The 55382-nt window shown below is 70.2% G+C and carries 42 protein-coding genes, 1 tRNA gene, 1 pseudogene and 1 riboswitch (1 of these 45 cut by a window edge); of the genes and pseudogenes, 13 read left to right on the top strand and 31 right to left on the bottom strand.

Features of this window, described 5'->3' with window-relative positions:
• The 4 genes in view from yvcK to uvrA are tightly spaced (at most 11 nt apart) and all read right to left on the bottom strand, a layout consistent with a single transcriptional unit that may run on beyond the window.
• Positions 1-877: the 5' portion of a uridine diphosphate-N-acetylglucosamine-binding protein YvcK gene (gene yvcK / locus MWU75_RS16740; protein WP_247093055.1), read on the bottom strand. The gene continues 89 nt to the left of window position 1, outside the view; the window shows 877 of its 966 coding nt (coding positions 1-877); the start codon lies at positions 875-877; its stop codon lies off the left edge, out of view.
• The gene (gene rapZ, locus MWU75_RS16745) at positions 874-1827 is read right to left on the bottom strand and encodes an RNase adapter RapZ (protein ID WP_281497414.1); all 954 of its coding nucleotides are present in this window, start codon (positions 1825-1827) and stop codon (positions 874-876) included. Before rapZ ends, yvcK begins: the two co-directional genes overlap by 4 nt.
• A gap of 11 nt (positions 1828-1838) precedes the next feature.
• On the bottom strand, positions 1839-3857 hold the full coding sequence (gene uvrC, locus MWU75_RS16750) for an excinuclease ABC subunit UvrC (protein WP_247093057.1): 2019 nt from the start codon (positions 3855-3857) through the stop codon (positions 1839-1841).
• Positions 3858-3860: 3 nt separating this feature from the next.
• Positions 3861-6806 (bottom strand): excinuclease ABC subunit UvrA, encoded by a 2946-nt coding sequence (gene uvrA, locus MWU75_RS16755; protein WP_247093059.1) that lies wholly within the window; start codon positions 6804-6806, stop codon positions 3861-3863.
• Between the two features lie 279 nt (positions 6807-7085).
• Here uvrA and gltB point away from each other — a divergent pair, with 279 nt between their 5' ends.
• Genes gltB through MWU75_RS16775 form a run of 4 tightly spaced genes read left to right on the top strand, consistent with a single transcriptional unit; the run spans position 7086 to position 14747 of the window.
• The gene (gltB, locus tag MWU75_RS16760; RefSeq protein WP_247093061.1) at positions 7086-11705 is read left to right on the top strand and encodes a glutamate synthase large subunit; all 4620 of its coding nucleotides are present in this window, start codon (positions 7086-7088) and stop codon (positions 11703-11705) included.
• On the top strand, positions 11698-13155 hold the full coding sequence (locus MWU75_RS16765; protein ID WP_247093063.1) for a glutamate synthase subunit beta: 1458 nt from the start codon (positions 11698-11700) through the stop codon (positions 13153-13155). The genes gltB and MWU75_RS16765 overlap by 8 nt, the downstream gene beginning before the upstream one ends.
• A gap of 18 nt (positions 13156-13173) precedes the next feature.
• On the top strand, positions 13174-13845 hold the full coding sequence (locus MWU75_RS16770; protein WP_247093065.1) for an MBL fold metallo-hydrolase: 672 nt from the start codon (positions 13174-13176) through the stop codon (positions 13843-13845).
• Entirely contained in the window at positions 13839-14747 is a 909-nt protein-coding gene (locus MWU75_RS16775) for an EamA family transporter (protein WP_247093067.1), read from the top strand. The genes MWU75_RS16770 and MWU75_RS16775 overlap by 7 nt, the downstream gene beginning before the upstream one ends.
• Before the next feature lie 110 nt (positions 14748-14857).
• On the opposite strand, the gene MWU75_RS16780 is transcribed toward MWU75_RS16775, so the two are convergent.
• The 3 genes from MWU75_RS16780 to coaE all read right to left on the bottom strand — a co-directional run bounded on the left by MWU75_RS16780 (position 14858) and on the right by coaE (position 19209).
• Entirely contained in the window at positions 14858-15916 is a 1059-nt protein-coding gene (locus MWU75_RS16780) for a TerC/Alx family metal homeostasis membrane protein (protein ID WP_281497433.1), read from the bottom strand.
• Positions 15917-16167: 251 nt separating this feature from the next.
• A complete protein-coding gene (gene uvrB, locus MWU75_RS16785) occupies positions 16168-18276 on the bottom strand; it encodes an excinuclease ABC subunit UvrB (RefSeq protein WP_247093069.1) in 2109 nt (702 codons plus the stop codon).
• Positions 18277-18285: 9 nt separating this feature from the next.
• Positions 18286-19209: a dephospho-CoA kinase gene (gene coaE, locus MWU75_RS16790; RefSeq protein WP_247093071.1), complete on the bottom strand. Its 924-nt coding sequence runs from the start codon at positions 19207-19209 to the stop codon at positions 18286-18288.
• 36 nt (positions 19210-19245) lie between these two features.
• Here coaE and MWU75_RS16795 point away from each other — a divergent pair, with 36 nt between their 5' ends.
• Both MWU75_RS16795 and MWU75_RS16800 read left to right on the top strand, forming a co-directional pair.
• Complete coding sequence (locus MWU75_RS16795; protein WP_247093073.1) at positions 19246-20001, top strand: SDR family oxidoreductase; 756 nt, start codon at positions 19246-19248, stop codon at positions 19999-20001.
• Positions 20002-20098: 97 nt separating this feature from the next.
• Entirely contained in the window at positions 20099-20386 is a 288-nt protein-coding gene (locus tag MWU75_RS16800; RefSeq protein WP_247093075.1) for a hypothetical protein, read from the top strand.
• Positions 20387-20820: 434 nt separating this feature from the next.
• Here MWU75_RS16800 and rpsA read toward each other — a convergent pair whose 3' ends face one another.
• Entirely contained in the window at positions 20821-22308 is a 1488-nt protein-coding gene (gene rpsA / locus MWU75_RS16805; RefSeq protein ID WP_247093077.1) for a 30S ribosomal protein S1, read from the bottom strand.
• 191 nt (positions 22309-22499) lie between these two features.
• Between rpsA and MWU75_RS16810 the strand changes: the two genes are divergently transcribed.
• The 5 genes from MWU75_RS16810 (at position 22500) to MWU75_RS16830 (ending at position 27781) form a co-directional block, all read left to right on the top strand.
• Positions 22500-23378 carry a class I SAM-dependent methyltransferase gene (locus MWU75_RS16810; protein ID WP_247093079.1) on the top strand — a complete coding sequence of 293 codons (879 nt, stop codon included), beginning with the start codon at positions 22500-22502 and terminating at the stop codon, positions 23376-23378.
• A gap of 311 nt (positions 23379-23689) precedes the next feature.
• The gene (locus MWU75_RS16815) at positions 23690-25015 is read left to right on the top strand and encodes a branched-chain amino acid ABC transporter permease (RefSeq protein ID WP_247093081.1); all 1326 of its coding nucleotides are present in this window, start codon (positions 23690-23692) and stop codon (positions 25013-25015) included.
• A 12-nt stretch (positions 25016-25027) separates the two neighbouring features.
• Positions 25028-26005 (top strand): branched-chain amino acid ABC transporter permease, encoded by a 978-nt coding sequence (locus tag MWU75_RS16820; RefSeq protein WP_247093083.1) that lies wholly within the window; start codon positions 25028-25030, stop codon positions 26003-26005.
• A gap of 112 nt (positions 26006-26117) precedes the next feature.
• A complete protein-coding gene (locus tag MWU75_RS16825; protein WP_247093136.1) occupies positions 26118-26990 on the top strand; it encodes an ABC transporter ATP-binding protein in 873 nt (290 codons plus the stop codon).
• Complete coding sequence (locus tag MWU75_RS16830) at positions 26987-27781, top strand: ABC transporter ATP-binding protein (protein WP_247093085.1); 795 nt, start codon at positions 26987-26989, stop codon at positions 27779-27781. Before MWU75_RS16825 ends, MWU75_RS16830 begins: the two co-directional genes overlap by 4 nt.
• Before the next feature lie 295 nt (positions 27782-28076).
• Here MWU75_RS16830 and MWU75_RS16835 read toward each other — a convergent pair whose 3' ends face one another.
• Both MWU75_RS16835 and polA read right to left on the bottom strand, forming a co-directional pair.
• Positions 28077-29471 carry an ABC transporter substrate-binding protein gene (locus MWU75_RS16835; RefSeq protein ID WP_247093087.1) on the bottom strand — a complete coding sequence of 465 codons (1395 nt, stop codon included), beginning with the start codon at positions 29469-29471 and terminating at the stop codon, positions 28077-28079.
• 229 nt (positions 29472-29700) lie between these two features.
• Positions 29701-32370 carry a DNA polymerase I gene (gene polA / locus MWU75_RS16840; RefSeq protein WP_247093089.1) on the bottom strand — a complete coding sequence of 890 codons (2670 nt, stop codon included), beginning with the start codon at positions 32368-32370 and terminating at the stop codon, positions 29701-29703.
• A 19-nt stretch (positions 32371-32389) separates the two neighbouring features.
• On the opposite strand from polA, the gene MWU75_RS16845 reads away from it, so the two are divergent.
• Positions 32390-32806: a hotdog fold thioesterase gene (locus MWU75_RS16845; protein WP_247093091.1), complete on the top strand. Its 417-nt coding sequence runs from the start codon at positions 32390-32392 to the stop codon at positions 32804-32806.
• 32 nt (positions 32807-32838) lie between these two features.
• Positions 32839-33663, top strand: coding sequence for a DUF554 domain-containing protein (locus MWU75_RS16850; protein WP_247093093.1), 825 nt, complete (start codon positions 32839-32841; stop codon positions 33661-33663).
• Between the two features lie 113 nt (positions 33664-33776).
• On the opposite strand, the gene MWU75_RS16855 is transcribed toward MWU75_RS16850, so the two are convergent.
• The 21 genes and pseudogenes from MWU75_RS16855 to MWU75_RS16955 all read right to left on the bottom strand — a co-directional run.
• Positions 33777-34349, bottom strand: coding sequence for a response regulator (locus tag MWU75_RS16855; RefSeq protein WP_247093138.1), 573 nt, complete (start codon positions 34347-34349; stop codon positions 33777-33779).
• Positions 34350-34651: 302 nt separating this feature from the next.
• Positions 34652-34734 (bottom strand) — tRNA-Leu (locus MWU75_RS16860).
• Positions 34735-34770: 36 nt separating this feature from the next.
• A complete protein-coding gene (pyk, locus tag MWU75_RS16865) occupies positions 34771-36228 on the bottom strand; it encodes a pyruvate kinase (protein ID WP_247093095.1) in 1458 nt (485 codons plus the stop codon).
• Positions 36229-36295: 67 nt separating this feature from the next.
• Positions 36296-37051 carry a thioredoxin domain-containing protein gene (locus MWU75_RS16870; protein ID WP_247093097.1) on the bottom strand — a complete coding sequence of 252 codons (756 nt, stop codon included), beginning with the start codon at positions 37049-37051 and terminating at the stop codon, positions 36296-36298.
• Positions 37051-37584, bottom strand: coding sequence for a MauE/DoxX family redox-associated membrane protein (locus MWU75_RS16875; protein ID WP_247093099.1), 534 nt, complete (start codon positions 37582-37584; stop codon positions 37051-37053). The genes MWU75_RS16870 and MWU75_RS16875 overlap by 1 nt, the downstream gene beginning before the upstream one ends.
• A gap of 10 nt (positions 37585-37594) precedes the next feature.
• Positions 37595-38392, bottom strand: a complete 798-nt coding sequence (gene trpA, locus MWU75_RS16880; RefSeq protein WP_247093101.1) for a tryptophan synthase subunit alpha — start codon at positions 38390-38392, stop codon at positions 37595-37597.
• Positions 38389-39708, bottom strand: a complete 1320-nt coding sequence (gene trpB / locus MWU75_RS16885; protein ID WP_247093103.1) for a tryptophan synthase subunit beta — start codon at positions 39706-39708, stop codon at positions 38389-38391. Before trpB ends, trpA begins: the two co-directional genes overlap by 4 nt.
• Entirely contained in the window at positions 39705-40520 is an 816-nt protein-coding gene (trpC, locus tag MWU75_RS16890) for an indole-3-glycerol phosphate synthase TrpC (RefSeq protein ID WP_247093105.1), read from the bottom strand. The genes trpB and trpC overlap by 4 nt, the downstream gene beginning before the upstream one ends.
• Before the next feature lie 164 nt (positions 40521-40684).
• A complete protein-coding gene (locus MWU75_RS16895; protein WP_247093107.1) occupies positions 40685-40891 on the bottom strand; it encodes an HGxxPAAW family protein in 207 nt (68 codons plus the stop codon).
• Positions 40892-40937: 46 nt separating this feature from the next.
• Positions 40938-41504, bottom strand: coding sequence for a Trp biosynthesis-associated membrane protein (locus MWU75_RS16900; RefSeq protein ID WP_247093109.1), 567 nt, complete (start codon positions 41502-41504; stop codon positions 40938-40940).
• Positions 41505-41513: 9 nt separating this feature from the next.
• Complete coding sequence (locus MWU75_RS16905; protein ID WP_247093111.1) at positions 41514-43340, bottom strand: ABC transporter ATP-binding protein; 1827 nt, start codon at positions 43338-43340, stop codon at positions 41514-41516.
• Positions 43337-45238, bottom strand: coding sequence for an ABC transporter ATP-binding protein (locus MWU75_RS16910; protein ID WP_348647798.1), 1902 nt, complete (start codon positions 45236-45238; stop codon positions 43337-43339). The genes MWU75_RS16905 and MWU75_RS16910 overlap by 4 nt, the downstream gene beginning before the upstream one ends.
• 123 nt (positions 45239-45361) lie before the next feature.
• Positions 45362-45790 carry a PH domain-containing protein gene (locus tag MWU75_RS16915; protein ID WP_247093113.1) on the bottom strand — a complete coding sequence of 143 codons (429 nt, stop codon included), beginning with the start codon at positions 45788-45790 and terminating at the stop codon, positions 45362-45364.
• A 115-nt stretch (positions 45791-45905) separates the two neighbouring features.
• Positions 45906-46622: a nicotinamide riboside transporter PnuC gene (gene pnuC / locus MWU75_RS16920; protein ID WP_247093115.1), complete on the bottom strand. Its 717-nt coding sequence runs from the start codon at positions 46620-46622 to the stop codon at positions 45906-45908.
• 155 nt (positions 46623-46777) lie between these two features.
• A riboswitch (FMN riboswitch) is annotated at positions 46778-46906 on the bottom strand.
• A 149-nt stretch (positions 46907-47055) separates the two neighbouring features.
• Positions 47056-47718, bottom strand: coding sequence for a ribulose-phosphate 3-epimerase (gene rpe / locus MWU75_RS16925; protein WP_247093117.1), 663 nt, complete (start codon positions 47716-47718; stop codon positions 47056-47058).
• 55 nt (positions 47719-47773) lie between these two features.
• On the bottom strand, positions 47774-49258 hold the full coding sequence (locus tag MWU75_RS16930; RefSeq protein WP_247093141.1) for a transcription antitermination factor NusB: 1485 nt from the start codon (positions 49256-49258) through the stop codon (positions 47774-47776).
• On the bottom strand, positions 49236-50171 hold the full coding sequence (fmt, locus tag MWU75_RS16935; RefSeq protein ID WP_247093119.1) for a methionyl-tRNA formyltransferase: 936 nt from the start codon (positions 50169-50171) through the stop codon (positions 49236-49238). Before fmt ends, MWU75_RS16930 begins: the two co-directional genes overlap by 23 nt.
• Positions 50172-50174: 3 nt before the next feature.
• The gene (locus MWU75_RS16940) at positions 50175-51938 is read right to left on the bottom strand and encodes an ABC transporter ATP-binding protein (RefSeq protein WP_247093121.1); all 1764 of its coding nucleotides are present in this window, start codon (positions 51936-51938) and stop codon (positions 50175-50177) included.
• The gene (locus tag MWU75_RS16945; protein ID WP_247093143.1) at positions 51938-52882 is read right to left on the bottom strand and encodes an ABC transporter permease; all 945 of its coding nucleotides are present in this window, start codon (positions 52880-52882) and stop codon (positions 51938-51940) included. The genes MWU75_RS16940 and MWU75_RS16945 overlap by 1 nt, the downstream gene beginning before the upstream one ends.
• Positions 52883-53041: 159 nt before the next feature.
• Entirely contained in the window at positions 53042-54559 is a 1518-nt protein-coding gene (locus MWU75_RS16950) for an ABC transporter permease (protein ID WP_247093123.1), read from the bottom strand.
• A 204-nt stretch (positions 54560-54763) separates the two neighbouring features.
• Positions 54764-55382, bottom strand: a pseudogene (locus MWU75_RS16955) (ABC transporter family substrate-binding protein); the annotation flags it as partial.

Below are 55382 nucleotides of genomic sequence, written 5' to 3' on the forward strand. Positions count from 1 at the left end.
CCACGAGCTCGGCACCGATGCCCTGGGCCACCTCCCGCAGCGACTGCTCCTCGCTGCGGACGACAGCCGGATCGGCGATCACGTAGTCGACCGTGAGGTCCGGGGCGTGCGCGGAGAGGACCTCCACGTGCTCGGCCGGTGAGAAACCCTGCGTCTCGTCGTCGTCGAGTCCGACGTTGAGCGTGAGGATCCGCCGGGCCGGGGTGTGGACGAGAGCCTCCTGGAGCTCGGGGACGAGCAGGTGCGGCATGACCGAGGTGAACCACGAGCCGGGCCCCAGGATGACCCAGTCGGCGAGCTTGATCGCCTCCAGCGCGTCGGGCGAGGCGGGCGGCTCCTCGGGGACGATGCGCACGCTCAGCACCCGGCCCGGGGTGCCGGCCACCCGCGACTGTCCCTTCACGACCGACATCTCATCCGGGGCGCTGGGCTCTGCTCCCAGCACGGTCGCCTCGATGTCGAGCGGCACCTCGCACATCGGCAGCACGCGCCCGCGGGTGTTCAGCAGGCGACCGACGAGGTCCAGGCCACGCACCGGGCTGTCCAGGAGCTCCCACAGGCTCATGATGAGCAGGTTGCCCAGCGCGTGCCCGGCCAGCTCGCCGTCGCCCCCGAGCCGGTGCTGCAGGACGGCGCTCCACTGGTGACCCCACGCGGTGTCCTCGCACAACGCCGCCAGGGCCATCCTCAGGTCACCGGGCGGCAGGATGTCGAACTCGTCACGCAGTCGGCCGCTCGACCCGCCGTCGTCAGCGACCGTGACGACTGCGGTGATCTCCTCGGTGAGGTGGCGCAGCGACTGCAGGGAGGCGGCGAGACCGTGCCCGCCGCCGAGCGCGACGACGCGTGGCGCCGACGCGACCCGGGGCGGGCTCACTCGCGCCCCAGGTCGCGGTGGAAGGTCGTGAGCGCCACTCCCGCGCGCCCCTCGAGCCGCTTGACGAGCTCCTCGGTGACCGCGACGGAGCGGTGCTTGCCGCCCGTGCAGCCGATGGCCACGGTCACGTAGCGGCGTCCCTCGGAGAGATAACCGTCCATCGCGATGTTGAGCATCGTGGTCACGGCATCCAGATAGGCGTCCAGCCCGCGCTGCCCCAGCACGTAGTCCCGCACCTGTTCGTCACGGCCCGTGAACGGCCGCAGCTCGGGTTGCCAGTAGGGGTTGACCAGGAAGCGCAGGTCCAGCACGATGTCGGCGTCCAGGGGGATGCCGTACTTGAAGCCGAACGACAGCACCGCCATGCGCAGCCGGACGCTGACATCGGTGTTGAGCAGCTCGTCGACGGCCACGCCCAGCTGGTGCACGTTGTAGCCCGTTGTGTCGATGACGACATCGGCGCCGGAGCGGATGTCGCCCAGCATCCGACGCTCCTTGTGGATGCCGTCGAGGAGCAGGCCGTCCCCCTGCAGCGGGTGGGGCCGCCGGACGCTCTCGAAACGCCGCACCAGGGCCTCGTCCGTGGCGTCCACGAAGATGGTGCGGGGGTTGAAGCCGTTGGCTTGCAGCTCCTGGATGCCGTTGCTCAGCTCGGTCGTGAAGTCGCGGCTGCGGACGTCGACGACAGCCGCGAGCCGCTGCGGTCGCACACCACCGGAGACGATCTCGACGAGGTCGGCGAGCATCTTGGGCGGGATGTTGTCCACGACATACCAGCCGCGGTCCTCCAGCACGTTGGCCGCTGTCGAGCGTCCCGCCCCGCTCATCCCCGTGATGAGCACGAACTCACGGTGTTCGCGCCCATCCTGGGGCTCTGGCACGGACGTGTCCGACACCTGTGTCGCGGCCGTGCTCCCGGACCCGACTGCGTCCGCCCCTAGCTCAGTCATGTGGCTCTCCCTCAGTCCATCACTTCACCGGTAGCCAGGTTAACCCGCGGCGCCGCCGTGGTCGCCTCACCAGTGAGTTTCTCGTGGACCAGCGCCGCCAGCGCGGGGCCGATGCCGGGGACTCCGGCCAGCTCCTCCACCGAGGCCGCCTCGATCTTGCGCACGGAGCCGAACGCGCGCAGCAGGGCCTTCTGACGTGCGGGACCCAGCCCGGGGATGCCGTCCAGGCGGCTGGAGGTCATCGACTTGGACCGGCGCTGCCGGTGGAAGGTGTTGGCGAAGCGGTGCGCCTCGTCCCGGACCCGCTGCAGCAGGTAGAGCCCCTCGCTGGTCCGGGGCAGGATGACCGGGAACTCCTGCCCCGGCACCCACACCTCCTCTAGTCGCTTGGCCAGACCGATGACCGTCACGTCGTTGACCCCGACCTCGCTGAGGGCGGCGGCCGCGGCGTTGACCTGGGGCAGCCCGCCGTCGACGACCACCAGGTTGGGCGGGTAGGCGAACCGGGCCGGTCGTCCCTCCGGCGTGACGGGCTGACCACCCGCGGCGACCGGGCGGCCGTCTGAGGTGACCGGCTGACCGGCTGCCGGGACCGGTTGACCGGCTGCCGTGAGCGGCGCCGGGTCCTCCGCCGCGGCCGGGGCGTTGAGCAGGTGCCGGAAGCGCCGGGTCAGCACCTCGTGCATGGCGGCGGTGTCGTCGGCGGTGCCGTGCCGGACGATGAAACGGCGGTACTCGCTCTTGCGCGGGAGTCCGTCCTCGAAGACCACCATCGAGCCCACCACGTCCGTGCCCTGCACGTGGCTGATGTCGAAGGACTCGATGCGCAGCGGCGCCTCGTCGAGCTCGAGCGCGTCCTGCAGCTCCTGGAGCGCCTGGCTGCGTGCGGTGAGGTCGCCGGACCGGGCCACCTTGTGCCGCGCCAGCGACTGGGTGGCGTTGCGGGCCACGGTCTCCAGCAGCGCCCGCTTGTCACCGCGCTGCGGCACCCGGATGCGCACCCTCGCGCCGCGCAGGGTGCTGAGCCACTCCTCCAGGTTGCCCCGGCCGGTGGGCTCGACCGGCACGAGCACCTCGCGCGGCACCGCCTCCGGTGACTCCCCGCCATACACCTGCTGCAACAGGTGCTCGACGATCTCGGCGAGGTCCTCGGCCCCCTTCTCACTGACCCACCCTCGCTGCCCGCGCACCCGGCCGCCGCGCACGTGGAACACCTGGAAGGCGACCTCGAGCTCGTCGTCGGCCAGGGCGAAGACGTCGGCATCGGTCGCGTCCGGCAGCACGACGGCTGACTTCTCCAGCGCCCGCTGGAGCGCCACGATGTCGTCGCGGAGCCGGGCGGCCGTCTCGAAGTCGAGCTCCGCGCTGGCGGCGCGCATCCGCTGTTCAAGGTCCTTGACGAAGCGGCCGGTGTTGCCGGTCATGAAGTCGCAGAAGTCCTCGGCGATCGCGCGGTGCTCCTCGGGGGTGACCCGACCGACGCACGGCGCCGAGCACTTGTCGATGTAGCCCAGCAGGCACGGTCGGCCGACCTGGTTGGCGCGCTTGAACACGCCCTTGCTGCAGGTGCGCACCGGAAACACCCGCAGCAGCTGGTCCAGGGTCTCCCGGATCGCCCACGCGTGGGCGTAGGGCCCGAAGTAGCGGGTGCCGGACTTCTTGGCGCCGCGCATGACCTGGGCCCGGGGGAACTCCTCCCCCATCGTGACCGCGAGATAGGGGTAGGACTTGTCGTCGCGGTACTTGACGTTGAACCGGGGGTCGTACTCCTTGATCCAGGCGTACTCCAGCTGGAGTGCCTCGACCTCGTTGCGCACGACCGTCCACTCCACCGAGGCCCCGGTCTGCACCATGGTGCGGGTCCGCGGGTGGAGCGCCGAGAGATCCTGGAAGTACGAGCTCAGCCGAGAGCGCAGCGAGACCGCCTTGCCCACGTAGATGACCCGTCCGTGCTGGTCACGGAACCGGTAGACACCGGGCTCGGTCGGGATCTCCCCCGGACGGGGGCGGTAGCTGGAGGGGTCTGCCATCGGTCAGGCGGACCGCCCACGGGGTCCGGAGCGGGCAGCCGCGGGGCGACGGCCGCGCTCGAGCAGCGGGGCCAGGAAGCGCCCGGTGTGGCTGTCCGGGTCGGCCGCCACGGCCTCGGGCGTGCCCTCGGCGACGACCGTGCCACCGCCCCGGCCGCCCTCGGGCCCTAGGTCGACAACCCAGTCGGCGCTCTTGATGACGTCCAGGTTGTGCTCGATCACCAGGACGGTGTTGCCCTTGTCGACCAGGCCCTGCAGGACCCCCAACAGTTTGCGGATGTCCTCGAAGTGCAGCCCCGTCGTCGGCTCGTCCAGGACGTAGACCGTGCGGCCCGTCGACCGCTTCTGCAGCTCGGCCGCCAGCTTGACCCGTTGGGCCTCGCCGCCGGAGAGGGTCGGGGCGGGCTGCCCCAGGCGGACGTAGCCGAGCCCGACCTCGACCAGGGTCGTCAGGTGCCGGGCGATCGCGGGGACCGCCGCGAAGAACCCGGCGGCCTCCTCGATGGGCATGTCGAGGACCTCGGAGATGGTCCGGCCCTTGAAGTGCACCTCCAGGGTCTCCCGGTTGTAGCGCGCACCGTGACAGACCTCGCACGGGACGTAGACGTCGGGCAGGAAGTTCATCTCGATCTTCAGGGTGCCGTCACCGGCGCACGCCTCGCAGCGCCCGCCCTTGACGTTGAAGGAGAAGCGCCCGGGCAGGTAGCCCCGGACCTTGGCCTCGGTGGTCTCGGCGAAGAGCTTGCGGATGTGGTCGAAGACGCCGGTGTAGGTCGCCGGGTTGCTCCGGGGGGTGCGGCCGATGGGGCCCTGGTCGACGTGCACCACCTTGTCGAGTGCGCCGAGCCCCTCCACCCGCTTGTGCCGCCCCGGGACCTGCCGGGCACCGTTGAGCTGGTTGGCCAGCACCTTGTAGAGGATGTCGTTGACCAGGGTCGACTTGCCCGACCCGGACACGCCGGTGATCGCGACCAGGTTGCCCAGCGGGAAGGAGACGTCCACACCCTGGAGGTTGTGCTCCCGCGCGCCGACGACCTTCAGCGCCCGCCCGTCCTGACCGCGTCGCCGGGCCGGCACGACGATCTCCCGCCGACCGGACAGGTAGGCGCCGGTCACCGAGGACGTGTGCGTCAGCAGGTCCGCCACCGAGCCGGAGTGCACCACCTGTCCACCGTGCTCGCCCGCGCCGGGGCCGATGTCGACCACCCAGTCGGCAGCCTCGATCGTGTCCTCGTCGTGCTCCACGACGATCAGGGTGTTGCCCAGGTCACGCAACCGGGTGAGGGTCTCGATGAGCCGGTGGTTGTCCCGCTGGTGCAGACCGATCGATGGCTCGTCGAGGACGTAGAGGACACCGACCAGGCCGGAGCCGATCTGGGTGGCCAGCCGGATGCGCTGAGCCTCGCCACCGGACAGCGTGGCCGCAGGCCGGTCCAGGGAGATGTAGTCCAGACCGACGTCCAGCAGGAACCCGAGGCGGGACTGCACCTCCACCATGACCCGGTCGGCGATCTGGGCCTCGCGCTCGCTGAAGTCGATGCCCCGGAGGAAGTCGGCGCACTGGTCGATCGGCAGCGCGCACACCTCGGAGATGCTGCGGCCACCGACGGTCACGGCCAGGATCTCCGGCTTGAGCCGGCTGCCCTGGCAGACGGGGCAGGGCACCTCGCGCATGTAGGACTCGTAGCGCTCGCGGCTGGTGTCCGAGTCGGTCTCCGCGTGCTTGCGCTTGACATAGGGGATGACACCCTCGAAGCCGGTGCTGTAGGCCCGCTCGCGACCGAACCGGTTGCGGTAGCGGACGTGCACCTTGTGCTGGTAGCCGTGCAGGATCGCGTCGCGCGCCCGCCCGGGCAGGGCCCGCCACGGGGTCTCCAGGTCGAACTTGAGGTCCTCCCCCAACCCACCGAGCACCCGCACGAAGAAGTCGCTGATCCCGTGGGCGGTCGACCACGGGGTGATCGCGCCCGCCATGATGGTGGCGTCCTCGTCGCGGATGACCAGCTCGGGGTCGACCTCGAGCTCGACGCCGATGCCGGTGCAGGAGGGGCAGGCACCGAACGGGGAGTTGAAGGAGAACGACCGCGGCTCGATCTCGTCGATCGCCAGAGGGTGGTCGTTGGGGCAGGCCATCCGCTCGGAGAAGCGGCGCTCCCGCGGGCGGCCCTCCGGGTCGTCGTCGGCGATGTCCACGAACTCGACGACGACCAGGCCACCGGCCAGACCGAGGGCGGTCTCCACCGAGTCGGTGAGCCGCTGCTTGGCCTTGCCGTCGCCGCCCTTGGCCACCAGCCGGTCCACGACCACCTCGATGGAGTGCTTCTTCTGCTTCTCCAGCGTCGGCGGCTCGGTCAGCGAGAGCACCTCGCCGTCCACCCGGGCCCGCGAGAAGCCCTTCGTCTGCAGCTCGCTGAACAGATCGACATACTCCCCCTTGCGGGCCCGCACGACCGGTGCCAGCACCTGGAACCTGGTGCCCTCGGGGAGCTCGAGCAGCCGGTCGACGATCTGCTGCGGGGTCTGCCGGGCGATCGCCTCGCCACAGACCGGGCAGTGCGGCCGGCCCACCCGGGCATACAGGAGGCGGAGATAGTCATAGACCTCGGTGATCGTGCCCACCGTCGACCGCGGGTTGCGGTTGGTGGACTTCTGGTCGATCGACACCGCAGGAGACAACCCCTCGATGAAGTCCACGTCGGGCTTGTCCATCTGCCCCAGAAACTGCCGGGCGTAGGCCGACAGGGACTCGACGTAGCGCCGTTGCCCCTCGGCGAAGATCGTGTCGAACGCCAGGGAGGACTTGCCGGAGCCGCTCAGGCCGGTGAAGACGACGAGCGAGTCGCGCGGGATGTCGACCGAGAGGTCCTTGAGATTGTGCTCGCGGGCACCCCGCACGACCAACCGGTCGTGGCGGTGCGGGAGGGAGGTGGCGGCAGTCGTGGATGGCACGCTCTCGATGGTAGATCGTGGCACCGACACTCCCCACCTCGTGCGCCCGGGGTCGACGGGTCCGCGGCGGCACCCGACCCGACCCGCTAGTGACAAGTTATGCTCAGCCTTGCATAGTTATGTGACGCTCGGCACGGTTCCTTCCGGTCACCGGCGGCAGCGTCTACAGTCGGCGCAGCACTTTTTCGGCCGGCCGAAGGTGGTGCGCCCCCGGGCCGACGCTGTCCCGGGTTTGAATAAGTACACGCGGCTACAGGCTGCCCGCCCCTGGACGGTGCCATGAACCAGAGCCCCCATCTCGCGACCCCGACCTCAGCTGCGCCCGCAGGACGCCCCGTTCCGGCGTCCCCCAGCGGGTCCGCGTCGCCGGCCGGTCGCCCTCCCGGGCTCTACGACGGCGACCACGAGCATGACGCCTGCGGTGTGGCCTTCGTGGCTACCCTCCGCGGCTATCCCGGGCACGACATCGTCGCCCACGCCCTGACCGCCCTGCACAACCTGGACCACCGGGGCGCGGTCGGCGCCGAGCCGGACTCCGGCGACGGCGCGGGGATCCTCACACAGGTGCCGGACCGGTTCTTGCGGGAGGTGCTCGACGTCGACCTCCCCGACCCTGGGCAGTATGCCGTGGGGCTGCTCTTCCTGCCCCCCGAGGACCCCGGTGGGGCCGCCTCCGACGTCGAGTCGATCCTCCACGGCTCCGGCCTCGACGTGCTGGCCTGGCGCGACGTGCCCACCCGCCCTGACCTCGTCGGCCCGATGGCCCGTGCAGCCATGCCGGTGATGCGCCAGGTCGTGGTCACCTCGCGGACGGGAGACGCGGGGCTGGACCTGGAGCGTCGGGTCTGGCTGGCCCGCAAGACCATCGAGCGGCAGACGTCGGTCTACCCCGTGTCGCTCTCCGGACGGACCCTCGGCTACAAGGGGATGCTCACCACCACCCAGCTCGCCGAGTTCTTCCCGGACCTCACCGACGAGCGCTACGAGTCCGCCCTCGCGGTGGTCCACTCCCGGTTCTCGACCAACACCTTCCCCTCCTGGCCGCTGGCCCATCCCTACCGGCTGGTCGCGCACAACGGCGAGATCAACACCGTGCGCGGCAACCGCAACTGGATGAACGCCCGGGAGAGCAGCCTGTCGGCCCCGCTCTTCCCCGGAGACCTGGCGGCAACGCTGCCGATCTGCACGCCCGGGGCCAGTGACTCGGCCACCTTCGACGAGGTGCTGGAGCTGCTCCACCTCGGCGGGCGCTCGCTCCCCCACTCCGTGCTGATGATGGTCCCGGAGGCCTGGGAGAACAACGAGGAGCTGCCCGCGGACATCCGGGCGTTCTACGAGTTCCACTCCCTGCTCATGGAGCCCTGGGACGGACCGATGAACCTGGTGTTCACCGACGGCACCCAGGTGGGCGGCGTGCTCGACCGCAACGGGCTGCGACCGTCGCGCTACTGGGTCACCGACGACGGCCTCGTGGTCCTGGGCAGCGAGTCCGGTGTCCTGCCGATCCCGGAGAGTTCCGTGGTGCGCAAGGGACGGGTCGAGCCAGGCCGCATGTTCCTGGTGGACACCGAGGCCGGAGAGATCGTCGACGACCGGGCCCTGAAGCACCAGCTGGCGGCAGCCCAGCCCTACCGCACGTGGCTGGACGACAACCTGGTGCGCCTGGAGGACCTCCCCGAGCGGGTGCACGTCCGGCACACCCACGCCTCCGTCACGCGTCGCCAGCAGATCTTCGGCTACACCGAGGAGGAGCTGCGCATCCTGCTCTCCCCCATGGCCCAGGCGGGCACCGAGCCGCTGGGAGCGATGGGCTCCGACACCCCGATCGCCGTCCTGTCCGACCGGCCCCGCCTGCTCTTCGACTACTTCGTGGGCGCCTTCGCGCAGGTGACCAACCCGCCGCTGGACGCCATCCGGGAGGAGGTGGTCACCTCCCTGGCCACCACCACCGGGCCGGAGCCCAACCTCCTCGAGGAGGGCCCGGAGCACGCCCGGCAGGTCGAGCTGGACTTCCCGGTCATCGACAACGACCAGCTGGCCAGCCTGCGTCACATCAACCTCGAGGGGCAGCACCCGGACTTCGCCCCGGTGGTCGTGCGCGGTCTCTACCGCGTCGACGGCGGGGGCGCGGCGCTCCAGGAGCGGCTGGAGCAGATCTGCGCCCAGGTCTCCGAGGCGGTCGCCCGGGGGGCCTTCTTTATCGTGCTGTCCGACCGGCACGCCGACCGGGAGCACGCCCCGATCCCCTCGTTGCTGCTGACCAGCGCGGTCCACCACCACCTGGTCCGCGAGCACACCCGCACCCGGGTCGGCCTGCTGGTGGAGGCCGGCGACGTCCGCGAGGTGCACCACGTGGCCCTGCTCATCGCCTACGGCGCGGCGGCGGTGAACCCGTATCTGGCGATGGAGTCGGTCGAGGACCTCTGCCGCTCCGGCCAGCAGCTGGACGGCCTCGACCCGGACGTGGCCATCGCCAACCTCATCAAGGCCCTCGGCAAGGGCGTGCTGAAGGTGATGAGCAAGATGGGCATCTCGACGGTGTCCTCCTACCGCGGCGCCCAGACCTTCGAGGCCGTCGGCCTCTCGCGGGACCTGGTGGACCGCTGGTTCACCGGCACCACGAGCCAGCTCGACGGTGTCGGCCTGGACGTCGTGGCCGAGGAGGTCGCCCAGCGGCACCGCGTGGCCTACCCGCTCAGCGGCATCCCGCCCTACCACCGCAAGCTCGAGATCGGCGGGGAGTACCAGTGGCGGCGCGAGGGCCCGCCGCACCTGTTCAACCCCGAGACCGTCTTCCGGCTGCAGCACTCCACGCGGACCGGGCGCTACGACATCTTCCGGCAGTACACGGACCTGGTCGACGACCAGTCCGAGCAGTTGATGACCCTGCGAGGGCTGATGCGCCTGCGAGGTGACCGGGACCCGGTCCCGGTGGAGGAGGTCGAGCCGGTCAGCGAGATCGTCAGGCGGTTCGCCACCGGTGCCATGAGCTACGGCTCCATCTCCCGCGAGGCCCACGAGACCCTCGCCATCGCGATGAACCGGCTCGGCGGCAGGTCGAACAGCGGTGAGGGCGGGGAGGAGCCGGACCGGCTCACCGACCCGGAGCGGCGGTCGGCCATCAAGCAGGTGGCGTCCGGACGCTTCGGGGTGACCAGCGCCTACCTGGTCAGCGCCGACGACATCCAGATCAAGGTCGCCCAGGGCGCCAAGCCCGGCGAGGGAGGGCAGCTGCCCCCGGGCAAGGTCTACCCCTGGATCGCCGCGACGCGGCACTCCACCCCCGGGGTGGGCCTGATCTCCCCTCCCCCTCACCACGACATCTACTCGATCGAGGACCTGGCCCAGCTGATCCACGACCTCAAGAACGCCAACCCGCGGGCCCGGGTCCACGTCAAGCTGGTCAGCCAGGTCGGTGTCGGCACCGTCGCCGCGGGCGTCTCCAAGGCGCACGCCGACGTGGTCCTCATCTCCGGCTTCGACGGCGGCACCGGGGCCAGCCCGCTGACCTCGCTCAAGCACGCCGGCACCCCGTGGGAGCTCGGTCTGGCTGAGACCCAGCAGACCCTGCTGCGCAACGGCCTCCGGGACCGGATCACCGTGCAGGTCGACGGCCAGCTGAAGACCGGCCGCGACGTGATCGTCGCCGCGCTGCTCGGTGCCGAGGAGTTCGGCTTCGCCACCGCCGCGCTGGTGGTCTCCGGCTGCGTGATGATGCGGGTCTGCCACCTGGACACCTGCCCGGTGGGCGTGGCCACGCAGAACCCCGAGCTGCGAGCCCGCTACACCGGCCAGGCCGAGCACGTCATCACCTTCTTCGAGTTCATCGCCGAGCAGGTGCGCGAGCACCTCGCCGCCCTCGGCTACCGGTCCCTGGACGAGGTCATCGGACGGGTGGACCTGCTGGACACCCGACCTGCGCTGGACCACTGGAAGGCCGAGGGGCTCGACCTGGCCCCCATCCTGCACGCCGAGCCGGTCCCGCCGGGGTCCGCCCTCCGCCGCACCACGGTCCAGGACCACGGGCTCGACCGGGCCCTGGACCACGAGTTCATCACCGCGGCCGCACCGGCGCTGGAGCACCGCCGGCCGGTGACGGCGCAGTTCGCCGTCCGCAACGTCAACCGGACCCTCGGCACCATGCTCGGCCACGAGGTCACCCGGCGCCACGGTGCCGACGGCCTGCCCGACGGCACCATCGACCTCACCCTCACCGGGTCGGCCGGACAGTCCCTGGGCGCCTTCCTGCCGCGCGGCATCACGCTGCGCCTGGTCGGCGACGCCAACGACTACGTCGGCAAGGGCCTGTCCGGGGGGCAGATCGTGGTGCGACCGCCCGAGGAAGCCACCTTCGCCGCCGCCGACCAGGTCGTCGCGGGCAACGTCATCGCCTACGGCGCCACCTCCGGCCAGCTCAACCTGCGTGGTCTGGTCGGCGAGCGCTTCTGCGTCCGCAACTCCGGCGCCATCGCGGTCGTGGAGGGGGTGGGCGACCACGCCCTGGAGTACATGACCGGGGGGACGGTCCTGGTCCTCGGCCCCACCGGACGCAACCTGGGCGCCGGGATGTCCGGTGGCACGGCCTACGTCCTGGACCTGGTCCCCACGCGGGTCAACCAGGCCGCCCTCGCAGCCGGCGACCTGCTGCTGGACCAGGTGGAACCGGGCGGTCCCACCGCCGGGGTGCTCCACGAGCTGCTCACCGAGCACATCGTCCTCACCGGCTCGACCGTCGCGCAGCGCATCCTGGCCACCCCCGACTGGCCCGCCCGCTTCACCCGGATCACCCCGCGGCAGTATGCCGGGGTGCTGCGGATCCGCGAGGAGGTCGCCTCCCGCGGGGAGGACCCGGACGGCCCCCACGCCTGGCAACTGATCCTGGAGGACTCCCGTGGCTGACCCGCACGGTTTCCTGAACCACCGCGACCGCGAGGGACAGCCCAGCCGCCCGGTCCCGGTCCGCATCATGGACTGGAAGGAGGTGCACACCGCCCAGGAGGACGGGGTGCTCCGTCGCCAGGCCGGACGCTGCATGGACTGCGGCATCCCGTTCTGCCACCAGGGCTGTCCCCTGGGCAACCTCATTCCGGAGTGGAACGACCTGACCCGCCGGGGCAACTTCCGGGAGGCGATCGAGCGGCTGCACTCGACGAACAACTTCCCCGAGTTCACCGGGCGGCTGTGTCCCGCTCCCTGCGAGACCGCGTGCGTCCTGGGCATCAGCCAGCCCGCCGTCACCATCAAGCAGGTCGAGGTCTCGATCATCGACCGGGCCTTCGACAACGGGATGGTCACGGCACAGGAGCCGGAGTGGCTCAGCGGCAAGACCATCGCCGTGGTCGGGTCCGGCCCCGCAGGGCTGGCCGCCGCCCAGCAGCTGGGGCGTGCGGGGCACACCGTCGTCGTCCACGAGCGGGACGACGCGGTGGGTGGCCTCCTGCGCTACGGCATCCCCGAGTTCAAGATGGAGAAGTCCGTCCTGGACCGCCGGCTCGTGCAGCTGCGGTCCGAGGGCATCCGGTTCCGGACCGGGGTGACCATCGGTGGCGACGGGCCCGGCGACCTCAGCCTCGCCGAGCTGTCCGAGCGCTTTGACGCTGTCGTGCTCGCTGTCGGGTCGACCGTGCCCCGACCGCTGGGCGTGACCGGCCAGGAGGTCGCCGGGGTGCATCCGGCGATGGACTTCCTGGTGCCGGCGAACCGCGAGGCGCTGGGCGCCGAGCGCGGCATCGACGCCGAAGGCAAGCACGTGGTGATCGTCGGTGGCGGTGACACCGGGGCCGACTGCTACGGCACCGCCATCCGACAGGGCGCGGCGAGCGTGACGCAGCTGGACATTCGTCCTCAGCCGCCGACCGAGCGCCCGGACCACCACCCGTGGCCGATGTACCCCCTGATCCACCGGGTGGGCGAGTCGCACGAGGAGGGCGGCGAGCGTGTCTTCGGGGTCAACACCCTGGAGGTGGTCACCGAGGGCGGCGCGGTGAGCGGCGTCCACATCGTCGACGGCGAGCGCATCGACGGTCGCTTCGATCCCTATGCCGGCACGGAGCGCACCATCCCGGCCGACCTGGTGCTCGTCGCGCTCGGCTTCACCGGCCCGGACCCGGTCGTCGCGACGGGCTCACCGCTGCCGACGACGGCGCGGGGCACGTTCGTCCGCGACGGGCAGTACGCCACCGCTCTGCCAGGGGTCTTCGTCGCCGGGGACGCCGGCCGTGGGCAGTCGCTGATCGTCTGGGCCATCGCGGAGGGGCGTGCCTGCGCCGCAGCCGTCGACCGCTTCCTCACCGGGGACACCACCCTGCCGTTCCCGGTGCGCCCGACGGACGCACCGATCGCGATCTGAGCCTCCTAGACTCGGGGCATGGCTGAGCATGTTATCGACCCTGCCCACGTCGAGCCCGGTGGCACCTCGTGGGTGGGTCATCTGGGCACCGCGATGCTGCGCAAGTCCAGCGTCTCGGAGATGGACAACAACGCCTATCTGCTCACCTGCCGACGCACCGGCGCGCAGGCGCTGATCGACGCCGCGGACGACGTCGATCGGCTGCGCGCCCTGGTGGCCGAGGGCTCCGGTCAGCTGGACCTGGTTGTCACCACGCACCAGCACTGGGACCACCACCGTGCCCTCGCCGGGATCGTGGCTCACTTCGAGGTGTCCACCGCGGCCGGAGATGCGGACGCTGACGCGCTCCCCGTGACACCGGACCGGCGCCTCCAGCACGGGGACCAGCTCACGGTCGGTGACCTCCGGCTGGACGTCATCGCCCTCCGGGGCCACACCGCCGGGTCGGTGGCCCTGGCGCTCGCCGACGGTGCCGGGCGGGTCCACCTCTTCACCGGGGACAGCCTGTTCCCCGGCGGTCCCGGCAAGACCCCGGACGCCAACGCCTTCACCTCGTTGATGGACGACCTCGAGGGGCGGGTGTTCGACGTCTACCCGGACAGCACGGTGGTGCACCCCGGGCACGGTGACAGCACGACCCTCGGCGCGGAGCGACCGCACCTCGCCGAGTGGCGAGACCGCGGATGGTAGGCACCGGTCCCTCAGGCACCCGCCCCTCCGGCCCCGGCAGCGGGCTGACCGGCGCCCTTCAGAAGCACCCGGTCGGGCTGGTCCTGGTCGCGGTCCTGTCCGTGCAGTTCGGCGGGGCGCTGGCCGCCACCCTGCTCCCCCTGGTCGGGGTGGCCGGCTCGGTGCTGCTCCGGATGCTGCTGGCCGCGGTGATGATGCTCGCGTTGATCCGTCCGCGGTGGCGCGGGCGCAGCCGTGAGGACTGGGTCACCGTGACCCTGTTCGCGGCAGCGCTGACTGCGATGAACCTCTGCTTCTACGCCTCCCTCGAACGGCTGCCGATCGGGGTCGCCGTCACCATCGAGTTCCTCGGACCGTTGCTGCTCGCGGCCGCGACCTCCCGTCAGGTCCGTGACCTGCTGGCTGTCGTCCTGGCCCTCATCGGGGTGGTGCTGATCTCCGAGGCCCTGTCCGTGCCGTGGGCGCAGATGGACCTGGTCGGCATCGGGCTGGCTGCGGCCGCCGGAGGATTCTGGGCCTGCTACATCGTGCTCAGTGGTCGGACCGGTTCACGGTTCGAGGGTCTCGACGGGATGGCGATCACCCTGACCATCGCTGCGGTCGCGATGCTGCCCCTCGGCATCGCCCAGGCAGGCAGCTCGCTGCTGGAGGGCGAGGTGCTCCTCCGGGGGCTCGGGATCGCCCTGCTGTCCTCGGCGATTCCCTACTCCCTGGAGCTCCTGGCGCTGCGCAGGCTCTCGGCAGGAGTCTTCGGGGTCCTGCTCAGCCTCGAGCCTGCCGCAGCGGCCCTGGCCGGGCTGCTGGTCCTGTCCCAGACCCTGGCCACCGTCCAGGTGGCCGGGATGGTGATGGTGGTGTGCGCCAGCATCGCCGTGCTCGGGCGGCGCGGGCGCAGCACCTAGAGGTCACCACGGGCAGGCGGTGGCCACCCGTGTCAATCACACGTGCTGGTCGCCCTCCCTCGTCGCCGGCAGGGCAAGCAGTGGGCCACCCGTGTCAACCCCGGGAGCCGTCAGCGACGTGCCTGGTCCTGGGAGTCCGTCGGGTCGTCGCTCTGACCGTAGAAGCCGGTCGGGTGCACGTCATCGAGCTCGAGCACCTCGCGCTCGCGCTTGCGGGTGTCGCGGCTGCTCTTGATCAGGCTGGCGACCGTCGTGACGGCCAGGATGCCGATGATCATCGTCAGCGACAGCCAGATCGGGATCTCGGGAGCCCAGAGCATCGGCTCACCGCCGTTGATGAAGGGCAGCTCGTTGACGTGCATGGCGTGGAAGATGAGCTTGATCCCGATGAATGCCAGCAGGACGGCCAGTCCGATCCCGAGGTAGACCAGCTTCTGCAGCAGGTTGCCGATCAGGAAGTAGAGCTGGCGCAGACCCATCAGGGCGAAGATGTTGGCCATCAGGACCAGGAACGGGTCCTGCGTCAGGCCGAAGATCGCCGGGATCGAGTCGAGCGCGAAGAGCAGATCGGTCATGCCCAGCGCCAGGATCACCAGCAGCATCGGCGTGAAGACCCGCTTGCCGTTCTGCACGACCGACATTTTCTTGCCGTGGTCCCAGCTGTCGGTGAAGGGAAGGGTCTTGCGGGCGATGCGGATGATCCGGCTCTCGCCCTCTTCCTCCTCCTCGTCGTCCCCCAGGTTCTCCCTGGCCAGCCCGACGGCGGTGTAGATCAGGAACGCCCCGAATATGTAGAACACCCACGACCACGCCTCGATGGCCTGCGCGCCGAGCATGATGAAGATCGCCCGGAGGATCAGCGCGATGACGATGCCGACCAGCAGCGCGTACTGCTGGTACATCCGCGGCACCTTGAGGTTGGCCATGATGATGATGAAGATGAAGAGGTTGTCGACGGACAACGAGTACTCGGTGAGCCACCCGGCGAAGAACTCGCCACCCAGCTGGTGGCCACCCACCACCCAGACGTAGATGCCGAAGGCGATCGCCAGTCCCACATACAGCCCGAGAGCGGTGCCGGTCTCGCGGTTGCTGGGCACGTGCGGGCGACGACCCAGGATGATCACGTCGAAGAGCAGCACCAGGATCATGGCGCCGACGAAGATCATGGCGGTGGTGGCGGGGACGAACGAATTGTCAAACAAGGCGAGGTGGCCTTCCGGTCAGCGGGTTACGACAACCGGAGGTCTCTCCCACCGGTCGTGGTTGACCGGCCGGTGGCCCGGGCACCGCGCTGGGTGCCGTGATGACGGACCATCGATGAGACGGGGATACTCCCCTCCGCACCGGGCAATCCTCTCACAACCCCGACCCTCCGGCAGTCGCTCGCTCCCACTGGCGCGCCCCCACCGGGCACCGGTTAGCCGGCGTGCTCCCGCATCTGTCGCAGCTCCTTCTTGAGGTCGCCGATCTCGTCCCGCAACCGCGCCGCGAGCTCGAAGTGCAGGTCGGTGGCCGCCTGGTGCATCTGGCCTGTGAGCTCCTGGATGAGCTGCGCCAGCTCGCTGGCCGCGAGGTTCTCCCGGCGACCACCGAGCGCCACGCCGGCGTCGGCGGCCACGGCACCCGCGTTGGGCCGCCCGCGCTTGCCCCGGGACTGCGACCGGCCGCTGCCCATCAGCGCCTCGGTGTCGGCGTCCTCGCGCTCGAGCATGTCGGTGATGTCGGCGATCTTCTTGCGCAACGGCGTGGGGTCGATGCCGTGCGCGGTGTTGAAGGCGATCTGCTTCTCGCGGCGCCGGTTGGTCTCGTCGATCGCCTCCGCCATCGAGGGAGTGATCTTGTCGGCATACATGTGCACCTGGCCGGACACGTTGCGAGCCGCGCGACCGATGGTCTGGATCAGCGATCGAGCCGACCTCAGGAAGCCCTCCTTGTCGGCGTCCAGGATGCTCACCAGGGAGACCTCTGGCAGGTCCAGGCCCTCTCGGAGCAGGTTGATGCCGACCAGCACGTCATACTCGCCCAGCCGCAGCTCACGCAGCAGCTCCACGCGGCGGAGCGTGTCGACCTCGGAGTGCAGATAGCGGACGCGGACGCCCTTGTCGAGGAGGTAGTCGGTCAGGTCCTCGGCCATCTTCTTGGTCAGCGTGGTCACCAGGACCCGCTCGTTCTTGGCGGTCCGCTCACCGATCTCGTGCATCAGGTCATCGATCTGGCCCTTGGTCGGCTTCAGGACGACCTCGGGGTCGACCAGTCCGGTGGGCCGGATGATCTGCTCGACGACACCGTCCGACTTGGCCATCTCGTAGTCGCCGGGGGTCGCCGAGAGGTAGACCGTCTGACCGATGCGGTCCAGGAACTCCTCCCACTTCAGCGGTCGGTTGTCCATCGCGCTGGGCAGCCGGAACCCGTGGTCGACGAGGGTCCGCTTGCGGGACATGTCCCCCTCATACATCGCACCGATCTGCGGCACGGTCACGTGGGACTCGTCGATCACCAGCAGGAAGTCCTCGGGAAAGTAGTCCAGGAGGCAGTTGGGCGCCGAGCCACGCTCGCGTCCGTCGATGTGCAGCGAGTAGTTCTCGATACCCGAGCAGGAGCCGACCTGGCGCATCATCTCGATGTCGTAGGTCGTCCGCATCCGCAGGCGCTGCGCCTCGAGCAGCTTGCCGTCCTTCTCGAACCTGGCCAGCTGCTCGGCCAGCTCGGCCTCGATGCCCGTCACGGCCCGCTCCATCCGCTCCGGGCCGGCGACGTAGTGCGAGGCCGGGAAGACATACATCTCCTGCTCCTCGCGCACCACCTCACCGGTGATCGGGTTGAGGGTGTAGAGCTTGTCGATCTCGTCGCCGAAGAACTCGACCCTGACGGCGAGCTCCTCGTACTGCGGGATGATCTCGACCGTGTCGCCCCGCACGCGGAAGGTGCCACGGCTGAAGGCCATGTCGTTGCGGGTGTACTGCATGGTGACGAACTTGCGCAGCAGGTCGTCCCGCTCGATCTCGTCGCCGACCCGGAGCTGGACCATCCGGTCGACATACTCCTGTGGCGTGCCGAGGCCGTAGATGCAGGACACCGAGGCCACCACGACCACGTCCCGGCGGGTCAGCAGGGAGTTGGTCGCCGAGTGGCGCAGCCGCTCCACCTCGTCGTTGATCGAGGAGTCCTTCTCGATGTAGGTGTCCGTCTGGGGGACATACGCCTCGGGCTGGTAGTAGTCGTAGTAGCTCACGAAGTACTCCACCGCGTTGCGCGGCAGCAGCTCGCGGAACTCGTTGGCCAGCTGGGCGGCAAGGGTCTTGTTGGGCGCCATCACCAGCGTGGGCCGCTGGACCTGTTCCAGCAGCCAGGCGGTCGTGGCGGACTTGCCGGTGCCGGTAGCGCCCAGGAGCACGACATTCTGCTCGCCGCGGTTGATCCGGTCGGCGAGCTCCCTGATGGCCTGCGGCTGGTCACCGCTGGGCTGGAAGTCGGACTCGACACGGATGGGCGCGACGGTCCGCTGGAGGTCAGTCGTGGGGCGCATACCTCAACGCTAACCGTCACCACCGACAGTGTGTTCCCGCAGCGTGAGCACCACCGGTCGCCCCGGGTCAGCGGAGGCGTGCCGACCCTCCCCGACGGCCGGGAAGCCGGCTCGGGCCAGCCGCTCACGCATCGCATCGGCCGGCACACCCGGGGCCAGCGGCACCAGCAGGCTGTCGGTGCCCGGGTCGAGCTCCAAGGCGCCGTCCAGGTCCTCCCCCAGCACGTACCCCAGGCGGGCCTCCAACCGGACCATCTCCTCCGGCCCGGGGACCTCGTGGGTCGGCACCCCCAGCCCCTGCACGAGGTGGGTGAGGAACGGGACCAGGCGCTCGGCATACAGTCGTTCGGTGGCGGCCCGGAGCTCATCGACGGTCCCCTCGTTGTCCAACCAGACGTCCGCCACGGCCCGCCGTTGGACGTCGGTGGCCTGGGCGTCGATCCGCTGCTCCGCCTCCGCGCCGGTCATGCCCCGCAGGTCGGTCAGCCGCCTCAGCCGGGTCTCGCGGGAGGCCCCGACGATGATGACGAGGTGGTAGCGCGGTGCGTAGCCGACCTCGACCAGCAGTGGCACGTCGTGCACCACGATGCTGTGGGCCGGGGCGGCGGCGATGAGCTCCCGGGTCCGCTCGGCGATCAGCGGGTGGGTGATCCCCTCCAGGTCAGTGCGGGCTGCGGGGTCACCGAAGACGACCCGCCCCAGGGCGGCCCGGTCCAGCGCTCCCTCCGGGGTGAGTATGTCGTCCCCGAACCGCTGCGCGATCGCCGCCAGTCCCGGTGTGCCCGGCTCGACCACCTCCCGGGCCAGCAGGTCGGCGTCGATCACCACCGCGCCCCGGTCGGCCAGGGTCTGCGAGACCGTCGACTTCCCCGAACCGATGCCGCCGCTCAGGCCCACGCGCAGCAAAAGGTCAGGAGCGTCGCTCTGGGGCATATGGCCAGCGTAACGAGGGTGCGGCAGACTCGCCCCATGGGTTCACGCATCGTCGTCACCGGAGGTGGCACCGGCATCGGCCGGGCCATCACGTCCGCCCTGCTGCCCCAGGCGTCCCAGGTCGTCATCGTCGGCCGCCGGGAACAGGTGCTGCGCGAGGCGGCACGCGAGCTGGCTCCCCAGGCCCCGCCCGGTGTCCAGATCAGCCCGCTCGCCTGCGACCTGACGGTGCCGGAGGAGGTGGAGCGTCTGGCTGCGATCCTCCACCGCGGCCCGGCGATCGACGTGCTGGTCTGCAACGCCGGCGGCAACCTCGGCGTCGCCGCCGGACCCGACCTGGCCTCGGTGGCGGAGGGCTGGCGGGCGGACTTCGACGCCAACGTGCTCTCGGCGGTGCTGCTGACACAGGCGCTGCTTGACCACATCCGACGCCCGGGCGGGCGGATCATCGCGATGAGCTCCATCGCCGCCCTGCGCGGATCGGGGTCCTATGGCGCGGCCAAGGCTGCCCTCAACGCCTGGGTGCTGTCCCTGGCCCAGCAGCTGGCCGCCGAGGGCGTCACGGTCAACGCGGTGGCCCCGGGCTTCGTGCCCGGCACGCCGTTCTGGGAGGACCGCATCGCCGCCGACCCGTCCGTGCGCACCAAGCGGATGGCCACCATCCCGATGGGGCGCCCCGGCACACCGGAGGAGGTGGCCGCGGCAGTCGCCTATCTCGCCAGCCCCGGCGCGGGGTGGACCACGGGCCAGATCCTGCAGGTCAACGGCGGCACCCTGCTCGGCCGCGGCTGAGCTCGCGAGGCCCCGAGCCACGGCGCACTGCCCCGGCACTCCGAACCACGGCGCACTGCCCGGGCAGCACCATGAGTCCTGATGGCACCATGAGTCCATGAGCGACGATGTCGAGGTCTCCGCGCTGGCCATCAATGTGACGGTCCCGGACCACCTGCGTTGGACCGACACGCGCCGCGACGAGGAGTTCACCCTGACCTCCATCACGGTCCGGATGCTGCCCGACGGGCACCTGGCGGCGAAGGCCTACGGGCGACCGACCGCGGGTGGACGGGGTGGTTACACCTCGTTCCGGGTGCCGGACTCCCCCGAGCTGCACGCGCTCATCGACGCCGGTGCGGCACGTGCGGCGGACCGCTGGTCGCACCACCACGGCCTGCCCTGATCAGAGCTCCGCGCGACCCCACCTCCGCGCAGCCCCACCTACGCTCACCCCCACCTGCGCGCAGCCCACCACCACTTCACGTGCCCCGCGACCGCACCTCCCTGCGGCTTCCCACCGTCTGTCGTTGGTCGGTGCGAGGGAATCGCCGTCGATGTCATGACAATGCGCTCGCACCGACGCGTGTCTGCTCGCACCGACAGCGACACGCCGGCCGCGTGACAGCAGCGGAGACGTCGCGCCGCCCGAGGCACACGACGCCAGCCGCGTGACCGCAGCGGAGAGGTCGCCCCGCCCGAGGCACACGACGCCGGCCGCGTGACCGCAGCGAAGACGCCGCGCCGCCCTGGCAACGCGAACGGCCCGGCTCCCCCGAAGGGGAACCGGGCCGTTCGGCATACTCCGTCAACCGCGGGAGCGGCCGGTCGGAGCGGTGCTCAGTTGCCGGTGAGCTTCTCGCGCAGGGCGGCGAGGGCCTCGTCGGAGGCCAGGGTGCCCTGGGCCTCGGACGGTGCGGACGGCGCCGCAGCCTCGGTGCTGCTCGAGCCGCTGCCCGAGGAGTAGGTGGTCGCGGTGTCCGCGGCGTCGCCGGCGGACTCCTCGGCCTCGGAGGCCGCCTCGACCTGGGTCTTGTGGGCCTCGTAGCGCTCGTGGGCCTCGGCGTACTCCTTCTCCCACTTCTCGCGCTGGGCCTCGAAGCCCTCCATCCACTCCTGCGCCTCGGCGTCGAAGCCCTCGGGGTACTTGTAGTTCCCCTCCTCGTCGTACTCGGCAGCCATGCCGTAGAGGGTCGGGTCGAACTCGGCCGCAACAGCCTCGTTGGCCTGCTTCAGCGACAGCGAGATCCGGCGACGCTCCAGGTCGATGTCGATGACCTTGACGAAGATGTCGGTGCCGACGGTGACGACCTGCTCCGGCAGCTCCACGTGGCGCTCGGCCAGCTCGGAGATGTGGACCAGACCCTCGATGCCGTCCTCGACCCGCACGAACGCACCGAAGGGCACCAGCTTGGTGACCTTGCCCGGCACGACCTGGCCGATGGCGTGGGTGCGCGCGAAGTGCTGCCACGGGTCCTCCTGGGTCGCCTTCAGCGACAGGGAGACACGCTCGCGGTCCATGTCGACGTCCAGCACCTCGACGGTGACCTCGTCGCCGACCTCGACGACCTCGCCCGGGTTGTCGATGTGCTTCCAGGACAGCTCGGAGACGTGGACCAAACCGTCCACGCCGCCGCCCAGGTCGACGAACGCACCGAAGTTGACGATGCTGCTGACGACACCGGAGCGGACCTGGCCCTTGGCCAGCTCCTTGAGGAAGGTGGTGCGGACCTCGGACTGGGTCTGCTCCAGCCACGCGCGACGGGACAGGACCACGTTGTTGCGGTTCTTGTCCAGCTCGATGATCTTGGCCTCGATCTGCTGGCCGACGTAGGGCTGCAGGTCGCGGACGCGCCGCATCTCGACGAGGGAGGCGGGCAGGAAGCCACGCAGGCCGATGTCGAGGATGAGGCCGCCCTTGACGACCTCGATGACGGTGCCGGTGACGACGCCGTCCTCCTCCTTGACCTGCTCGATGGAGCCCCAGGCGCGCTCGTACTGCGCGCGCTTCTTGGACAGGATCAGGCGGCCTTCCTTGTCCTCCTTCTGGAGGACGAGGGCCTCGACCTCGTCGCCGACGTTGACCACCTCGGAGGGGTCGACGTCGTGCTTGATGGCCAGCTCGCGGGACGGGATGACGCCCTCGGTCTTGTAGCCGATGTCGAGCAGGACCTCGTCCCGGTCGACCTTGACGATGACACCTTCGACAATGTCTCCGTCGTTGAAGTTCTTGATCGTGGCGTCGATCGCTGCGAGGAGATCCTCCTCAGACCCGATGTCGTTGATCGCGATCTGGGAGATGGCCTTCTCAGGCGCAGTTGCAGTCATGTAGTAGGGGCTCCGATGTGTGGACATGCAGTGAGGACGGAGTCAACGTCATAGGCGACCCGCCCGGGATGGACAGTTATTGTGGCGGTCGGTGAGCACCGACCGGTACACAGGCACGCACGAATGCACGCGCCGCGCGGACCCACCCTACCTGCGCGTGCCACCGCTGGTCAATCCGGCAGACTGCGCCCATGAGCACGCCGCCACCTGAGGGCTCCTCCGGCTCGCCCCATCCGGCACTACAGGCACCAGGTCAATATGTCGTGGGGCCGGCTGAGTCGGTCGGGCGGCGGCCTGCGGATCAGCCGGAGAGCGCCGCCGCGAGCCGCGCCTGGTGGGACGCGGAGGCGACCGACTACTACCGCGAGCACCGTGCCGTCCTCGGGGACGACGCTCTGATGTGGGGGCCGGAGGGGGTGTACGAGTCCGACCTGGGGCTCCTGGGCGAGGTGGCCGGGCTCGACGTGCTCGAGTTCGGTGCCGGCGCGGCACAGGGGTCGCGCTGGTGCGCCGCCCGCGGCGCGCGGACGGTGGCGACCGATATCTCGGGAGGAATGCTGGCCCAGGGCCGCCGGTTGGATGCCGCCGCCCCCGGCGCCCCGGCATACGTCCTGTGCGACGCCGTGTGCCTCCCGTTCGCCGACGAGTCCTTCGACACCGTCTTCTCCGCCTACGGTGCACTGCCGTTCGTGGCCGACCCCGCGCGCCTGCTCCGGGAGGTGTCCCGGGTGCTGCGGGTCGGTGGCCGGCTGGTCTTCTCGGTGACCCATCCGATCCGGTGGACCCTGCCCGACACACCCGGGCAGGCCGGTCTCACCGTGCGCACCTCCTACTTCGACCGGGACCCCTACGTCGAGCAGGACGCGGCCGGGAGGGCGACGTACGTGGAGCACCACGCCACGCTCGGCGACCGGGTCCGGCAGATCGTCGCCGCCGGCCTGCACCTGGTCGACCTCGTCGAGCCGGAGTGGCCGGAACACGCGGACCACGTGTGGGGCGGCTGGAGCCGGCTGCGCGGTGAGCTGGTACCTGGCACCGCGATCTTCGTGTGCCGCAAGGCGACCCCCTGACAAGATTTCGCAGCGGGGTTCAGGTTGGTAACAGAACGGACAACATGTGAGCCGATCCGGCGCAGACACTGGCCACAAGGCCCCTCGTCGCGTTTAATACGGCAAGCGGTACCCCGACGGGTGTCGTGTGCCCCTGCCCCCGAAGTGAGGTCCCGTGACCACGATCGGATCCCTGAGTCGTCGACGGAGAGCGCCTCGCGCTCCTGGTGATGCGACACCCACACGCCAGCAGCTGCTCCCCACCGGACCACATGGCCCCGGCACCCCTGGCACCACAGCAACTGACCTCGACACCACACCCGGGAGGTAATGTGCGTCGCGCCACGCATGCCGTCCGCGCCACAGACCGGCGCACCAGCCCCTGGCGGGGTCTCTGGTTCATCATCGCGGCCTTCTTCGTCGTCTTCCTGCCGACGGCGGCTCCGGCCTCCGCGCAGGGCGACGGTTCGCAGGTCAACGTCGAAGAGCACGATCAGAACGTCGTGGTCAATGTCCGCTACAACAACGAGCCGGTCGCCGACGTGCGCATCGTTGTCTCGGGCGGCGACTACGAGGCCGAGGCGGTGACCGACGACCGGGGCCAGGTCAGGGTCGGGGTCCCGACGACCGACCCCTACGAGGTGCTGCTGGATGAGGAGACGCTGCCCGAGGGGGTCACGGTCGAGGGTGACAACCCGATCACCGTGGCCTACGGCTCGCAGTTCTTCGCCCCGGCCAACTTCTTCCTCGGCGAGGACGTGCGCGAGACCGCCAGCTTCATGTCCCAGTTCGTCGAGCGCCTCTTCAACGGCCTCAACTTCGGCCTCATGCTCGCGCTCGCCTCGATCGGGCTGTCCCTGATCTTCGGCACCACCGGCCTGACGAACTTCGCCCATGCCGAGATGGTCACCTTCGGCGCCATCATGGCCCTCTGGATGTGGAACCTGGGTCTGCCCATCCTCCTGGCCATCGTCGTCGCGGTGATTGCCAGCGGTGCTTTCGGGTGGGCGTTCGACGCCACGCTGTGGAGACCCCTGCGCCGTCGAGGCATCGGGCTGGTGCAGATGATGATCCTCACCATCGGTGCCTCGCTCGCCGGTCGTTACATCTTCCTGATCTTCATCGGCGGAGGCACGAGCCAGCTGCCAGGCACGGGAGGTGTCAAGCACCAGATCATCGGTCCGATCAAGCTGTCCACGATCGACATGGTGAGCATGGCACTGAGCCTCATCGTCCTGCTGGCGGTCTCCTACTGGCTCCTGCGCACCCGGATCGGCAAGGCCACCCGTGCGGTCGCCGACAACCGGCAGCTCGCCGCGGCAAGCGGCATCGACGTCGAGCGGGTGACCCGCATCGTCTGGGTGATCGGTGGCGCGCTGGCCGGCCTGTCCGGTGTCCTGTGGGCCTACTTCCGACCCGGCATCAAGTGGGACATGGGTGTCCAGATCCTGCTGCTCATCTTCGCCGCCGTCGTCCTCGGTGGCCTGGGCACCGCCTTCGGCGCGCTCATCGGCTCGCTGGTCATCGGCATCCTCGTCGAGACCTCGACCCTCTGGATTCCGTCCGACATCAAGTACGTCGGGGCGCTTGGCGTGCTCGTCATCGTCCTGCTCTTCAGACCCCAGGGACTCCTGGGCCGACGTGAACGCGTTGGATAAGGGAGGCACACTATGAACTGGGGTTCCATCCTCGACAACACGGCGAGCTTCATGCTCTCCCCCGAGACCATCGGCTTCATGCTGGCCGCTCTGGGTCTGGCGGTCCACTTCGGCTACGCAGGACTGCTCAACTTCGGTATGGCGGGATTCATGGCCATCGGCGCCTACGGCTATGCCATCTCCATCCTCAGCTTCGGCTTCCCCTGGTGGGCAGGCATCCTGGTCAGCATCGTCGGTGCGGTGATCTTCGCGATCATCCTGGGCATCCCGACCCTGAAGCTGCGGGGCGACTACCTGGCCATCGTGACGATCGCGGCGGCGGAGATCGTCCGCCTGCTCTTCCAGTCGCGCGTCTTCGACGAGTGGACGAACTCGGCCGACGGGCTCGGCGGCTATCACACGAGCTTCCGCGAGGCCAACCCGCTCCCGGAAGGCACCTTCGGCTTCGGCCCGTGGGAATTCACCTCGGACCAGTGGTGGAGTCGCTTGTTCGGTCTGTTCCTGGTCGCCCTCGGCCTGCTGCTGGTCTGGCTCCTCATGCGGAGCCCCTGGGGCCGCGTTCTGAAGGGCATCCGTGAGGACGAGGACGCGGTCCGCTCGCTGGGCAAGAACGTCTACCTCTACAAGATGCAGGCCCTGATCATCGGCGGTGTGCTCGGCGCGCTGGGTGGCGTCGTCATCGCCCTCCCCTCTGCGGTCATCCCGCAGTACTACCTGCCGAGCCTCACGTTCTTCGTCTGGACGGCCCTGCTGCTCGGCGGAGCCGCAACCCTGTTCGGCCCGATTATCGGCGCAGTCCTGTACTGGGGTGTCATGGCATTCCTGGCCGGCGTCCTCCCCGCGATGGCCACCGAGGGCTGGTTGCCCATCTCGTCCACCGCGGCCGGCAATCTGCGCTTCGTCCTCGTCGGCGTCGCCCTGATGCTGCTCGTGGCCTTCCGACCACAGGGCCTCCTCGGCAACAAGAAGGAGATGACCTTTGTCAAGTAGCACCCCAGACCCCACGGTTCCCGACGGGCCTGACGCTCCTGAGGGCGCCGAGCTCGCCGGTATCGACGACGACACGATCGTCGACACCCTCGAGGTCGAGCCGACCCACGAGATCCACCACACCACCCACCTGGCCAAGGACGACGCCGCCCCCGGCGTGGCCAAGGTCGACCCGATCCTGGTCGCGGACCACATCACGCGCTCCTTCGGCGGCAACAAGGCGGTCGACGTCGACCACGTGGAGATCCCCCGCCACGCGATCACGGCGCTGATCGGGCCCAACGGTGCCGGCAAGACCACGCTGTTCAACCTGCTCAGCGGCTTCGACAAGCCGGACACCGGTGAGTGGTCGTTCAACGGCCGCTCCCTCGCCGGCATCCCGGCCTTCAAGTCGGCGCGGCTCGGTCAGGTGCGCACCTTCCAGCTCACCAAGGTGCTCGCTCGGCTCACCGTCCTGGAGAGCATGAAGCTCGGCGCCAACGGTCAGCGCGGCGAGTCGATCTGGGCGGCCGTCGTGCCGCCGCTCTGGACGTCGCAGGAGCGGGAGATCGAGGAACGCGCCATCACGCTGCTGAAGAAGTTCAAGCTGTATGAGAAGAGGGACGACTACTCCGCCAGTCTCTCGGGCGGCCAGCGCAAGTTGCTCGAGATGGCGCGCGCCCTCATGACGCAGCCCGAGTTCGTGCTCCTGGACGAGCCCATGGCTGGAGTCAACCCCGCCCTCGTGCAGACGCTGCTCGACCACGTGATCGATCTGAAGTCCGAGGGCATGACGGTGCTCTTCGTGGAACACGACATGCACATGGTGCGGCACATCGCCGACTGGGTCGTGGTCATGGCGGAGGGCAGGATCGTCGCCGAGGGACCACCCCACGAGGTGATGCGCAATGCTGCCGTCATCGACGCCTACCTCGGCAGCCACCTGGATGAGGACATCGGTGTGATCACCGGCCGCTACGACGAGGAGGGGAACCGACTCTCATGAGTGATCCCAGCACCCCCACCACGACGCCGGAGGCAGCCTCGCCCCCGGATCCGGAAACACGCGATCTGGTCGTCGACGTCAAGAACGTCACTGCGGGCTACCTCCCGGGGATCGACATCCTCACCGACACCAACCTGCAGGCCTACGACGGTGAACTCATCGGGATCATCGGGCCCAACGGTGCCGGCAAGTCGACCCTGCTGAAGGCGATCTTCGGCCTGGTCACGGTCCGGGATGGGTCGATCACCCTCCGCGGCGACGACATCACCAACCTCAAGGCCAACGAGCTGGTCGCCAAGGGTGTCGGCCTGGTCCCCCAGACCGAGAACGTCTTCCCCACGCTGACCATCCGGGAGAACCTCGAGATGGGCGCCTTCCAGAAGCCGTCCACGGTCAAGGAGAACCTTGACTTCGTGGTCGACATCTTCCCGGCGCTGGGTGACCGTATGAACCAGGTCGCCGGCTCTCTGAGCGGCGGCGAGCGGCAGATGGTGGCCATGTCCCGAGCACTGATGATGCGGCCGGAGGTCCTGCTGCTCGACGAGCCGTCGGCGGGCCTCTCGCCGGTGCGTCAGGACGACGCCTTCATCCGCGTCTCGTCGATCAACCAGGCCGGCGTCACCACGATCATGGTCGAGCAGAACGCGCGCCGCTGCCTGCAGATCTGCGACCGCGCCTACGTCCTCGACCAGGGGCACGACGCCCACACGGGCACCGGTCGCGAGCTGCTCAACGACGAGAAGGTCATCGGCCTCTACCTGGGCACCCTGGGCCAGGAGGAGTCGGCCTAGATCCTTCTGCAGCACGCGTATGAGACCCCCGGGTGGAGACTGATCCACCCGGGGGTTTCTCTTGTGGCCAGCGCATGCACGGTCCGGGCTTCCTCCTACCTCCGGATCAGTCCCACCCACAGGCCGTCCGACCCCAAGGGCGCCCCAGTCCCACCCAGAGGCCGTCCCACCCAGAGGCGGCTGGGGTCATGGACACGGGGTAGGACACATTGACACAGGTGCAGGACAACACGAGAGAGGCCCCCGGGAGAATCTCCCGGGGGCCTGTTGCCCGTAGGCCAGTCAGATCAGCTGATCAGTTCTGGCGCACCAGGCTGTTGTTCTCGTCGTACTGGAAGATGCCGATGGTCGCCTCGGTCGGGTCACCAGCCTCGTTGAAGGTGATCGGTCCGGACGGGCCGTCGTAGTCCACCACCGTGCCCTCGGCGATGGCAGCAGCGGCGTCGGCGAAGTTGTCGAACTTCTCGCCACCGCCGATGCCACCGGACACCTGCTGCATCCAGGAGGCCATCTCCGGGCCCTCGACCGAGTTGCCGGCCAGGGCCGCCAGCGCAGCCAGCACGATCGCGTCGTAGGTCTCACCGGCGTAGTTGAGGTCCGCCAGCTCCTCGCCGGAGTGCTCCTGCCACACGGTGTTCAGGTCCGTCAGGAAGGTGTCATCCAGCGCCGGGCCGGGCTGGGTGCCCTTGGAGCCCTCGAGCGTGCCCGGGTCGAAGTCCGCGCTGTAGTCGGCGATGTTGCCGTCGACGAAGTACAGGCTGCTCATGTCAACGCCAGCGGACTCCAGGGCCGGGATGATCGTCTTGATCTCCTCGAAGGTGATCAGGGCGATCGCGTCCGGGTCCGCAGCAAGGATGGAGCTGATCTGCGCGTCGAACGTGGTGTCACCAGCGTTGTAGGACTCGCTCGCCACCACGGTGCCGTTGGCCGCCGTGAAGGTCTCCGTGAGCTGGGCCTCCAGGCCGGTGCCGTAGGCGTCGTTCAGGAAGAGGATGCCGAGGTTGACCACGCCGTCGGAGGCGATCAGGTTGCCCAGCACCTCACCCTGCAGCAGGTCGGACGGGGCCGTGCGCCAGTAGAGGCCGTTGTCCGGCCACGTGGTGAACTCCGGGGCCGTGTTGGCCGGGGAGATCATCAGGGTCTCGGCCGCCACGACCTCGTCGATGAACAGCTTGGACACACCGGAGGACGCTGCACCGACGATCACGTTGGTGCCCGCGTTGAGCAGCTGCGGGACGGTGGTCGCGTAGGCGCGGTTGTCCGGGTCACCGGAGTCGCCGAGGGTCAGCTCGACCGTGATGCCGGCGTCGGCCTCGTTGATGTGCTTGGCGGCCAGCAGCGCTCCGGCCTCCTCGGGCGGGCCGAGGAAGGCCAGGGCTCCGGTCTGGGGAAGCACGGTCCCGACCTTCAGGACGAGGTCGCGGTCACCGGCCTCCGGAGCACCGGGGTCAGTGCCACCCCCGGCCTCCTCGCCGCCGCCGGTGGACTCACTGCCATCGTCAGTGGCCTCACTGCCGTCGTCAGTGGCCTCGCCACCGTCGTCCTCGGTGGTTTCCTCTGCGGCGCCGTCCCCGTCGTCGCCCTCGTCACCGTCGCCACCACAGGCAGCGAGGATAAGGGTCGAGGCAGCCAGCACGGCGATTCCGCGCGCGGTCACGGACTTCCGCGGGCGGAGAGTAGATGAACTCATGTTGCTCCTTGCTTCGTGTATGTCGCGATGCATCCGGGGGGCGGGGCACCTCACGTAAGTGCAAGGTAAGCGGCGACCTGGGTAGGCACAAGCGATGTTCGGGCTAGTTGCCGGAACGGTTCCAAATTGTTACCGAGCAGTGACGTTGGGACGGGATCGGGCAGATGTCCGGCGTCGGAGGTCCTGCGCGTGTCTCCTGGGCCTAGCGTGGCTCGTGGGCCTCGTGGGCCTAGTGAGCCGCATCGTGCCAGGTGCTCCCCCAACCGACACTGACGTCCAGCGGCACGTCGAGCTCCACGGCCGCCCCCATCTCCGCGCGGACCAACTCCTCGACGGTCGTCTTCTCGCTCGCGGGCACCTCGAGCACGAGCTCGTCATGCACCTGGAGCAGCATGCGCGAGGCCAGGCCGTCACGCCGGAGAGCCTCCTCGACGCGCAGCATGGCCACCTTGATGATGTCGGCCGCCGACCCCTGGATGGGCGCGTTGAGCGCCATCCGCTCGGCCATCTCGCGCCGCTGTCGGTTGTCCGAGTTGAGGTCGGGCAGGTAGCGGCGCCGCCCCAGCATCGTCTCGGTGAACCCCGTGCCGCGTGCCTCGGCGACCACGTCCCGGAGGTAGTCCCGGACCCCCCCGAAACGTGCGAAGTACTCCTCCATCAGGCCGCTGGCCTCGCTGGTGGAGATGCCCAGCTGCTTGGACAGCCCGAACGCGGAAAGGCCGTAGGCCAAGCCGTAGCTCATCGCCTTCACCTTGGACCGCATCTCGGCCGTCACGTCAGCAGGCTCCACGGCGAAGACCCGCGACCCGACGAACCGGTGGAGGTCCTCCCCCGTCCGGAACGCCTCGATCAGCCCCTCGTCGCCCGAGAGGTGGGCCATGATCCGCATCTCGATCTGGCTGTAGTCGGCCGACAGCAACTGGTCGTATCCCTGCCCGACGACGAAGGCCTCCCGGATCCGGCGGCCCTCCTCGGTGCGGATCGGGATGTTCTGCAGGTTGGGGTCGGTGGAGCTCAGCCGACCGGTGGCCGCGATCGTCTGCTGGTAGGTCGTGTGGATGCGACCGTCGTCGGCGACCGACTTGATCAGTCCCTCGGCTGTGACCCGGAGCCGGGTCTTGTCCCGGTGCCGCAGCAGGGCCTCGAGGAACGGGTGCTCGGTCTGGGCGTAGAGACCCGCCAGGGCATCGGCGTCGGTGGTGTAGCCGGTCTTGGTGCGGCGGGTCTTGGGCAGGGCCAGCTTCTCGAAGAGGACCGTCTGCAGCTGCTTCGGGGAGCCCAGGTTGACCGAGTCGTCCTCGATGGCGTCCCACGCGTCCTGCTGCGCCTGTGCCATCGCGTCGCCGAACTCCGACTCGAGGAGCTCCAGCGCTGCCAGGTCCACGGCGATCCCGACCTGCTCCATCCGCCCGAGCACCCCCACCAGGGGCAGCTCGATGTCCCGGAGCAGCGCGGCACCCTGGACGTCGTCGATCTCGCCGTCGAGGGCGTCGGCCAGATCGTGCACCGCCCGGGCGTGCACCAGGGCGGACTGTACCGCGGCGTCATCCTCCCCGAGGTCGAGATCCAGCAGCCCCTGGTCCGGGGCCTCCTCGGCCCGCAGCTCCCGCTTGAGATAGCGCAGGACCAGGTCGGCCAGGTCGTAGGAGCGCTGATCCGGACGGACCAGGTAGGCCGCGAGTGCGGTGTCACTCACCAGGCCTGCGAGCGGCAACCCCCGGGACCGCAGGGCGTGCTGCGGCCCCTTCGCGTCGTGCAGCACCTTCGGAACCGCAGGGTCGGCCAGCCATGTGGCCAGGGCGGTCTCCGCCGCCTCGTCCAGGTCGGCCAGCGAGAGGTAGCCCGCTGCCTCGGCCGTCGCCAGCGCGATGCTCGTCGCGTCGCCGGTGCCGCGGGACCAGCTACCGGTCACGTGCACGCCGGTGCGGGTCCCCGCCGGAGCGTGCTCGGCGAGCCAGGCTGGCACCTCTGCCGGCGGGATACGGCCGCCCGCCACCTCGATGCCCTCCTCGGCCTCGTCCGCCACCGGGTCGAGGTACTCGAACAGCCGGTCACGGAGCACCCGGAACTCGAGCCGGTCGAAGACGGTGTGGATCTGCTCCCGGTCCCACACGCGGCGCTCCAGGTCGCCGAGGTCGACCGACAGCTCGAGATCACCCACCAGCTGGTTGAGCCGACGGTTGCGCAGCACCCCGTCCAGATGGTCGCGCAGCGACTGGCCGGCCTTCCCGGTGATCTGGTCGGCGTGGGTGACGATGCCGGTCAGGTCGCCGTACTGGGTGATCCACTTGGCTGCGGTCTTGGGCCCCACCCCCGGGACACCGGGCAGGTTGTCGGAGGCCTCCCCGACGAGCGCGGCGAGGTCGGAATAACGGTCGGGACCCACGCCATACTTCTCCTGCACGGCCGCGGGAGTCATCCGCGCCAGGTCCGAGACGCCCTTGCGGGGGTAGAGCAGGGTGACCTTGTCCCCCACCAGCTGGAGGGCGTCACGGTCGCCCGAGCAGATCAGGACCTCCATCCCGTCCTCCCGGGCGCGGCTGGTCAGGGTCGCCAGGATGTCGTCGGCCTCGAAGCCGTCCAGCTCCAGGTGGGGGATGCGCAGCGCGTCGAGGACCTCGCGGATGATCGGGATCTGGCCCTTGAACTCCGAGGGGGTGGCCGAGCGGCCGGCCTTGTACTCCGCGTAGTCCTCGGAGCGGAACGTCTGGCGCGACACGTCGAAGGCCACCGCGATGTGCGTCGGGGCCTCGTCGCGCATCACGTTGATGAGCATCGAGGTGAACCCGAAGACGGCGTTGGTGCTCTGTCCGGTGCTCGTCGAGAAGTTCTCCACCGGGAGCGCGAAGAAGGCTCGGTAGGCCAGCGAATGTCCGTCCAGCAGCAGCAGTCGACTCACGCATGACACCCTAGGTCCCATGACCGACACGCAGCGACGCCAGCCCACCTTTCAGACCGCTGGGACCCTCCTCGAGCGCATGCAGATCGAGGTCACCGAGGCAGGCGCGGAGCGGACGGTGGGTCGCATGCCGGTGGCGGGCAACACCCAGCCCTACGGCCTCCTGCACGGCGGGGCCTCCGCGGTGCTCGCCGAGACGCTGGGGTCCGTGGCCTCGGCGCACCACGCCGGTGAGGACCGCATCGCGGTCGGCGTCGACCTGAACATCACCCACCACCGTGCCGTCCGCGAGGGCAACGTCACCGGCGTGGCGACACCGCTCAGCCTGGGTCGTTCGATCGCCGCCTACGAGATCGTCATCACCGACGACGCCGGGCACCGCACCGCCACGGCCCGCCTCACCTGCCAGCTGAGGGACCGCGCCCCCGGCGGCTGAGGACTCCCCGCCCCTCGGCATACTCTCGGTCTGTGGAGCATCTCTTCCCCGGCGCCGGCACCGCGCTGAACGTCCTGACCGTGCTCGTGGGGTCGATCCTGGGCATGATGTTCGGCCACCGGCTGAGCGAGCACACCCGATCGGTGGTCACCGACTGCCTCGGGCTGGTCACCTTCATGGTGGCGATCCTCTCGCTGCTGGACGTCACCTCTCCTGCGCTGGTGGAGTATGTCGGGAGCGGGGTCCCGGTGCTGATCGTCCTGGGGGCGCTGCTCATCGGCGGGATCGTCGGCTCGCTGCTGCGGATCGAGCAGCGGGTCGAGTCCCTGGCCGGGGTGATCCAGGCCTTCGTGGCGCGGCGGACGCCGGCGGTGGCCAACCTCGACACCGCGGCCGACCACGTTTCCGGCGCGGCGGGTGGCGAGGACCCGGTCACCCCGTCCGCCCGAGAGCGGTTCATCGAGGGGTGGCTGACCGCCTCCCTGCTGTTCTGCGTCGGGCCGCTGACCATCCTGGGATCGCTGAACGACGGGCTGGGGCGAGGCATCGACGAGCTCGCGCTGAAGTCGGTGCTCGACGGCTTCGCGGCCCTGGCCTTCGCGGCCTCGTTCGGCCTGGGGGTGATGTTCTCCGCGGTGTCCGTGGCCGTGGTGCAGGGCGGGCTCACCGTCGTCGGTGTCCTCCTGGGATCGCTGGTGCCGGACGCGCACATCGCGGCGCTGACCGCCGTCGGCGGACTGCTCCTGGTCGGCATCTCGATGCGCCTGCTGCGGATCCGCGACATCCCGGTGGGCGACCTGCTGCCCGCCCTGGCCGTCGCTCCGGTGCTGGTGTGGGTCGTGGGCGCGCTCACCTGAGGCTGGCGGCCCGCCCCCGGGGCACCGGCCGTCTGAACTCGCCGGGTTCGCCCGGCTGACGCGGCCTACTTCCTGGTGGGCACGGCTCGCTGGGGTGGCCCGGCTGACGCGGCTTATTTCTTGGTAGGCATGCCGGAGATGACGGCGTCGGCGACCTCGCGCATCGACAGGCGCCGGTCCATCGCGGCCTTCTGGATCCAGCGGAAGGACTCTGCCTCGCTCAGCTTGAGCTGCTGCTGGAGCAGTCCCTTGGCACGGTCCAGCCGCTTGCGCGTCTCGAACCGCTCGGCCAGGTCGGCGACCTCAGACTCCAGCGCCTGCCGCTCCTGCCAGCGGGACCGCGCGATGTTGATGGCCGGCAGCACGTCGTTGGCGGTGAACGGCTTGACGACATAGGCCATGACGCCCGCGTCCCGAGCCCGCTCGACCAGCGCCCTGTCGCTGAAGGCGGTCAGCATGACGACGGGGGCGATGCCCTCCCTGCCCAGCACCTCGGCCGCGCTGATGCCGTCCATCCCCGGCATCTTCACGTCCATGATCACCAGGTCCGGCGTCAGCTCGCGGGCCAGCTCCACCGCCTGCTCGCCGTTGGCCGCCTGCCCGACGACCTCGTAGCCGGCCTCCTCAAGCATCTCGGCCAGGTCGAGTCGGATCAGCGCCTCGTCCTCCGCCACGAGGACCCGCACCGCAACCTCGGCCGGCTCGGACTGCGCCGCGTCGACGGGACTGGTGGTGTCGGCTGTCGTGGGGTCCGGCTCCGACGGCTTCGGCGGGCGCGGCACGGGGCGCTCTGGCGTGGTCACAAAGGCAGACTAACCTGTCGCACCCGGCAGACGCCGGAGCGCTGGGTGGTCAGCGCGCTCTGCGGTCGCCGACGTGCCGGCCTCGTGGTCTGGGCTCGGCTCCCGAACGTGTGGGGTCGTGGCAACCGCGCACCGCACCGGCAACGCCACATCGACAACACCGGAACGCGGCACGGACAACTGGGTGCCGGGAGCGGGACTCGAACCCGCACGCCCTTTCGAGCAGAGCATTTTGAGTGCTCCGTGTCTGCCATTCCACCACCCCGGCGAGGGGACCCGGGACAGCATACCGGCCGCCCGCGCGTCAACCGCGGTCGAGCAGCTTCTGGTAGGCGGGTGCGCGACCGTAGACGGCATCGCCCACCCGGTGCAGCCGCAACGCGTTCGTCGAGCCAGGTGTGCCGGGCGGGGATCCTGCCACGATGACCACGAGCTCGCCCTCCGCGCACCGCCTCTGCTCGATCAGGATCTCGTCGACCTGCATCACCATCTCGTCGGTGTGCTCGACGTAGGGGCTCAGGAACGTCTCCACCCCCCAGGTCAGGGCGAGCTGGGAGCGGGTGGCGGGCTCGGGGGTGAAGGCCAGCATCGGGGTCTGTCGCCGTAGCCGGGCCATCCGCCGGGCCGAGTCACCGGTCTGGGTGAAGGTGACCATGAACGACACATCCAGCAGCTCGGCGATCTCGGCCGCGGCCTTGGTCACGGCGCCACCGGTGGTGTGGGGCTGTGTGCCCAGTGGGACGATCCGCTCGAGCGCGTGCTCCTCGGTGCTCTGGATGATCGTCGCCATCGTCTCGACCGCCTTGATGGGCCAGTCGCCGACGCTGGTCTCACCGGACAGCATGATGGCGTCGGCGCCGTCGAGCACGGCGTTGGCGCAGTCGCTCGCCTCGGCACGGGTGGGGCGCGGGTTGGTGATCATCGACTCGAGGACCTGGGTGGCCACGATGACCGGCTTGGCGTTGCGCCGGGCGATCTCGATGGCCCTCTTCTGCACCAGGGGCACGTCCTCCAGGGGCAGCTCCACCCCGAGGTCACCACGAGCCACCATGATGCCGTCGAACGCAGCGATGATGTCGGTGAGGTTGGCCACCGCCTGCGGCTTCTCGATCTTGGCGATCACCGGCAGTCGGACGCCCTCTTCGTCCATGATCCGGTGCACGTCCTCGATGTCCTTGCCGCTGCGCACGAAGGACAGGGCGATGACGTCGACGCGGGTGCGCAGGGCCCAGCGCAGGTCCTCCGCGTCCTTCTCGCTCATCGCGGGCACCGACACGGCGGTGCCGGGCAGGTTGATCCCCTTGTGGTCGGAGACGGCCCCTCCGATCACCACCGTGGTCACCACGTCGGTCTCGGTGACGTCAGTGACCTTCAGCTGGACCTTGCCGTCGTCGATGAGCAGGTCGTCGCCCACCTGCACGTCCCCGGCCAGCCCGTCGTAGGTGGTGCCGACGATGTCCTTGTCACCGGGGACGTCCCGCACGGTGATCGTGAACGTGTCCCCCGGCGCCAGCTCGATCGGCCCGGCGGCGAAGGTCCCCGTGCGGATCTTCGGGCCCTGCAGATCGGCCAGGACCGCGACCGCGTGCTCCATCTCGTCGCCGGCCTGGCGGACCATGTGGTAGCGACGGTCGTGGTCCTCGTGGGTGCCGTGGGACATGTTCATCCGGGCCACATCCATCCCGGCACCCACGAGGGCCCGGATCTCCTCATAGCTCTCGGTGGCAGGTCCCAGGGTGCAAACGATCTTGGCTCGACGCATGGTCATCAGCCTAGCCGTGCCCACCGTCCTCGACGTCGTCTGCCGGGGTTTGTCGGCGAACGTCTGGTCAGCCCTGCGTGGCCGCCTCGAGGATCGCGGGGAAGGAGTTCGGGTCGTTCATCAACGTGTTCATCTCGTCGTTGCCCAGCTCGTCACCGTTGATGAACACCCGCGGGCTGCCGGAGACGCCCTCCTGGTTGGAGCGGGTCTGCATGTCCTTGACGTAGTCGTTGTGGGTGCCGTCCTGCAGGCAGCCGGTGAACGACTCGATGTCCTCCACCCCGGAGGCCTCGGCGAAGCCGATGAGCTGCTCGTCGGTCCAGCCGGTGCCCTCCTCGGCGGGCTGACCGGCGAACACGGCGGCGTGGTAGTCCACGAACGCGCCCTGGTCGTCCGCGCACATGGCGGCGTTGGCGGCCCGCAGCGAGGAGTCGTTGCCCAGGTTGCCGTCGAGGAAGGACATCAGGGTGTAGGTCAGCTGGATGTCGCCGTCCAGCGCAGCCTCGGTGATCGCCGGGCCCGAGACCTGCTCGAGCAGCCCGCACCAGGGACACTGGAAGTCGACGAAGACGTGGACGTCCGGCACGTCCTCCCCGGCGTCACCGACCCGGATGCCGCCGGCGTTGGGCAGCGCGCTCGGGCTGCTGGCGCCGGCGCCCACGGTGGGCGAGCCCGCGTCGCCGGTGTCCACCGGGTCCGGCCGCACGGCGAGGTAGACCACGACGGCGATGATGGCCACGACGACGGCCACCACCGCACCGATCAGGGCGGGGGACGGTCCGCTCTTCGGCGGCGGCGGGACGTGGGCCGGGGGACGGGGCATCAGGGGGCACCTTTCGAGGCGGTGGTGGGAGTATGCGGTGAGGTCGCCGCCGCCGGGTCGGCGGCGGGGCGGCGGAACACCAGGGTGTCGAGGGCGACGAGGGACCGTGGGCGGACAACCAACCAGGCTCCCGCAGCGAAGAGCCCGGCATCGCGCAGGATCTCCGAGAGGTAGGCGGTCTCCGAGGGGTCCACCGGGCCACCGGTGCCGAAGCAGCCGCAGTCGATGGCCAGCCCCCGCGCCCAGGCGGAGGCGATGCCGGCGATGAACGCCAGCATCAGGACTGCACCGATCAGTGCCGTCCACCGGGTGAACAGACCCAGGACCAGCAGCAGTCCGACCGCGATCTCGACCACGGGCAGCATCAGTCCGATCATCTCGGCGATGCGGTAGTCGAACAGCCGGTAGGCCACGACCGACTGGATGGAGCCGACGGGGTCACCCACCTTGAGCAGGCCGGCGGCCAGGAGCACCCCGCCGAGGGCGAGCCGGCAGACCAGACCGATGAGGTCGGCGACCCGTGTCGTGGTCATCGGTGCCTGCTCACGCGCGCCGGACCCCCTCGGCCAGCTCGACGGTCAGGTCGCGCAGCGGTCCGAGACCGGTGCCGGCCTCCACGCCGTCGCCCAGGGCCCGCACGAGCGCGGACCCCACGATCACGCCGTCGGCGAAGGTGGCGACCTCGGCGGCCTGGTCTCCGGTCGAGACGCCGAGCCCCACACACAGAGGCAGGTCGGTGACCTCCCGGGTCCGCTCGACCAGCTGGCGCGCCCCCGCGCCCACGGTGGTGCGGGTCCCGGTGACGCCCATGGTCGAGGCGACGTAGACGAAGCCACGGCAGGCGGCAGTCGTCGTCGCCAGCCGGGCGTCCGTGGAGCTCGGGGCCACGAGGAAGATCGGGGCGAGGCCGTGGGTGTCCGCCGCAGCTCGCCACTGCGCGGCCTCGTCGGGGATCAGGTCGGGCGTGATCATCCCGGCACCGCCGGCCGAGGCCAGGTCACGGGCGAAGGCGTCCGGGCCGTAGCGCAGGATGGGGTTCCAGTAGCTCATCACGACCGGCACCGCGCCCGCGGACGCCACGGCCTCCACGTTGCCCAGCAGGTCGCGCACGCGGAAGCCGCCGGCCAGTGCGCGGTCCGCCGCGTCCTGGATCACCGGCCCGTCCATCAGCGGGTCGGTGTAGGGGACGCCGACCTCGACGATGTCGGCGCCCGCCTCAGCGACCGCGACCATCGCCTCACGCGAGCCCTGGTTGTCCGGGAAGCCGGCCGGCAGGTAGGTCATCAGGGCCGCCCGTCCCTCGTCCCGGCAGGTGGTGAACACCGTGTCCAGAGCGGTCATGACTCGACCCCCTCCGCGGGTGGGTGGACTGCGGTCGCAGAGCGGTGCTCGCCAGCGGGTGGGTGGCCCGCGGTCGCAGAACGGTGCTCGCCAGCGGGTGGGTGGCCCGCGGTCGCGGACGTCGCGTGCGCGTCCCCGGTCAGGCCGAACCACTGGGCCGCGGTCTCCACGTCCTTGTCGCCGCGACCCGAGAGGTTGACGAGGATGACGGTGCCCGGGTCGGACTCGCGACCCACCCGCAGCGCACCCGCCAGGGCGTGGGCCGACTCCAGGGCCGGCAGGATGCCCTCGGTGCGGCAGAGCAGCGCGAAGGCCTCCATGGCCTCGTCGTCGTCGACCGGGAAGTACTCCGCCCGGCCGGTGTCGCGCAGGTAGGCGTGCTCCGGTCCGACGGAGGGGTAGTCGAGACCGGCGGAGACCGAGTGGGAGTCCAGGGTCTGGCCGTCCTCGTCCTGCAGGACGTAGGTCGCGGCGCCGTGCAGCACGCCGGGCTCGCCGGTGCTGAACCGCGCGGAGTGGCGGCCGGTCTCCACGCCCTCGCCGCCCGCCTCGAAGCCGACCAGCCGGACCGACGACTCGTCGCGGAAGCGCTGGAAGATGCCCATCGCGTTGGACCCGCCGCCGACACACGCGCACACCACGTCCGGCAGACCGCCGGTGACCGCCCGCAGCTGGTCGTGCGCCTCGTCGCCGATGACCCGGTGGAAGTCGCGGACCATGGTGGGGAACGGGTGCGGGCCGGTCACCGTGCCCAGCAGGTAGTGGGTGTCCTCGACGTTGGTGACCCAGTCGCGCAGGGCCTCGTTGATCGCGTCCTTGAGGGTGGCGCTGCCGTGGGCCACCGGGATCACCTCGGCCCCGAGCAGCCGCATCCGCGCCACGTTGAGGGCCTGCCGCCGGGTGTCCTTCTCCCCCATGTAGACGGTGCAGTCCAGACCCATCAGGGCCGCGGCCGTCGCGGTCGCGACGCCGTGCTGGCCCGCACCGGTCTCGGCGATCACCCGGCGCTTGCCCATCCGGACGGTCAGCAGCGCCTGGCCCAGCACGTTGTTGATCTTGTGCGAGCCGGTGTGCGTGAGGTCCTCCCGCTTGAGGAAGACCCGGGCCCCACCGGCGTGCTCGGCGAAGCGCGGCACCTCGGTCAGCGGGGTCGGGCGCCCGGTGTAGTCCCGGTGCAGCCTGGCCAGCTCCTCGGTGAAGGCCGGGTCGGCCATCGCGTCGGTGCGCGCCGCGTCCAGCTCGTCCAGGGCCGCGATCAGGGCCTCCGGGACGAACCGGCCGCCGAAGTCGCCGAAGCGACCGAGCTGCTCAGTCATGCACTCTCCTCCACGTCCACTCGACGTCCACCGGCGGCCAGGAGTTCCCGCACGGCGGAGCGCGGGTCGGCACCGGTCACCAGCGTCTCCCCCACCAGCACGGCACGCGCCCCGGCACCCACGTACTCGCGCACGCTGTCTGCACCGCTCACGCCCGACTCGGCGACCCCGACGACGCCCTCGGGCACCAGGGGCAGGAGCCGGGTCACGGTGCGCGGATCCACCTCCAGGGTCTTCAGGTTGCGGGCGTTGACCCCGATGATCCGGCCGCCCGCGGCCACGCACCGGTCCAGCTCGTCCTCGTCGTGCGCCTCCAGCAGGCCGTGCATGCCCAGCTCCTCCACCAGCGCCAGGAGGCCGGTCAACTCGTCCTGGTCCAGCGCGGAGGCCATCAGCAGCACCAGATCGGCGCCGTGGGCCCGTGCCTCCCACACCTGGTAGGGATCGACGATGAAGTCCTTGCGCAGCACCGGCACGCGCACGGCGGCACGGACCGCGTCCAGGTCGGCCAGGCTCCCCCCGAACCGGCGCCGCTCGGTCAGCACGCTGATCGCGCTCGCCCCGCCCTCGGCATACTGCCGGGCCAGGGAGGCGGGGTCGGGGATCTCGGCCAGGGAGCCCTTGGAGGGGCTGGCCCGCTTGACCTCGGCGATCAGGTGGACGCCGCCGGACGCGCTGAGCGCGGCCAGCGCGTCGAGGGGGTCGGTGGCCGCCCGCGCGAGATCCCGCAACTGCTCGAGGGGCAGCGCGGCACGCCGTGCGGCCAGGTCCTCACGGACCCCGCTGACGATCTGGTCGAGGACGGTGGACACCGCTCCAGACTAGCCGGGAGGTGCGGGTTCCCAGCCGTCAGGGCGTGGTGGGATTGATCACCCATCGCCCCCAATCAGGGCGCTGTCGCACCGAACGGACAACCGTCCCTGGTGCCGCGCCGCGCCGTCCCCCCCTGGTGCAGCGCCGCGCGGGACGGGTCGGGTCAGCGCTCGTGCCAGTGCGCCTCGTCGTAGCCCGCGGCGTTCAGGCCCCACCAGGCGCCGATCCCGACGATCGCGACGGCGACGCCGCTCCACGTCGCCCAGTCCCACCCGAAGAAGATGCCGACCGCCAGCAGGACGCTGGAGAGCAGCAGCAGGAGGGTGCCGGTCCACGCGGCGACGCTGTGACCGTGTCCGGGTTCGTTCATGCTCACTCCTGTGTCGGGTCAGTCGGGCTCGTGCCCATTGTGCCAGTTAGTCCTCGACGGTCGGGTCGTGGCCACGCGAGAGGTCGTCCCACGCGTCGGTCGGTCGCTCGCTCCGACGGTCCGCAGCGGCTCCGCTCGCCCGGTCCGCGCCCTCCGTCGAGGGTCCGCGGAGCCAGGTGAGGAGGCACAGCCCGGCCCCGAGGAGGACTGCGGCGGCCCCGATCAGGGCGACCCAGGGCCAGATCGTCGCTGCGGCGTCCTCGATCAGCAGGTCGGCCGCGACGAGGCCGGGCAGGTCGGCCGCCACCTGCGTGATCACCTCCGCCGGGTCTGTGAGGGACCGTATGGCGGGCAGTCCGGCCAGCAGCGCGGCCGCGGCCAGGCAGAGGGCCGAGGCGAGTCGGACCGGGCGGGTGCCGACCAGCCCGGCCAGCAGCGCGGCACCGGCCAGGAGCGCACCGGCGACCAGCGTGGCGCCGGCCTGCGTGCCGGTGGCCTCGATCCGCGTGCCACCGAGCACGCTGTCCACGGCGGTGCCGGTCGCCCAGGTCTGGCCGGAGCCGACGAGCAGGAGAGCCACGCCGAGCGCCGCCCACAGCCACCATCGCCTCATGCCGACAAACTATCGCTGCTGGGCGGCCCAGGAGTTGTGCATCCTGGTGTAGACGCCGCCGGCCCCCACCAGCTCCGCGTGGTGCCCGACCTCGACGATCCGCCCCTTGTCGACCACCACCACGACGTCCGCGGCCTCGGCGGTGGAGAGCCGGTGGGCGATGGCGACGGAGGTGCGGCCGCGGGTCAGCCCCTCCAGCGCACGCTGGATGCGGACCTCGGTCGCGGGATCGACGGCGCTGGTGGCCTCGTCGAGCACGAGGAGGTCCGGGTCGGCCAGGTAGGCCCGCGCGATCGCGACGAGCTGTCGCTCCCCCGCCGACAGGGACTCCCCGCGCTGACCGACCTGGGTGGCCAGGCCGAGGGGCAGCCCCGCGAGCCAGGGATCCAGCCCCAGCTCGGTCATCGCGAGCTCAATGTCCTCGTCGGCCGCCTCGGGCCGCCCGAAGCGGATGTTCTCCAGCAGCGACTGGTCGAACAGGAAGCCCTCCTGCGGGACCATGACGATCCGGCGTCGGAGCGAGTCGAACGCGACGTCGCGCAGGTCGACACCGTCGATGAGGACCCGGCCCTCGCTCGGGTCCATGAGGCGGGTCAGCAGCTTGGCGAGGGTCGTCTTGCCCGAGCCGGTCTCCCCGACGATCGCGATCCGGGACTGGGGATCGAAGGTCAGGTTGACGTCCTGCAGCACCCGGTCGCCACCGGGATAGGCGAAGTCGACGTCCTCGAAGTCGACGGTGATCGGGCCACGCGGCAGCCGGACGCCAGCCTCCCCCGGGTCGGAGACGTCGGCCGGGGTGTCGATGACCCCGATGACCCGACGCCAGCCGGCGACGGCGTTCTGCAGCTCGTTGAAGATCTCCGTGGCCTGCTGGACCGGCTGGGTGAACAGGTTGACCAGGAAGAGGAAGGCCAGCAGCTGCCCGAGGGTCATCCGGTCGTGCGTGGCCAGGACCGTGCCGACGACCAGAACGATCGCGGTGGTCACCCCGCCGAAGGCCTGGCCGGACACGAACGCCATGACCGACCGGATCTGGGCCCGGATGGCCGCCACCCGGTGCTGCTCGATCGCGCCGTCGATGCGCCCCTGCGTGCGGTCCTCCACACCATAGGCGCGGATGGTGACGGCGCCGACGATGGACTCGGACACGGCACCCAGCAGGTCACCGACGCGGACACGCACGGCGCCGTAGGCACGCGCCAGCATGGGCTGGAACTTGGTGATCAGGACCACCAGGGGGATGACGCAGAGGTAGACCACGCCGGCCAGGATCGGGCTGTAGATCGCCATCAGGATCGTCGCCACGAGGACCTGGGCCGTGGAGACGAGCAGCATGATCCCGCCGAACTGGACGAACATGGAGATCGTGTCGACGTCGTTGGTGACGCGGGCGACTAGCGCCCCCCGGCGCTCGGTGCTCTGGGTGAGCACGGACAGGTCGTGGATGTGGCGGAAGGCCGTGACCCGCAGGGTGGCCAGGCCGGACTCGGCGGCCTTGAACAGGCGCACGTTCACGACATACTGCGCCAGGCCGGTGAAGATGATCGCACCGGCGGCGAGGGCGACGGCGCGGACCACGAAGTCGACGTCCGGCCCGCCCTCGGCCAGGATGCCGTGGTCCGTGGCCTGCTGCACGACGAAGGGGATCAGGACCTTGCCGATGGTCGCGAAGAGCGCCAGCAGGACCGTGACCCACAGTCCTCTCAGCAGCTCCGGGGACAGCTGGAAGCCGCGCTTCAGGGTCGCCCAGGTGCTCAGGTCGTGGCTGCCGCCGATCTCGCTGCTGGCGGCGCCGCGCTCGTCGTCGGGGGCGGCCGCCCGGGTCACGGTGCTCATCGGGTGGGCTCCTCGTCGGCGGCGACGGCGGCCCGCTCGGCGGCCTCGCGGGCGTAGGCGTTCACGAGGTCGCCATACCCCTGGCACCGGGCGAGCAGCTCGTCGTGGTTGCCCTGGTCGACGACCTGACCCTGCTCGAGGTAGACGATGTGGTCGGCCAGCTGGATGGTGGCCATCCGGTAGGCGACGACCAGCACGGTCATGCCCTCGCTGCTCTCCCGCAGGCCGCCGAGGATGTCCTGCTCGATCGCGGGGTCGACCGCGCTCGTGGCGTCGTCCAGCACCAGCAGACGGGGCTTGCGCACGATGGCCCGGGCCAGGGCGATGCGCTGGCGCTGACCACCGGAGAGGTTGCCCCCGCGCTCCCCGATGACGGCATCCAGGGCGCCGGGCATGCCGCTGACGAAGCCGTCGGCGCGCGAGGTGCGCAACGCGTCCCAGACCACCTCGTCCGGCAGGTCGGCACCGAGGGTCACGTTGTCCCGGACCGGGTCGTCGAACATGAAGGTCTGCTGGGCGACCAGGGTCCCGACGTCCGGGACCCCACCCTTGCGGACCGTGCGCAGGTCGATCCCGTCCAGGGAGACCGTGCCGTCGTCGGGGTCCACCAGCCGGAGGACCAGGTTGGTCAGCGTGGACTTGCCGGCACCGGTCGGTCCGACCAGGGCCGTCGTGCTGCCCGCCGGGACGTCGAGGGTGACGTCCCGGATCGCCATCGCGCGCTGCGGCCCGACCGGCGTCTGGGTCGTGGTCTCCACCGGTGCATCGGCCCCCAGGACCGCGCGCTCGGCCGGCTCGGCGTAGGCGTAGGAGACCTGCTCGCTGCGGGAGTGGGCGGGTCCGGTCTGCGGGAGCTGCCCCTCGCCATACTCCATCGACCCGGTGGCCTGCAGGACCGAGTCGACGCGGCGGTAGCCGACCACCGAGCGCGGGATCTCGGCCAGCACCCACCCGAGGGCGCGGACCGGGAAGGCCAGGATCGAGAACAGGTAGGCCACCTCGACGACATCCGCCGCGGTGAGGTCCCCGGAGGCGACCCGCGCGGTCCCGACCGCGAGCACGGCCAGGGTGCCCAGGACCGGGATCGCCTCGATCACCGGCTCGAAGACGCCTCGGGTGCGGCCCACGTCGATCAGCGAGTCACGCAGGTCGTTGGTCACCCTGCCGAACCGGTCGGTCTCCTCCTGCTCACGGCCCATCGCCTTGACCAGCATGCCGGCCTCGAAGGACTCGTGCGCCACCTCGGCGACCTCGGCCCGCAGCTGCTGCGCCTTGGTGATGCGCGGGGCCATGAACCGCTGGAAGACCAGGTTGGCGGCGAACAGGCCGGGGAAGACCAGGAACCCGATGAGCGCGAGGAAGGGGTCCACCGCGATCATCTGCCCGCCGGCGATCACCAGCATCACGATCACACCGATCGCCATGGGCAGCGGGTTGAACACCTGCCAGGCGGCCTCGATGTCCGCGTGCGCGTTCGACAGCAGCTGACCGGAGGGGTGGGCGTGGTGCCAGCTGAGCGGGAGACGGAGGTACTGCCGCGTGACGCGCTGACGGTAGAGCGCCTGCAGGTTGAAGCCGGCGATCGAGGCGGCGACCCGGCGCAGGACGACACCGGTCATGTTGACCAGCAGCACGGCCAAGAGGACCAGGAAGATGGTCCACAGGCCGCCGGTGGTGACCTCGCCGGCCTCGATGGCCGGCGTGACCTCGGTCTCGGTCACGTGACCGATCGCCCAGGCGGTGGCCACCGTCGCGGAGGCCCACAGCACGGACCCGACCACCGCGACCGCGAACATCCGCTGCTGCTGGCGGATACCGGTCCAGATGACCCGCAGTCCCTGGCGCAGGATGGCGGGCGAGGGGCGGGGGCGCTCGACCGGTCTGGTCGCAGAGGTCACGTCGGGCGGCTCCTTCAGGCAGGCGGGACCGCGCCGGCCGGTCCCATCCGGCGGCGCAGACACCTATCTTCGCACGACTGGTTGGCAGTTCCCAACCGGATAACCTCCCGACGGTCCCAGCGCTCAGCGACTGTGGTGCTCCACGAGCGCCGCGAGCCGGGCCGCCTCCGCGCGGCCGAAGGCGCCGTCGGCCCGCTGGATCCCCATCACCGCCAGCTCCTCGGTGTCGGAGAGCTCCAGGACGACCCACGGCGAGCCACCGCCGAAGGAGACCCGCAGGATCTGGGCCCACTCCAGCTCGCGGCTGTGGATCAGGTTCACGACCTTCAGGCCGGAGGCCCCGGGCACCGCACGGACCATGCCGAAGCGCCACAGGGCGGCGCCCAGGAGCAGCGCGAGCAGCCAGACCAGGGCGCGGTCCGCCAGCGCCCAGCCACCTGGCTGGAGGACGGCGGTCGCGCCGAGCGCGGCCACGACGGCCAGGGCCGACAGGCGCGCGACGAGCGCGCCCCGGCGGGGCCGGAACACGGCATACGGGTCGGTGCGGGCCACCCGGTCAGCCTAGGTCACCGGGCTGACCGGGCGGACCGGTCCCGTGGAGATCCGGGGGCGGGTGCCGGACCGGTCCTGTGGAGATCCGGCGGCGGGTGCCGGACCTCCGCAGGAGTCAGCCGACGGCTGACTCGACCGGCTGGGCGACCGGTTCCTCGCGCTCGTCCCGCGCAGCACGCTTCCACACGAAGAAGCCCCACAGGACGAAGGCCCCGTACACGGCATACATGATCGCCGAGGGGTAGTAGCCGGAGTGCCACAGCAGGGGCACACCGACCAGGTCGACCGCGATCCAGACGAGCCAGAAGTCGACCCACCCGCGCGCCATGGCGTAGGTGGCCAGGATCGAGCCGACGAAGATCCAGGCGTCGGTCCAGTAGTACCAGCCCGGCGCCGGCCAGCCGACACCCACCTGCTGGAACACCCACTGGCACAGGGCGACGAGTCCCGCGGCGACGAGCAGGTAGGCCACCCGCTCTCGTGCCGTGGCCCACCGCGGAGTGATCGCCGGCTCTCCCTTCCCACGGGTCCTGCGGGACTGGTTCCAGGCCCACCAGCCGTAGACGCTGGTGATGATGAAGAAGACCTGGCGGGCGGCCTGACCGAACAGGCTGTGCTCCTGGGGGGTGGCGAACCACACCCCCATGAAGACCGTGAAGAGGAAGACATTGCCGATGATCCCGACGGGCCAGGCCCAGACGCGACGGCGCATCCCGAGGATCGCCGAGGCGATGCCGAACAGGTTGCCGATGACTTCTCGCCAGAGAATGGTGTGGTCGCCGAGCTGGAGCTCGGCGGTGAACAGGTCGTTCCAGACGTCCACGACGTGCATCCTTTGCGGATCAGGTGGCCGGGACGAGAAAACCCCGGGCCACGAACGGTGTGGGCGCCGGGGGTTGCGTGAAGCGAAACGTGTCGTGCGACGGAGGAACCTGCCGTATGCCGTTGCCGGCACCTGAGCGGTGCGGTCCCGTCGCCGCGGCGACGCGCGTGCTGCCTCCCATCCGGACTTTCACCGTCGGTCCCGGAGTTTCACCAGGTCAACCGGCCGCTGGCTGCGGCCGGGTCGCGGACTATCACCGCCGGTTCGGAATTACACCGACCCCGGAGCACGTTGTACGTCGCGATTATCGCACACCTGCCGCCGAGGCGATCGGCGCCCCTGCACCACGAGCTCCCCTGCACCACGGGCGCCCCTGCCCACGGGAGCACCTGAACCTCGGGCGCCCCTGCCCACGGTGTGGAGGTCGACCGGACCCCACCTCCTAGGGGTGGGCGTGCTGCCGGGCCAGGTCCCGCAGCCTGGCGACCTGGTTGCCGGCATCGTCCGCCCCGAACACCGCGGACCCGGCCACGAACACATCCGCTCCGGCCTCGACGCACTGACCGATGGTGCTCTCCGAGACGCCACCGTCGACCTGGATCCACACCTCGCCCCCCAGTTGGCGCACGGCCTCGCGGACCTCGGTCACCTTGGGCATCTGGTCGGCCATGAACGACTGGCCCCCGAAGCCGGGCTCGACGGTCATCACCAGGACCATGTCGACCTCACGCACCAGGTCGGCGTAGGGGGCGAACGGGGTGCCGGGCTTGACGGCAAAGGCCGCCCTGGCGCCTGCCGCCCGGATCGCCCGGGCCGTCGCCACCGGATCGGTGGCCGCCTCGATGTGGAAGGTCACCGACGCTCCCCCTGCCTCGGCATACTGCGGCGCCCACCGGTCGGGGTCCTCGATCATCAGGTGGCAGTCGAGCGGGATCGGGCTGACCCGCTTCAACGCCTCCACCACCGGCAGACCGATGGTCAGGTTGGGCACGAAGTGGCCGTCCATCACATCCACATGGGCCCAGTCGGCCCCGGAGATCCGGCTGAGCTCGGACTCGAGGTTGGCGAAGTCGGCGGACAGGATGCTGGGGCTGATCTGGAGCACGACCGCAGCCTACCGGCGTATCCCTGGCCCGACCGGCTGACCTGCACGGGATCGATCAGCCGACCCGGAGCAGGGCGACAAACATCCCGTCCGTGCCGTGCACGTGGGGCCACAGCTGCGCCCACGGACCCGGCCCGGTGTCCGGCAGCTGCGCCCCGGTCCGGTCGCGGAGCAGCGGCCGCACATCCTCGGTCGTGACGCCCGGGAACGCCTTCAGCACGTCGGAGACCACGAACTCGGTCTCGGCCAGGTGCGGCGAGCAGGTGGAGTAGAGCACCACTCCCCCGGGCCGCGTGGCGGTGATCGCCGCGGCGAGCAGGTCGCGCTGGAGGGGACCCAGCTCGGCCAGGTCCTTGGCCGTGCGCCGCCAGCGGGCCTCGGGGCGCCGTCGCAGGGCGCCGAGCCCGGTGCACGGCGCGTCGACCAGGACCCGGTCAAAGCGGCCGGGGTCGGTCTCGCCGACCTCACGCCCGTCCTCGACGGTGACCTCGACGACCCCTGGGTGCGCGTGCCGGACCGCGGACAGCGTGCTGCGCACCAGCTCGGCCCGGTGCGGCTGCACCTCGTTGGCCCGCAGCCGGGCACCTTGCTGCGCGGCCAGAGCCGCCAGGAGCCCTGCCTTGCCGCCGGGACCGGCGCAGAGATCCAGCCACTGCTCGGGCACGGCAGCCTCGACGTCCGCCCCAGCCAGTGCCAGCGCGAGCAGCTGGGACCCGGCATCCTGCACCGCGGCCCGTCCCTCTCGCACGGGCGCCAGGTCCCCGGGATCGCCCCCGGCCATCGTCCACGCGGTGGGCGCGATGTCGTCGGGCACGGCTCCGGCCGCCTCAAGCTCGGACTCGGCGCCGAGTCCCGGCCGGGCGACCAGGGTCGGTGCGGTGGGCGTGTTCTGCGCCTCCAGCAGTCGGGTGAGATCGCTCTCGATGCTCTCCGGGGTGCTTGCGCCATGGCCGATCAGCGCCGCCCGCAGTGCCCGGACGACCCATCCGGGGTGGGAGTGCTGGACCGCCAGGCGAGCGACGGGGTCGCTGACGGTGGCGGTGACGTGCTCGAGCCACTCCTCACGGGTTCGCTCGGAGACCCTGCGCAGGACGGCGTTGACGAAGCCGCCGGCGCCCTGTCCGGCGTGCTGCCTGGCCAGGGCCACCGTCTCGCTGACCGCGGCGTGGTCCGGCACGCGCATCGCGAGCAGCTGGTGTGTCCCCAGCCGCAGGATGTCCCGCACCGCCGGGTCGATGGACCGGCCCGGCGGGTTGACCGCGGCGTCGATCACCGCGTCATACAGTCCCTGCAGACGCAGCGTCCCGTACGTGAGCTCGGTGGCGAACCCGGCGTCGCGGCCGTGCAGGCCCGCTCTGCGGAGCACGGTGGGCAGCAGCAGGTTGGCGTACGCGCCGTCCTCGACGGCTCGCAGCACCTCGTAGGCCACCTCTCGTGCCGGGTCACCGCGTCGGGCTCGCTGCGACGGCGCCTGGGCCGAGCGTCGCCGAGGACCACCGCGTCTCTGACGCGGGCCGTCACTCACCGAGCACCTCCCCATCGATCCGTGCACCACGCGCCCAGTCGGCCGCGGACATGGCCCGCTTGCCGTGGGCCTGCACCACCCCGAGCCGCACCGGCTCGGTGCCGGTGCCGACCAGGACTGCGTGTCGCTGCGCCCGGATCTCTCCGGGCGCCAGGTCGACCAGCGTGCCGGACTCGGAGTGAGCCTCGAGCGGCTGCACCTTGAGGCGCTCACCGCGGAAGAGGGTCCATGCCCCTGGTGCCGGGGTGCAACCCCGGATGTGCCGGTCCACGACGTAGGCGGGCCGCGCCCAGTCGATCCTCGCGTCGTCGACGTTCAGCTTCGGCGCGTGGGAGATCCCCTCGGCGGGCTGGGGCACGGGCGTCAGGGTGCCCTCCTCCAGTGCGTCGAGGGTCGCGACCAGCAGGTCGGCGCCAGCCCCGGCCAGTCGTCCCAGCAGATCACCGGACGTATCCCGCGCGCGGATCGGCTCGGTCAGCGTGCCGAGGACCGGACCGGTGTCCAACCCCTCCTCGAGGAGGAAGGTGGTCGCGCCCGTGATCTGGTCACCGGCCATCACCGCCCACTGCACGGGCGCGGCGCCGCGCCAGGCGGGGAGCAGGGAGAAGTGCAGGTTGACCCAGCCGTGCCGCGGGACGGCCAGGACTGGGGGCGGGATCAGACCGCCGTAGGCGACCACAGGGCACGCGTCGGGGGCGAGTTGCACCAGACGGTCCCGGAAGCCCGTCTCGCGGGGCGAGGCCGGGGTGAGAACCTCCAGTCCCGCCTCCTGCGCGACCTGACGGACGGGTGAGGGCACCAGGGTCTGACCCCGCCCGGCCCGTGCGTCGGGACGGGTGAGCACCGCGAGGACCTCGTGCCGGGACTCGAGGAGGGCGCGCAGCGAGGTCGCTGCCGGCTCGGGGGTACCGGCAAAAACCAGCCGCACGGGCTAACGGAGGTCGTCGCTGGAGGCGGACGCCGCGTGGAACGTCTCGCCGGCTGCCTTGATCTCCGAGATCTCGTCGCCCAGCTGGAGCAGCAGGGCGTGCCGCTCCTCGCGGCGCACCCGCTGCTCCTGCGGGTTCGGGACCGGCGCGGCCGCCAGGAGCCTGCGGGTGTACTCCTCCTGGGGGTCCATCAGCACCTGCTCGCGCGGTCCCGCCTCCACCACTCGACCGTTCTGCAGCACGACGACACGGTGTGCCAGGAGGTCGATGACCGCCAGGTCGTGGCTGATGAACAGACAGGCGAACTTGTAGCGAGCCTGGAGGTCGCTGAAGATGTTGAGCACCTTGGCCTGCACCGACACGTCCAGCGCGGAGGTCGGCTCGTCGGCAACGAGGAGCTCTGGATCCAGCGTGAGGGCCCGTGCGATCGAGATGCGCTGCCGCTGCCCTCCGGACACCTCGTGCGGGTAGCGGTTGTAGACCTCGCGCGGCAGCTCGACGGCGTCCAGCAGCTCGTAGACCTTCTGCTCCTGGGCCTTGCGGTCGCCGACCTTGTGCACGACCATCGGCTCGCTGATGCACTCACCGATGGGCAGCCGCGGGTTCAGCGAGGCCGCCGGGTCCTGGAAGATGACGCCGATGCGCCGGCGGATGGCCTTGAGCTGCCCACGCTTCATCCCGGTGATGTCCTCACCGAGCAGGCGGAAGGACCCGCCCGCTGCCGGGATCAGGCCCAGCGCGCAGCGGCCGATGGTCGACTTGCCGGACCCCGACTCACCGACCAGCCCCACGATCTCGCCCTGGCGTACCTGGAAGCTCACGTCGTCGACGGCCCGGAACGGCGGCTTGCCCATCCGGTGGTACTCGATGACCAGGTTCTCCAGGTCGATCGCCAGCTCGGCGCTGTCGTCGACCTCCACATCGGCGATGTTGATGCCCATCTGGTCCCGACCGGCACCGAGCCGCGGGACCGAGCTGAGGAGCATCTTGGTGTAGTCGTGCTGTGGGTTGAGCAGGACCTCGTCGGCGGAGCCGGTCTCGACCAGCTCGCCCTTGAACATCACACAGACCCGGTCGGCCATGTCGGCGACCACACCCATGTTGTGCGTGATGAGCAGGATCCCGGTGTTGAGCTTGTCCTTCAGGGACCGCAGGAGGTCCAGGATGTCGGCCTGCACGGTCACGTCGAGCGCGGTGGTCGGCTCGTCCGCGATGATCACCTTGGGGTCGCAGCTGATGGCGATGGCGATCACGACGCGCTGGCGCTGGCCACCGGAGAGCTCGTGAGGGTACTGCTTGATCCGCCGCGCCGGCTCCGGGATCCCCACCATGTCGAGCAGCTCGATGGCCCGCTCGACCGCAGCCCGCCCCGAGGCGATGCCGTGCAGCTCCAGCGCCTCTGTCATCTGGGTGCCGATCGTCAGGACCGGGTTGAGGGCCGTCATCGGCTCCTGGAAGACCATCGCGATGTCGTTGCCGCGAAGGCGACGCATCGCGCCCTCGGAGACGGTGCGGATCCCGTGGCCGTTGACGGTGATCTCGCCGCCGATCCGGGCGTTGCTCGGCAGCAGTCGCATGGCAGTCATGGAGGTCACCGACTTGCCGGAACCCGACTCGCCCACCAGGGCGACCACCTCGCCCGGGTTCACGTGCAGGGACACGCCCTTGACGGCGTGGACCGAGCCGAACTCGGTGGAGAACCTGACGTCGACGTCGTTGAAGTCGAGGACGGCTCCCGAGGTGTTGTCCGTGGTCGTCGCGGTCATCAGTCAGCACTCCTGCTCTGGCGGGGGTCGAAGGCGTCGCGCAGGCCGTCACCGAGGAAGTTCACCGACAGCGCGATGCCCAGGATGATCAGGCCCGGCCACCAGAAGAGCCACGGGCGGACCGTGAAGCTGTTCTGGTAGGTGGAAATCAGCAGGCCCAGGGAGGTGTCCGGGGGTTGGACCCCGAAGCCGAGGAAGCTCAGGGCGCTCTCCAGCAGGATGACCGCGGCGATGGTCAGCGTGGCGCTGACGATGATCGTGCCCATCGTGTTGGGCAGGATGTGCTTGAAGATGATGCGCCAGGGCGAGGTCCCGATGGCCTCGGCCGCCGTCACGAACTCCCGCTCCCGCAGCGAGAGCACCTCGCCGCGCACCAGGCGAGCCAGTCCCGTCCAGGACACCAGGCTCAGCATGATCGCGAGCGGCCAGATGCCGCCACCGGCGATCTGACCCAGCACGGCGGCCAGGACCAGGAGCGGGATGACGATGAATAGGTCGGTGACGCGCATCAGGATCGCTTCGGTCCAGCCGCGGAAGTAGCCCGCGATGGCTCCGATCACGGTGCCGAGGATCGTGGTCCCGATGCCGACGGTGAACGCGATCGTCAGGGACCGCTGGGTCCCTCTCATGGTCAGGGCGAAGTAGTCCTTGCCGGTGTTCTCCTGCCCGAACGGCTGGTCGCCCCAGGTCGGTGGGAAGAGTCCGAGCGAGGGCCGTCCGCCATCGACCACGGTGGCCGCCGCCGCGTAGTCCTTCGGCCACCAGCCCGGGATGAACCCGTAGCCGATCGAGGAGATGGCCATCAGCGTGATGAACAGCAGGAAGCCCAGGGACAGCATCGCGCCCTTGTGGCGGAAGAACCGGCGACGGATCAACTCACCCTGTGAGTAGGACTTCTGGGTGAGATCGATCGCCTTCTCGACGGAGAACTCTTCCCCCGCCATCGCAGCGGCCTGCCGGTGCTGGAGGGACCCGGGGTCCTGCTGCTCGGGAATCGGTGAGAGGTGCTCGCGGCCGCTGCCGGGCAGCTCGGGCTTGTCGTTGTCAGTCATGGGATCCTCCGACGGGAGTGGAGACGGGCTGGTGTGTCATGTCCGGCCAGCTCACGTCCGGATCCGTGGGTCGAGGAAGGCATAGGCGATGTCGGCCATCATGTTCATCAGCACCGCTGCCGTGCCGGTCACCAGGTAGAAGGCCATCACCGGCCCGGGGTCGACGCGGGTCAGACCTTCCTGGAACAGGGCGCCCATGCCCTTCCAGCCGAAGACCGTCTCGGTGACGACCGCACCTCCGATGAGTCCCGCGAAGTCGAAGGCCACGATGGTCGTGATCGGGATCAGCGCGTTGCGCAGCGCGTGCTTGGAGATGACAACCCGCTCGGACAGTCCCTTGGACCGTGCGGTTCGCACGTAGTCCTGGCGGATCGTCTCCAGCATGGAGGCCCTGGTGTAGCGGCTGTAGCTCGCCAGCGAGATGACGGTCAGCACGACCGTCGGCAGGATCAGCTGGACACCCCAGTCCCAGACCCCGGTCCAGAACGGGCCCTCGAAGTTCGGTGAGCCTGACCCGATGGTGGAGATGGGACGCGGCTTGCGCTCCAGGAACGGTCCCCAGTTGCGCAGCAGCTGGTCCAGGGCCGTGGCTCCGGCGAAGGCGACAGCCGTGCCGATCGAGACCCAGATCGCGATGTTGCGGTCCCAGCCGCCCCAGAACCAGCCGATCACGATGGCGGCGACGAGGGAGATGCCCAGCATGAGCAGGAGCAGCGGGTAGGTGGGCGTGACGATCCAGCCGTTGAAGATGAACCAGCCCACTGCGCCGGCGGCGACCGTGGTCAGCGCGGCATAGAGGATCTTGCGGTTGCCGCGGCCGACCGTCAGGTAGGTGAGCAGCACACCGGCGGCTGCGGCGACGAGGATAATCAGGGGCAGCCCCAGGGCCGGCTGGCGCCACCAGCCGACCGTGTCGAAGTAGGTGATGGCCCCGAAGGCCACCACGGCCGAGATCGCACCGGTGAGCAACCTGCGTCGCATGTCGCCACCGAGGAGGGAGGCGAGCGTGAGCCCGACGAGGAGTGCGATAACGATCGTTGCTGTCAGGGATATCGCCGGATCAGCGATCCAGTTGTTGAACCGGATGGCGCCGTACTCCTTGAGCAGCACGGCCACCCAGAAGACGGGGAGGGAGAAGAAGAGGAAGGCGGCGAAGGTCACGGCGTAGTCGAACCCGGAGTACTGGCGGATGGCGGCCAGGATGCCCATCGTGACGCCGATGATGATCGCTAGGAAGGTCGCCAGGGTGACCAGGCGCAAGGTGCTCCCGGCGGCGTTGACGAGGGCGGTGTTGATGTCCGCGCCGCGGGAGTCGGTGCCCAGGTCACAGTTGAGCGTCACGCACTTGGCCACCCCGGTCAGCCACATCCAGTACCGGACGTACCACGGCTCGTTCAGGTTCATGTTCCTGATGCGCGCCTCCATCTGCTGCTCCGCGGTGCGGTCGCGGCTCTCCCGGAGGTCCTCGAGGGGATCACCGGAGAAGACAGTGATGAAGAACAGGAACACGGATCCCAGGAACAGGATCAGGGCTGAGACGCCCAACCTGCGCAAGATGAATCTGAGCACGGGATTTCCCTTCAGGTACGTGGAGGCTGCCGTGGGCCTGGGTCGTGTGAGCGTAGCGCTCCGTGCCCGGCCTGTCACTCGGTCGGTGGTCTGACCGGTTCCGGACGGACCGGTGGGGCGGGACCTGGGTCCCGCCCCACCGGTTTACTGCCTGTGTGTTGCGGTGGTGGCCGATGAGGTGCTCACCGGCCGGTGATCACAGAATCACTCGCCGCGGACCCACTGCTCCGCGTTCCACGGGACGCCGGTCTGGCTGGCGTTGTGAATCACGTTGTCGATCGTCGCGTCGTAGGCGATGACGCCCGGGTGCGCGAAGATCGGGATGCTGTGCAGGGTGTTCCACGCCTCGGTCTCGACGATGGCGAGCTGCTCGGCGTGCACCTCCTCGTCCAGGCTGGTGGAGATGGTCTCCCACGCGGCGTCGGCGGCCTCGTTGACCCAGCCACCGAAGTTACCGCTACCGGTGCTCTCGTACCAGAAGGCCGAGCCGGTCACCGTGCCGGAACCGGCCCAGGCGAACAGCGCGATCTCCCAGTCGCCGGAGGCCAGGACGTCGCCCAGGCCCGGGGCGCTGGCGTCGACGATGTTGAAGCCGACCTGGTCGCAGGAGGCCTTGATGAGGGCGACCTGGTCGACACGGCGCTGGTTGCCGGCGCCGTAGCCGATGCGGATCTCGGTGCCCTCCTCCAGACCGGACTCGTCGAACTTCTGCTGCGCCATCTCCAGGTCGACCTCGTCGTAGCGGCCGTCGTAGATCTTGGCGACGTGCTCCTCGTAGTTGTCCTGGAAGGGGAAGACCTCACGGGAGTTCATCACCACGGCG

Origin of the sequence: Ornithinimicrobium sp. F0845 (assembly GCF_023015765.1) — a bacterium.
GTDB lineage: Bacteria > Actinomycetota > Actinomycetes > Actinomycetales > Dermatophilaceae > Ornithinicoccus.

Coding starts and splice junctions, on each gene's coding strand:
- MWU75_RS16775 (WP_247093067.1), top strand. CDS start 13,839: ATGGTAGGCACCGGTCCCTCAGGCACCCGCCCCTCCGGCCCCGGCAGC.
- MWU75_RS16845 (WP_247093091.1), top strand. CDS start 32,390: ATGACCGACACGCAGCGACGCCAGCCCACCTTTCAGACCGCTGGGACC.
- MWU75_RS16895 (WP_247093107.1), bottom strand. CDS start 40,891: ATGAACGAACCCGGACACGGTCACAGCGTCGCCGCGTGGACCGGCACC.
- MWU75_RS16830 (WP_247093085.1), top strand. CDS start 26,987: ATGAGTGATCCCAGCACCCCCACCACGACGCCGGAGGCAGCCTCGCCC.
- rapZ (WP_281497414.1), bottom strand. CDS start 1,827: ATGACTGAGCTAGGGGCGGACGCAGTCGGGTCCGGGAGCACGGCCGCG.
- MWU75_RS16810 (WP_247093079.1), top strand. CDS start 22,500: ATGAGCACGCCGCCACCTGAGGGCTCCTCCGGCTCGCCCCATCCGGCA.
- uvrB (WP_247093069.1), bottom strand. CDS start 18,276: ATGCGCCCCACGACTGACCTCCAGCGGACCGTCGCGCCCATCCGTGTC.
- MWU75_RS16820 (WP_247093083.1), top strand. CDS start 25,028: ATGAACTGGGGTTCCATCCTCGACAACACGGCGAGCTTCATGCTCTCC.
- MWU75_RS16835 (WP_247093087.1), bottom strand. CDS start 29,471: ATGAGTTCATCTACTCTCCGCCCGCGGAAGTCCGTGACCGCGCGCGGA.
- coaE (WP_247093071.1), bottom strand. CDS start 19,209: ATGCCCCAGAGCGACGCTCCTGACCTTTTGCTGCGCGTGGGCCTGAGC.
- MWU75_RS16940 (WP_247093121.1), bottom strand. CDS start 51,938: ATGACCGCGACGACCACGGACAACACCTCGGGAGCCGTCCTCGACTTC.
- MWU75_RS16770 (WP_247093065.1), top strand. CDS start 13,174: ATGGCTGAGCATGTTATCGACCCTGCCCACGTCGAGCCCGGTGGCACC.
- pnuC (WP_247093115.1), bottom strand. CDS start 46,622: ATGCACGTCGTGGACGTCTGGAACGACCTGTTCACCGCCGAGCTCCAG.
- MWU75_RS16780 (WP_281497433.1), bottom strand. CDS start 15,916: ATGATCTTCGTCGGCGCCATGATCCTGGTGCTGCTCTTCGACGTGATC.
- trpB (WP_247093103.1), bottom strand. CDS start 39,708: ATGACTGAGCAGCTCGGTCGCTTCGGCGACTTCGGCGGCCGGTTCGTC.
- MWU75_RS16930 (WP_247093141.1), bottom strand. CDS start 49,258: ATGGGGAGGTGCTCGGTGAGTGACGGCCCGCGTCAGAGACGCGGTGGT.
- uvrC (WP_247093057.1), bottom strand. CDS start 3,857: ATGGCAGACCCCTCCAGCTACCGCCCCCGTCCGGGGGAGATCCCGACC.
- MWU75_RS16900 (WP_247093109.1), bottom strand. CDS start 41,504: ATGAGGCGATGGTGGCTGTGGGCGGCGCTCGGCGTGGCTCTCCTGCTC.
- MWU75_RS16800 (WP_247093075.1), top strand. CDS start 20,099: ATGAGCGACGATGTCGAGGTCTCCGCGCTGGCCATCAATGTGACGGTC.
- MWU75_RS16870 (WP_247093097.1), bottom strand. CDS start 37,051: ATGCCCCGTCCCCCGGCCCACGTCCCGCCGCCGCCGAAGAGCGGACCG.
- pyk (WP_247093095.1), bottom strand. CDS start 36,228: ATGCGTCGAGCCAAGATCGTTTGCACCCTGGGACCTGCCACCGAGAGC.
- MWU75_RS16905 (WP_247093111.1), bottom strand. CDS start 43,340: ATGAGCACCGTGACCCGGGCGGCCGCCCCCGACGACGAGCGCGGCGCC.
- MWU75_RS16875 (WP_247093099.1), bottom strand. CDS start 37,584: ATGACCACGACACGGGTCGCCGACCTCATCGGTCTGGTCTGCCGGCTC.
- rpsA (WP_247093077.1), bottom strand. CDS start 22,308: ATGACTGCAACTGCGCCTGAGAAGGCCATCTCCCAGATCGCGATCAAC.
- MWU75_RS16945 (WP_247093143.1), bottom strand. CDS start 52,882: ATGGCGGGGGAAGAGTTCTCCGTCGAGAAGGCGATCGATCTCACCCAG.
- MWU75_RS16795 (WP_247093073.1), top strand. CDS start 19,246: ATGGGTTCACGCATCGTCGTCACCGGAGGTGGCACCGGCATCGGCCGG.
- trpA (WP_247093101.1), bottom strand. CDS start 38,392: ATGACCGCTCTGGACACGGTGTTCACCACCTGCCGGGACGAGGGACGG.
- gltB (WP_247093061.1), top strand. CDS start 7,086: ATGAACCAGAGCCCCCATCTCGCGACCCCGACCTCAGCTGCGCCCGCA.